Origin of the sequence: Allofournierella sp. (genome assembly GCF_048388525.1) — a bacterium.
Classification (GTDB): Bacteria; Bacillota; Clostridia; order Oscillospirales; family Ruminococcaceae; genus BQOK01.
Genome location: NZ_DBGCTQ010000058.1, coordinates 1 through 54,536 on the forward strand (window position 1 = coordinate 1; position 54,536 = coordinate 54,536).

A 54,536-nucleotide genomic window follows, 5' to 3' on the forward strand; every position below is an offset into this window, starting at 1 on the left:
AGGTTCGGCATGTCGATGACCTCATCGATGCGGGAAAAGCTCTCGCGCCTGGTGGTGCCAAGGGTTACGGGCTTGACCTTCATCATAAAAAGCGTCCACTCCTATCCTGTTTCTTGCACTTTTTTGGGTACAACGCGCAAATGCGGCCTTTTGCATTTTTCGGTTTTGTGTAGTTTTAACAAACTTTCACAAAATTTTTGTGCAAAAAGTCGCGTTCAAGGCGTTCTAATCCATTATGCTATACTAGAACAGTATAAAGCCTGCAAACCTTGATGTCAAGCCATTTTTTGCTCCCCGCAAAAAATTCCGGGCCAGGTTTAAAACGCCCGGTCCGGTGTGTGCTTTTCAGTGGTTTTCGGCTTCCTCCCGAAGAATCGAATCCAGGGTCACGGCGGCCAGTTCCCGGTTCACCGTTGCGCTCACCCTCCCAAATACCCTTTGGAACGGGCAGCTGCCCGAGGCTTCCCGCGTGCATTCTCCCGCCTCGCCGTCCGGCCCGCACAGGCAGCGCGAAAAGCGGTAAGGCCCCTCCACCGCGGCGATCGCATCCAGCAGAGTGATCTCTTCCGCACCGCGGGCCAGCTCGTAGCCGCCGCCGTTTCCCTTGTAGCTGGCCACCAGGCCGGCCGCCGCCAGCTTGCCCAATATTTTCAGGCAGAAGCGCGGCGGCACGGCCATCTCCTCGCCAATGGCCCTGCCTTCCATGCGGCGGCCGTTTTTTGCAAGGCAATAAAGGATGCGCACCGCGCAGTCCGCCTCCTGTGTAAGATGCACCCGCTCCGCCCCCTTTCGAACTATACCTGTTTGATATAGTTCAATATACCGCATTGGGGGCGGTTTGTCAAATACGGCCGTGTTTCCGCCGCCCGTTCCCGCCGCTCATCGCACGGGGAACAGCACTCCGTTCACCTCCACGCTCTCCACCGCCGCCGGGTCGATCACACGGCCAAATTGGCACACCAGCTGAACCTGCTCCGGCCCGCCGGCGTAGCGCATGCCTCGCTGTGCCTGTGTTCCGTCTACGCTGTCCAGCAGGGCCAGGGCCGTGCCGTCGGCAAAATGCAGCGCGATCGGCATCTCCAGCAAGCTGCTGCTGTCAAACCCGTCACGGGGGCCATCTTGGAACTCCAGGCAGAGCGACAGGGGCGACAGCTCCATTTTTTCCAGTTTCGTGCCTGCCCCCACGTCCTCTTTTCCGGCCGGCACCGGTATGGCAGCCGCCTGCGGGTCATAGTCCAGCGTGAACTCGAACTCAACGCTGCCTTTCATCAGCGCGTTCTGGCGATGCTCCTCGGGTTTGCAGGGGTAGGCGAACAGATCCCCCAGCGTCAAATTCACGGTCTTTCCGCTCATATTCCCGCGGATGTTCGCCATCAGCAAAAACCGTATCGTTCCCTCGCCGGGCGTCTGCCCCGCCAGAGGCACCAGCGCCATTCCGGAGCCTTTCTCTCCCTTCATATCCAGCGTAAACCGATCAAAGCCATATCCGTCGTCAGCAGCCTTCGTTCCTTGTGGAAGCTCCACGCGCAAGGGGATGTACACACAGTGGTCGTCGCCCAGAACGCCCTCCAGGGTCACGGTGCCGCCGCCCAAAGCTTTGGTGAGCCCCAGCCCCACGCCGGGCACTCCCAGGGTCTCGGCCTCGCTCTGCTCCATCCCCAAAAATCTCACCAGCTCCCTGCCCCACTCAAACCGGCTGGCCGCGCCTGCGCCCAGCGCGCAGCAGGCAAGCGCCGCGGCCACCGCCAAAACCGCCCAGCGCCGGCGGCCACGCCGTGGGGCGTCCACAGCCGCCGCTTCCTTTTTCTTTCCGTGCAGCATCGCCGCAAGCGCGGCCCGCATCTCCCCGTCCAGGGGCTCCTCCTCGTAGCGGCCCAGATCCATGACCGCCCGGTTCAGGGCGTCGTATTCGTTTTTCATCTCTTCCCGCTCCTTTCCAGCGTTTGTGCCAGCCGCGTTTTCGCCCGGGAAACCCTGGTGTTCACCGCGCTCACGCTCACGCCCCGCTTTGCCGCGGCTTCGGCAGGGCTGGCGCCGTAAAAATACCGCTCCAGCAGCAGCTCCCGGTCCGCGGGCTCCAGTTCCCGGAACAGATCCTCCAGCTCCAGCGCAAAATACTCGTCCGCCGTTCGGCCGCCCAGCAGCTCCAGCTCCTCGTCGCCGCCCCCGGGCAGGACCCGCCCGGAGCGGCGCACCGCGTCAATGGCCCGATACCGCGCCACCGCCGCCGCCCAATTGCGAAAGCTGCCCGTGCCGTCAAACCGGCCTGCATTCTGCCAGATCGCCAGCAGCGCGTCGGCCAGCAGATCCTCCGCGTCCAGGCCAGGGGCATGCCGGCGCACCACCGCCGCCAGCAGGCCGCCGTACTGCTCCACCAGCTCATCCGCCGCGTCCGGCTCGCCCCTGGCCAGCGCCGCTGCAAACGCGGCCTCGTTCTCATATTTCTTCATGTCCTGTTCCTCCCTGTGCCGGAGTTTGTCAAAAGCGCTTTCTCCCTCTATTACGGATAGGATCCCCCGGTTCTTACAGGCACGGCAAAATTTTTACAGCCCGGTGCAAAATCCCCTTCCCGCCCCGCCGGGCGGCGGCGCCAAAAAGGGCCGCCCCGGCGGGGCGGCCCTTTTCAGAAAAGCGATCCAATTTTACAGCAGGCTCTCATACAGGGCCTTGATCTCCTCCACGCTGGTGTCGCGGGGGTTGCCGGGGCGGCAGGCGTCGGCGTAAGCGCTCTCGGCCAAAAACTGCAGATCCTCCGGCTTCACGATGGCCTTCAGGTCGGCGGGGATGCCCACGTCGGCGGCCAGCTGCTTCACCGCGGCCACCGCGGCCTTGCGGTACTCCTCCTGGCTCATGGAGTCCACACCCTGAACGCCCATGGCGCGGGCGATCTCCCGGTATTTCTCACCGGTGCAGGGGGCGTTGTACTCCATAACGGTGGGCAGCAGGATGGCGTTCGCCACGCCGTGGGGGGTGTCGTACACCGCGCCCAGGCTGTGGGCCATGCTGTGCACGATCCCCAGTCCCACGTTCGAGAAGCCCTGCCCCGCAATGTACTGGGCCAGCGCCATCCCCTCGCGGCCGGCCGGGGTGTTTTCCACCGCGCCGCGCAGGTTCTCACTGATCAGCCGAATGGCTTCCAGATGGAACATGTCGGTCATCTCCCAGGCGGCCTTGGTGATATAGCCCTCGATGGCGTGGGTCAGCGCGTCCATGCCGGTGCTGGCGGTCAGCCCCTTGGGCATGCTGCTCATCATATCCGGGTCCACCACGGCGATCTCGGGGATGTCGTTTGTGTCCACACACACGAACTTGCGCTTTTTCTCCACGTCGGTGATCACATAGTTGATGGTCACCTCGGCGGCGGTACCGGCGGTGGTGGGCACCGCAATGGTGAACACCGCGTGCTTTTTGGTGGGGGCCACCCCCTCCAGGCTCCGCACATCGGCAAATTCCGGGTTCTCGGCAATAATGCCCACCGCCTTTGCGGTGTCCATGGAGGAACCGCCGCCAATGGCCACGATGCAGTCCGCGCCGCTGGCCTTGAAGGCCTCCACGCCGTGCTGCACGTTCTCGATGGTGGGGTTCGGCTTGATCTCGCTGTATACGCTGTAGGCAAAGCCGGCGGCGTCCAGCAGGTCGGTCACTTTTTTGGTCACGCCGAATTTGATCAGGTCCGGGTCAGAGCAGACAAACGCTTTCTTATAGCCGCGGGCGGTCAGCTCGGGAACAATGTTCTCCACGGCCCCCTTGCCGTGGTAGGAAATGGTGTTCAGAACGATGCGGTTCGCCATGTCGATCTTCTCCTTTTCTTGTATGTTCGCTTCTCTCAGGGCACGTCAGCCCTCGTTGTTATTATTATAACAACGCCGTTTTGCGAAAAACAAGTTACACATGGCCCGGAGTGTAACATCCCGGCAAAAAACCGTCTTCGTTCCTCTTCCCTCCTGTCCCGGGGCAAGCTTTGCCTCCCAGCGCGGCCGCTTTTCCCCGCGGCGCCATGGTCACTCCTGGAACAGTCTGAGCCCCGCAAACAGGTTGTGCAGTTTGTATTCGTCGAAGGGAAGATACTCCGCAATGGTAAACCCAACAACATCGCTGTTGTCGGTGATGCATTTCAAAACGCCTCCAAGCTCCTCCATTGTCATTTTTCCGCTGCCGCTGCCGTCTCCCACCAGTTCCTTATTCGCAAAATAAGTCGAGTGGAACAGGCCCGCATCCAACACATCAACGTCCAGGTGGATCAGCACGTGATCGAACCGGCGAAGGAAATGCTTGATCTTATCATCGGATAAGATCCTTTCCGTCTGCACGCTGTACTCCACATGCAGCTCTTTCAGGAATTCCTTCTGATGGTCGTGCAGCCCCTGCAATCCAACATACAAGATCTCGTCCGCCTCAAACCTGCGGTTTTTCATCAGCCCCGAAAGCGCGGGCTCGCCCCGCCCCATCAGCGCCCCCAGCACCATGGCGTGGGCGTTGGGGTATCCGTCCTTTGCCGCCGACACATCCGGGTGCGCGTCGATCCAAATAATCCCCAGGTCCTTGTAAACGCCATGCAGATAATCGAACGGCGCCTGCGACACAATGCAGCTGCCGCCCACCGTGATGATCCTGTCCGGTTTGGCGGCCTCGATGACCTCTGCCGCCCGTCTCACGCCGGCCAGCACTTCCTCTCTGGCATAGATCCCTTCCGTTACCTCGTACTTCCGTCCGTCGGGCGGGGCAATTTCCACCTTCAGCAAGGGCTGGCTTTCATTGGCAGGAAGAATGTGTGTGAGCAGATTTGCGCCGAAATAATAGGTCTCCAGCCCGCCGCTCAAATAGTCCGGATACAACAGTCGAATCGTTTTCATGCGTTCTCCTTTTCAGCAACTCAAAATTTGGCCGCCGCGCTCCGGCCACAGGCGCAGCTGGTCAGCTGCGCTTACACCGCTTTTAATAAAGCTCTCTCCGCCGCTATTTTCTCTCCTGCCCGTTCACCCACCGCCTCTGCCATTCCTTCAGCGCGGCGGGCAGCTCCGCCGCGCCGGTCTCGTCCAAAAGGTCTGCGGGCAGCTCCTCCACTCCCAGGCCGTCGTATCGCAGGGGCTGGCCATCCGGCCCCTCGGGCCAGCGCAGGAGCACCGAATAGGCCATGGGGCGCACCCCTTCGGCCTGCATTGCCGCGTCCAGGGCCAGCACTGCCTCTGCCAGCTCCTCCCACCGGTCTGCCTCCTCGCTCACCACCCACGCGGTGAGTGTAAACGGCGCGGGCAGCCGGTCCAGCCGCAGCAGCTGATCCAGCTCCACCTGGGGTTCCTTCGCCCAATCCACAAAAGCGAATTCCAGCTCCCGGCCGCTTCCCCGCTTCAACGCCGTCTCCGCCCAATCGCCCAGCTCCTGGCGCAGCCGCTCGGCGGTGTTCCACCCGTTCGCCACATACCGGTCGTAATCGTCGGTCAGCGCACCCTCTTCCCGGTACACCGAAAAACGGGTGTCCGGGCTGGAAGGGCTGGTCACCTGGCTGAAGTAGCCCCCGGTCTTAAAGCTGTAGGCGGCAAACGCCGCCCGGTAGTCCGTGCCGGGGTAGGTCTGCTGCACATAGCTGCGAGCCTTCGCCGTGAGCCAGATCCGCGTAAATATCTCTCCGTTCAGCTGTACATACACGCCCGCAAGCCCCGCCGCAAGCAGCAGCGCCGCCGCGCCGGCGCCCACCCGGCTCCAAAGCGGGCGGCCGGTCCCTTTTTTCAGCGCGCAGTGCACCAAAAACGCCGCAAGCCAGCCCAGCAGCACCAGCAGCGCATAGATCACGCCATACATCACAAAGCCCATCAGCGCCCCGGCCCCAGGCTCCTCGGCCCAGTGCAGCCCGCCCCACCCCAAGGTGAGCACCACCACCAGCGGCACTGCCAGCAGCCCTTTTTGCTTTAAAAAGCCATACATCGCTCCGCCCAGCAACGGCATGATGGCGGCGTTGTAAAACACCCCCGCCCCGCCGGTCAGGCCCACCCCTGCCAGCGCGCCCAGCGCCACCAGGCAAAGCACGGCCCTGCCCAGCTTCCGGCGCACCCTTTTCAGCACCGCCGCGTCGTCGGGGCCGGGCGCCCCGGCAGGGGCAGGCCCGGCCTCCCCCTGCAGCAGCGCGGCGCAGTCCGGGCATTCCTCCGCGTGGGCGCGCACCGCGGCTTCGCTCTCCGCGCCGGCCACCCTATCCCTCACCAGAGGCAGAAGATCCCGGCAAATGCCGCAGCCGATCTTGCTCTCACTCATAAAAGCCCCTCCCTTTCCAGTGCCTCCCGCAGCGCTCTGCGGGTGCGGAAATCAATCACCCGGGCACTGGCCTCACTCACGCCGCAGGCCTCGGCGATCTGTGCAAAAGGCCAGCCCGCCAGCCGCATCCGCACAATCTCTTGGCTGCGCGCGGCCTGCTGTCCCAGCAGCTCCAGGGCGCGGGCCGCCGCCTGGCGCGCGGCTGCCCGGTCCTCCACATTCTCCGCAAGCTCCTCTGCCAGGCGTTCTTCCCATGCTCTCTCCCGCCCCGCCCGGCGCAGCGCGTGCCGCCACACGTTGTGCGCAATGCCGAACAGCCAGGTCTTTACCGGCGCGCCGCCCCGGTAGCCGGGCAGCGCGCGCAGCGCCTGGTAAAAGGTTTCGGCCAGCAGCTCCTCGGCCTGGTGCTCATCGCGGCACAGGCCCAAAAGGTAGCGGTACACTGCACCCCGGTAAAGCAGATACAGCTGTTCCAGATTCTCCACCGCGCCGCCTCCTTTTTGCCCTTTTCCTGTATATAAGTGCCCTGAGCGCTGCTTTTGTTACAAGCGCAAAAAGCAACGCGGAGCCGGCCCCCCGCCGCGCCCCGCGCCGTTTTTATTGTGTCCCCAGGTCCCGCAGCAGCACTTCCAGCCGCTCGGGCATGCTCTCGATCAGCAATTCCACCATCTGGGCGGGGCTGCGTTCCATGCCGCTCACCGCCCACTGCGCCGTCATCTGGATGGACCCGCGGCAATACATCTCCAGCAAAAATTGGGTGTCGCCGTCCAGCGGGCCGGTCTTTCTGCAAATGATGTCGCTGTAAAAGCGGTAGATGTACTCATAGTCGTAGGCCATCAGGCTGTTTGCGTCGTGGCTGCCGAAGGCACAGGCAAAAAAGCTCTGCTCCGCCTTGATAAAGTTGAACTTGTTCAGCAGCCCTTCCCGCAGGGTCAGGCTCACGCCCATCTCCTTGAAGGATTGTTCCACGAGCCGCTCAAAGTACCAGTTCACCAGATCGTATTTGTCCAAAAAGCAGCGGTAGAAGGTCTGGCGGCTCACCCTGCACCCCTCCGCGATCTGTTTCACCGTGATCTTGTCCAGCGGTTCCCTGCGCACCAGCTCCTTGAGCGAAGCCGCCAGCTTGTACCGTGTTTTCAGGCCTGCGTCCACGGGCGTCCCCCTCCTTTGGCGTTGGTTTTCCCGCCTTTCGGCCCGGCAGCCGGTTCCCCGCGCCGGTCAAAAGCAAAGTTCATTCTTATGATACCATAAACCCCGCCCTCCTGCAAAGGCCAGCCCTGGTCAAGCTCCCCTCAGATCGGCCCCGCCGAATTTCGGGGCTTTTCTTTTTTCTTTTTTTCTGCAATAATAAAGGGCGCTTGTTTGTGTTGTAAGTAACCGGGCCGGCGGCCGGGCATACTAGCACCAGCGCCCTGCAATACGGACCGACCAATGAAAAAGGAGATAAAACACAATGAAAAAATCCGCATTCTTTCTCGCCCTCGTAATGGGCCTTTCCCTTCTGGCAGGCTGCGCCGGCAAACCGGCATCTTCCGGTTCTTCCGGCTCTGCGGGCGCCTCCTCCGGCGCTTCCAGCGCGCCCGCCGGCCCCCAGGGCACCCTGGAAGAGATCATGGACAAGGTGTTCGAGGGCATTCCCGAAGACGAAATGCCCATGCTCATGCCTGCCGACATGAACGAGGGCAGCAAATATATGCCTCTCACCGCCGATAATTCCGAGTACAACGTGGGCGTCCCCCGCGACGCCTACAAAGAAGGCATCGCCGCCGAATCGGCCATCAGCGCCATCGCCCACTCGGTCTGCCTCCTCCGTGCCGACAGCGCCGAAGCCGCCGCGCAGCTTGCCAAGGATGTGGAGGCAAATGCCGACCCCCGTAAGTGGGTCTGTGTGGAGGCCGAAAAGAAAATCGTGCGCCAGTCCGGCGACGTGGTCATCCTCATCATGACCAATGCCGATCTGGCCGACCGGCTGGATGCCAACTTCCAGGCCCTTGCCGAATAAGATGCGCAGAAAACATGCGCTCGCCCTCGCCGCGGCCCTGCTGGCCCTTTTGCTTCTTGCCCTTGGCGCTCTGGGCTGGGCCCGCGCGCAAAAGCTCCGCCGGCAGGCCGCCCAGGCCGGCATCTGGCAGGCCGGCGGCCACTGGGGCGAGGCCCTGAAAGGCGGCGGCGCGGAAAGCGGGGCAAAATTTGCCCGCAAGCTGCTGGAGCTTCGGGCTGCGCAGTTCCCGGGGGCGGAGCACGTATCTTGTGCGCTGATCCCGGACAAGGGGTATTACCTGCAGGGCCAGGGCGCGCCGGAATACGATTATCAGGCGCTTTTCTCCGCCGTGCAGCAGGGCCTTGCGGGCAGCGGCGTCGCCTGGGTGGATCTCTCGGGGGCCCTCTCGGCCGCCGATTACTATACCACCGACAGTCACTGGCGGCAGGAGCGCCTTCAGCCCGTGCTGGACGCGCTGGGCGCTTCCCTGGGCTTTTCCGTTTCGCTCGGCGATTTTCAGCCCAACAGCGTGCAGGGCTTTGTGGGCGCTTATGGCAAATACGGCGCAAAACCCGCCGAGGAACTGGTGTATCTCACCAGTCCCGCCACCGGCGCGGCCGTGGCCGGCAATTTTCAGCACCCTGAATCCACCGCCGTCTATGACCTTTCCCGGCTGAAAAGCGAGGTCCCTTACGACGTGTTCCTCGCGGGCGCCACTCCCCTGGTGACCATCACAAACCAGGCCGCCGCCTCTGCCCGGGAACTGGTGATCTTCCGCGATTCCTACGCCAGCAGCCTTGCGCCGCTGCTCGTGGGCGAATACCGCACCATCACGCTGGTCGATATCCGCTATATGGCCAGCGGGCTGGTGCCTCAATACGTGGACTTTACCGGCAAGGACGTGCTGTTTTTGTACAGTGTGTTTGTGGCGGACCAAAGCGCAATGCTGCGCTGAATCAAACCCATTTGCGGGGCGCCCTTTCACGGGCGCCCCGCCTTTTTGGCGCAGGTTTCGCATTGCAACCTTGTGCCGTTCATGCTATACTGTCAAAGAGTAATTCAAAATCAACGGGGTCGCCCGGCTCTGTAGTTTTTACACCGCCCCGGGGCGCATGGGAAAGAAGTGGAGCTTGTATGGGTTTTACCGCCAATACGGCGTTTGTGGCGCTGGCCGGCTGTGCGGGGGCGCTGCTGTCCGCCCTGCTGCTGGGGGCGTCTTTCCTTTTGTTCCGCCGCCGGCAGAAGCGCACCCGCAGGGCCCTGTGGGAACAGGCGTATGTGGACCCCGTCACCGGCGGCCCCACCCGCCTGCGTTTTGAGCGCGACGCCGAGGCCCTGGCTTCGGCCGCCGCCCCGGGCAGCTACGCGGTGGTGGACATAAACCTCTACCACTTCCGCTTTATGAACAATCTGTTCGGCCGGGCGGAAGGCGACCGCATCCTCCGCCATATCCACACCACCTGTTCCGCCCGGCTGCAGCCGGGCGAACTGATCTGCCACATTGGCGCCGACGATTTCCGGTTTCTTCTGCATTTTTCCGGGCAGGACTCCATGGTCAGCCGGGTGCAGGAGATGGCCGAAGCGGCAAACGAGTTCAACAACGAACTCACCGATCATTATTATCTTTGGTTCAAGGCCGGCGTGAGCGTGGTGGACGGCACGGCCGACACCTTTGCCGCTTATCTTGATTATGCAAAGATCGCCTGCAAGGAAAACGGCCCGGGCCGCCCCGCCTGCCGGTGCACCTGCACGTTTTACGAGCCGCGCCAGCGCGAACAGGCCCTGCGGGAACAGGCCATCTACAACAGCATGGCCGCCGCGCTGGAACAGGGTGAATTCCAGATGTATCTGCAGCCCAAGGTAAACTGCTTTACCGACCGCATTGTGGGGGCCGAAGCGCTCACCCGCTGGGTGGACCCCGAAAAAGGGCTTGTGATGCCCGCCGAATTCATCCCCGTGCTGGAGCACAGCGGTTTTATTACCAAGCTTGACCTGCATGTGTTCGGGCAGGTGTGCGCCACCCTGCGCGGCTGGCTGGACGCAGGTCTGGAGCCGGTTCCCATCTCCATCAACTTTTCCCGCGCCAGCCTGTGGCAGCCCCATGTGATGGAGCAATACGACCGGCTCCGCCGCAAATATGCGGTGCCGGGCAAATACCTGGAGATCGAGCTCACCGAGACCTTTCTGGCCAACGGCGAGGGCTCCTTCGTGGCGTTGGTGGACGAGATCCACGCCCTGGGCATGCGCTGCGCCATCGACGATTTCGGCAGCGGGTATTCCGCCCTGAACCTGCTTCGCAGGGTCAAGGTCGATACCCTCAAGCTGGACCGCTCGTTCTTCCCCCGCACCGCGCCCGAGCGTGAGCGCAAGCGGGCCCTCACCCTGGTGCGCCATATTGTGGCGCTGGGGCGGGATCTCGGCACCCACATTGTGGCCGAGGGGGTCGAAGAGCGCAGCCAAGTCGAGTTTTTGCAGGGGCTGGGCCTGCACACCATCCAGGGCTTTTATTATTACCGTCCCCTGCCCCTGGACCGCTTCGAAGCCGTGGCTTTCCAAAAGGGCCAGGCCATATTCTCCTGAACGCGCCGGCGGGCCGGAACCTTGTGTTCCGGCCCGTTTTCTATTTTGCCCCGCCCCTTTGGGGTATACTACCCCGGAAAGGAGGCATTCCCTATGCAGCAAATTTATGGATATGTGCGGGTTTCCAGCAAAGATCAGAACGAGGGCCGCCAGCAGCTGGCGCTGGATGAATTCGGTGTGCCGCCGGGCAACCGCTTTTTGGATAAGCTCTCCGGCAAGGACTTTGAGCGTCCGGCCTATAAACGGCTGCTGCGCAGGCTGCGCCCCGGCGATGTGCTGGTCATCAAAAGCATCGACCGCCTGGGCCGCGATTATGAGGAAATTCAGAACCAGTGGCGGGTGATCACCAAGGAAAAACATGCGGACATCGTGGTGCTGGACATGGCCCTGCTCGACACCCGCAAAAAGGACCGCGACCTGACCGGCACATTTATTGCCGATCTGGTGCTGCAGATCCTCTCCTATGTGGCGCAGACCGAGCGCGAAGCCATCCGCCAGCGCCAGCGCGAGGGCATCCGCGCCGCGCAGATGGCCGGGGTGCGGTTCGGCCGCCCGCCCAAGCCTGTTCCCCCTGAATTCGAGGCCTGGCTGGCGCGCTGGCGCACCGGGTCGGCCAGTTCGCGGCAGGCAGCCGCGGCACTGGGCATCGCGCAGGACACCTTTCTCCGCTGGGCGCGCCGCACGCCCATCTGCGACAAATAGTAGACTTTTCCTTTCAAAATAGTAGACTTTACCAAGCAGCCGTTCTACATACATCACAGCGGGGCAAAAAGCGTTTTTTTCATTATAAATCAGCTGAACGGAAAAGTCTGCTTTATCGCGCAGGCCGGAAAGGAGCATTCTATGCGCACCCAGGACCCCGATCTGCTCGAAACCCTTGCCGCGGCGGCAGGCTGCGACTACCTCTCGGATCTTCGGCTGCCCGCCCACCGCGCCGCGCTGCGCCTGGCCGTCCAGGGCTGCGCCGCCGAAGACTATCCCGCCCGCCAATGGCAGGAGGCGCTCGGTTACCTGTGCGACGCCTCCCCCTCTTCCCTGCCGGCAGACCAGGCACGGGAAAAGCTGCTCGGTTTTCTCGGCGGAAAACCTGCCCGGCGCTGAGCGCGCCGTCCTTTGGGAAGTGCATTTGCGGATGCACTTCCCATTTTTTTGACATTTGGGCACAATTGGCCCTGTTATTTTTTGTTCAATGGCCTTATAATAAGGGCATAAGAGGAAAGTGGGGGGTCGTGCAATGAATGTTCTGATTCTTTCGTGCAACACCGGCGGGGGCCACAACGCCGCGGCGCGCGCCGTGATGGAGGCGCTGCGCCGCAGGGGTCACACCTGCAAAATGGTGGACTATCTGGCCCTTGCCAGCGACTTTGTGTCCAAAGAGGTCTGCGGCGCCTATGTATCCATCGTGAACCACGCGCCCAGCATGTTCAACCTGATCTACAAGGCGGGCGCATTGGTCAGCAGCCCGCACCGCCGCTCGCCCATCTATTATATCAACCGCACCTACGTGCGCTTTTTGCGGCGCGAGTTTGCGGCCGCGCACTACGACGCGGTGGTGGTGAGCCATATCTTTGCAGCCCAGGCCCTCACCGAGCTGCGCCGCCGGGGCGAGCTCAACATCCCGTTTCTGTGCATCGCCACCGACTATACCTGCAGCCCCTTCTGGGAAGAGGTGGACTGCGACCGCCTCACCATTCCCCATCCGGACCTTGCCCAGGAGTTCATGGATCACGGCGTAGAGCCCCGCCGCCTCCTGCCCTGCGGCATCCCGGTAAGCGGCGCCTGCAACACCCTCATCAGCCACACCGAGGCCCGCCAGCAGCTCGGCCTGCCCGCCGACCGGCCTCTGGTGCTGCTTTTGGGCGGCAGCATGGGCCACGGCAGCCAAAAGGATCTCATCGATGCGCTTCTCGCCCGCAAGCGTTTTTCCCCCCACATCGCGGTGGTGTGCGGCTCCAACGAAAAGGCGAAAGCCTCCCTGGAAAAGCACTATTCCAAACGCCCCGATGACGTGACCATCCTGGGCTTTGAAAAGCGGGTTCCCCTGCTCATGCGGGCGGCAAGCGTCACCTTCACAAAGCCCGGCGGGCTTTCCAGCACCGAGGCGGCAGTGGTAAACACCCCCCTCATTTTCACCAACGCCATCCCCGGCTGCGAAACCCACAACCAGGAGTTCTTCCTTGCCCGCGGCATGGCCTACGCACCCGACAGCGTGTGGGCGCAAAGCAAGGCGGCCCGGCTTCTGTGCACCAGCGCCGAAAACCTCGAAGCTATGCTCACGGCGCAGCGCGCCCATGTGCCCCAAAACGCCGCCGATGTCATCTGCGACGAACTGGAAGCCCTGCGCGCGCGGTAACCCCGTTCCTGTTTTTACACGCCGCATTTCTGTTTTTATGCACCACCCGGAAAGGAGGCTGGCCCTATGCTTGCTCTCGGTTTATTCGTGCTTGGTTTTTCCAGCGGCAGCGTACTCTACAGCGCGCTTTTGCCCCGCCTGACCAAGGGTGTCGATGTGCGCGCCCTCGCGCCGGACCATAACCCCGGCGCTGCAAATGTTTTTAAATATGCCGGCGTGCCGGTGGGCATTCTGGCGCTGGTATGCGATCTGGCAAAGGCCTATGTGCCGGTGCGGCTGGCGCTGCGCTGGCTTCCATTGGCGGACCCCGCCTTTGCCCTGGTGCTCTGCGCCCCCGTGCTGGGCCATGCTTTTTCCCCCCTTGCCCATTTCCGGGGCGGCAAAGCCATTGCCGCCAGCTTCGGCGCGCTGCTGGCGCTGCTGCCCGGCTGCACGGTGGTGCTGCCGCTGATCTTCTGGTACATATTGTTTTCCACCGCCATCATCATCCGCCCCCATGCGGCGCGCACCATCCTCACCTTTGTGCTGGTGGCCGCCGCAGCGGCCCGGCAGCCCTTCTTTTCGGTGCGCATGGGCGTGGTGCTTATCGCGGCGGCCGTGATCTGGCGGCATCTCCCGGCGCTGCGCGGCCAGCAGCCCGCCCTGATCTTGCTGGGCCGTACCGTGTGGACCTCGCGGCATGGCAGCCCCGGTGAACGGCCCATGCGGCCTTAGCATTCAAAAAATTTAAAAGCGGCTGCAAAAGCAGCCGCTTTTTTTGCGCATCTGTGTTACAATAAAGCCAGAAGATCAATTTCTGCACTGCGAGGTGTTTTGTATGGATTTTCAGGAAATCACACGTCAGGCCCGCCAGGCAGCCGCAGAACTGCTTGCCGCCGCCAGGCTCGCGCCGTGCTCCATTCTGGTGATCGGCTGCTCTTCCAGCGAGATCCTGGGCCGGCGCATCGGCCACGGCTCCAGCATGGAAGCCGCTGCCGCCGTGTTTGCCGGGCTGCAGCCCGTGGCCGCAGAGGCCGGGGTCTATCTGGCGGCCCAGTGCTGCGAGCATCTGAACCGCGCCATCGTGCTGGAGGCGGCGGCTTTGCCGCCGGGTGCCGAGCCGGTCAACGTGATCCCCCAGCCCAAAGCGGGCGGCAGCTTTGCCGCCACCTGCTGGCAGCACTTTGAGCGCCCGGTGGCGCTGGAGGGCATCCGCGCGGACGCCGGAATGGACATCGGCGATACCCTCATCGGCATGCACCTGAAGCCGGTTGCCGTGCCGGTGCGCCTCAGCCTTAACCGCATCGGCGACGCAAACCTTGTGTGCGCGCGCACCCGCCCCAAATTCATCGGCGGCGCGCGGGCCGTATACGCGCCGGAGGTGTAAGCAATGGATGAATTAGCCCTTCTCACCCAGCGGGTGGCCGCGGTGCGCGAGCGCATGGCCGCCGCCTGCGCCGCCGCTCACCGGCCCGAAAGCAGCGTGCTTCTGTGTGCCGCCAGCAAGACCCAGACCCCCGCCACCGTAGCCCTGGCCGCGGGCCTTCCCATCGACCTTTTCGGCGAGAACCGCGTGCAGGAGCTGGTGGAAAAGCGCGCCGCGGGCGCCTATGGTCAGGTTCCCCTGCATTTTATCGGCCATCTGCAAACCAACAAGGTAAAACAGGTGGTGGGCGCCGCCGGGCTCATCCAGTCGGTGGGGTCCGGGCATCTGCTGCTGGCCGTGGCAAAGGAAGCGCAAAAGCAGGGCCTCGTGCAGCCGGTCTTTCTCGAGGTAAACATCGGCGGCGAAGAGAGCAAAAGCGGCGTCGCCCCTGCCGAGCTGCCCCGCCTGGCCGAGCTGGCCGAATCCCTGCCCGGCGTAACGGTCCAGGGGCTCATGTGCATCCCTCCAAAGGCCGGCACACCGTCTGCCCAGCGGCGGTACTTTGCCGCCATGCGGGGTTTGTTCGACCGGCTGGCCGCCCAGCGGTTCAGCACCGTTCACATGCGCCAGCTCAGCATGGGCATGAGCGGCGATTTCGAGGCCGCCATCGCCGAGGGCGCCACCATCGTGCGGGTCGGCACCGCTCTGTTCGGCCCGCGGCAGTAATCCCCGCGCGGTTCTTTCCCGCGCCCTGTTTGCCGCGGGAACACCGGCCTTTGAACCAAAAACCGATTTTCAGAGGGAGGGCCCGCTTCCGGAATGCGGCCCCTCCCCTTGTGTTTTCCACAGTTTCACCGCCGGGGGTGTAAAACCCGCCGTGCAAAACGCCAAACCTCTTCGCCTTTGCTTGCAAACCCCCGCCGGGCGTGTATACTTATTCCATACATCATTTTTTTGACAGGCAGGTGCGTTTTGCGGTGAAAATGCGGCAAACTTCGGCTTTCTATGGTATTTTTCGGCGGCAGGCTTAAGGCCTGCCGCCTTTTACTTTATCGTAGCACCGCTGTAACAGATTGAAAGGCAGGTCCGGATGAAACGATTTCATTTTCCCCACAGGCTCAAAAATTTATTGCTGGTGCTGGCGGGCAACGCGGTATACGCCCTGGCGGTCAACATGTTTGTGCTGCCCTGCGGCCTCATTACCGGCGGTACCACCGGTCTCGCCCTGGCCGCCCAGCACTATCTGGGGCTGCCCGTGGCGGATTTTGTCCTGATCTCCAACGTGGTCATGTTCGTGCTGGGCGCGGCCATCATGGGTAAGTGGTTTGCCTTTAATACCGCGCTCTCCACCTTTTGCTACCCGCTTCTGCTCAAAGCTTTCGCCTATATCCCCGGCATCGGCAGCCTGACCCGCGACCCGCTGCTGGCCACCATTTTCGCCGGCGTGATGATCGGCGGGGCCATTGGCCTGGTGATCGGCGCGGGCGCGTCCAGCGGCGGCATGGATATCCCCCCCATTCTTCTGAACAAGTTCTTCGGGCTGCCCATTTCCGGCGTCATGTACGTGCTGGATTTCGTCATCCTGATCGGCCAGATGTCCTTTGCCGAAAAGGATCAAATCCTCTACGGCGTGCTCTTGGTGCTGCTGTACACCCTGGTGCTGGAAAAGGTGGTGCTGATGGGCCATTCCAAAATCCAGGTGAACATCCTCAGCGAAAAAAACGAGGAGATCCGCAAGATCATCCTGAACGTGCTGGACCGCGGCTGCACGGTGCTGCACGCCCAGACCGGCTATACCCACGCCGAGCGGGACATGCTCATGACCATCGTGACCAACCGCGAGCTGGCAAAGCTCAACCATCTGGTGCTGGAGGCCGACCCCCAGGCATTCATGTTCATCAACTCCGTGAACGAGGTGCACGGCCGCGGCTTCACCCTGCGCAAAATCTACAAATAACAAGGCGGTGCGCTGCAACATGAAAATCGAAAACGATCTGGGGCGGGACCCCATTCCCCGGCTGGTGCTGCGGGTGGCCCTGCCCAGCATGCTGGCCCAGTTTGTGAGCGTGCTTTACAGCGTGGTGGACCGCATGTACATCGGCAACATTCCCGATGTGGGCAGGCTTGCGCTGGCCGGGGCCGGGGTGTGCGGCCCCATCGTGACCATGATTGGTTCGGTGGCCTTTCTTGTGGGCGTGGGCGGTTCGCCCCTCATGAGCATCCGCATGGGCGCGGGCGATCAAAAAGCCGCCCGCAAAATTTTAGCCAACTGCTTTTTGATGCTGTGCGGCCTCTCCGCCGCGCTCATGGCGCTGGCCTTCGCCACCCGCCGCCCCGCGCTGCTGCTGTTCGGCGCCAGCCCCTCCACCCTGCCCTATGCCGAGACCTACTACACCATCTATCTGTGCGGCACCCTGTTCGCCCTGCTCACCACCGGGCTGAACCAGTTCATCATCTGCCAGGGCTTTGCCAAAAAGGGCATGTTCTCGGTGCTGCTGGGCGCGGTGCTCAACATCGCGCTGGACCCGGTGTTCATCTTCGGTTTTAAATTGGGGGTGGCGGGCGCGGCGCTGGCCACGGTGCTCAGCCAGCTTGCCAGCTGCATCTATGTGCTCCGCTTTTTGCTGGGCCCGGTGCCGCCGGTGCGCATCACCTTCGGCCAATACGATCTTCGGGTCATGGGGCGGGTCACGGCGCTGGGCTTTACCCCCTTCGCCATTGTCGCGGTCGACAACATCATGATCATTGCCCTCAACGCCCTTCTTCAAAAATACGGCGGCGCGGCCCAGGGCGACATGCTGGTGGCCGCCGCCACCATCTCCCAAAGCTTCATGCTGGTGGTCACCATGCCGCTGGGCGGCATCACCGGCGGCACCGGGGCGATCCTGGGCTTCAATTACGGCGCGGGCCGGCCGGACCGTATCCTGCAGGCGCAAAAGCACATCCTGCTTTTGTGCCTGGGCTACACGGCCCTTTTGTGCCTGGCCGGCCAGCTTGTGCCCGGGCCCTTTGTGGGCATCTTCACAAGCGACGCGCAGGTCGCGCCGCTGGCGGCCCGGGCCATCCGCATCTGCACCCTGGGCATCGTTCCCCTGGCACTGCAATACACGGTGGTCGACGGCTTCACCGGCATGGGCATGATGCGCTATGCGCTGCCCCTCTCGTTTTTTCGCAAGCTGGTGTACTTTGTGCCCCTATTCCTGCTGCCCGTTCTCTTCGGCGGCATGGCGGCCTTTTACGCCGAGCCCATCTCCGACTTCATCGCCCCCGCCGTCTCGGCCCTCGTCTATTGGCGGCGCATCCGCTACGTGGTGGGCGCAAAGGCGCCCGCCGTGTGATCAGCGGAGGGGGGCCTCGGCGCGGGCTTTCGCATAGCAAGACCATCAAAAAAACCGGTGCCCCTCCTGGCGTTGAACCGCCGGAAAGGGCACCGATTTTTCTATACCAACACATTTATTTGAGCTGTTTTTCGTACATCTCCTGCAAAAACGCTGCCAACGGCTCGCCGGTGGTTTCAATGCGGTATCGCTTTTTTCCAATATAAACGGGCCCTTTATCCGAAACGCTCATTTCCAGCACAGCATCTTTTCCGCCGCCCGTTCCCCACAGGCTCAAATGGTAAAGCGTTCCCGGCAGCACCCGGCCCGAATGTCCCTCGCTAAAAAATTCTGCATTTTCCAGGCGGGCCATCAATTCGGCGCACTGATCCCCGCTCAGATGGAGGGTGCCATTGTTCAGGTGGCTCACACTGCAGGCCGTGAGCGGGCCTTTAAAAAAGGCCGAAAACTTTTTAGGGGTCAGCGTTTCCGCACAATAAAACACAGCGGCAATTCCCATTACAGCCGCCACGAACCCGATCAAAAATTTTTTCCTTTTTGGCATTTTTATCATTCCTAAATAATTCCTGATTTATTTGGCGGATCGCCAATTCCATAGAACAACCGTTCGCATCCATCTGGATGTTATATCAGTTTCTGCCCAGTTCCAGCAGTTCCAACACCACTTTTGCATCCTTCTCCGGAACTGGAAAAGCCCATCTCTTTTCCCATTCCAAAACATAATAATCGCCCTCTGCCGTTTCGTATTCTTCCCGCTTTTCAGGTTCCATAAAGCTTCCGTCCGTCACTCTGTAAAGCCGCGCCGTACCCGTCAGTGCTCCCTGCGCCTAAAACTGTATCTCACACAGCGCTGCAAAATGCCCCTTTTTCACTTTCCTTGCGGCATACAATGATCGAAGCTCGCATACCTTTTTGATTTCCTGTACCTGGCCGGGCTCTTCCACGTTAAACGAACTTTCCTGCCCTCGCACAAGGCGGATCGAATCGATCGTATCATAGCGATCCATGATCCTCACAATTTTGTGGTTTTCCCAGTTCCTTGCGCCAATGCGCCCAAATAAATAATAGAAGCAAATAGAAGCAATGTCGCCGCAATTCGTTTGCCTTCTCTCATTTGCATCCTTTTGTTTTCCCTTCCGGCACAAGCGCCCCCCCAAACAGCTGCATATGCCGCGCTCACACCAACCGCGGCCAGCCCGTAAATATTCCCCTCGATTTGCTGAAACACGTTAAAGCTGAGCAGCGGGGTATTCGCGATGACCCTGGGCAACGGCAGCGGGCCGATAAAATTGTCCACCAGCAGTACATATCAAATCGCTATAAGGGTCTGCACCACCATCAGCAGGCATTTTATTCCTGCATGCAGCCGAAACCGAAAATCGGGTTTTATCAAAAGCAAGATTCCCTGATAAAACGCAAAACATCCGCACAGCACCCGCCAAGGGATAAATCACAAGCTTTGTCCACGCAAAGATCCTCATATAGTCACGCTGATTGATCCCCTGCGCCCATACCACAAATAGCAGCATGGAGATCATGTTACAAATCACAGTGCTTCGCAAAAGTTTCTTGTTGTTTTCCATAAAGGCCCCTCGCTCTCATTTTAAAATAAGCGTAGAAAAGCCATGATCTTATTTCCCTGCTGCGCTATTGTTTTTTAATTATAATTTGCTTTTTCATGGGTTTAACGTTAAATGCCTCACCAACCGTCAGCGTATCAAGTGTTATTGGGATATAGAGACATCTGGCAAAAGATATAATTCAAAAGTATAACCCCTTTGTGTGACGCAGCAGACCCAAACATGCCCTCGTCCTTGTTGTAACGTAAGGACGGGGGCATGAAAAGCGCCCGTGGTACCTCTTGGTTCGCCGCCCTCCGGCGGGAGGCAGCTTTAAAGACCGCAACGGAAAAGATTCACTTACAGCTCGGCATAGATTCAGGGTTCCTGGCCGTGTTGCTGATTTGAAGTTTTTGTCCGGCGGCTTTTTTTAAAAATCACTACAGCGATTACCACCAGCGCCACGAGAGATATCAGGGGTAAAAGTCCCATCAGGACCCAGGAATATTGGAGCAGAGACGACATAGAGCACCCCTTTTATTTTTTAGTATGTTGAAGTTATTGAAAACAGTATTTTAACCAGAAACAGAAGTATACAAAGTGGTACCTTTCATTTCTGCATATAAATTATATCTTGCGCTAGCTATTCCTTGAAATTCATAATCCCACCAACCTCTGGCTAATGTGCTACTGTACTCCAAACCAGAATTAGTGACAGTTACGCCAAGGCCAAGATGTGATGGGTTATAAGCATTGGTAATTTTTCCTTCCGAAGAGATGTTAATAAAACACCAAACATTCATGTAAACAGTATACCCATAAATTTCCCACTCCCCAGTAGCATTTTCATAGGTTCCGCGCGTAGTAGGGCCTACCGGAACAACTCCAATTGTGGCAATTTCTCCATTCTCAAGTACAATTTCTTGTTCTTGACGGACACGATTAGTAAGATCAAAACTGACAGTATCGCTGATTTCAAGGTCATCAAGAGAAGTGTTCGAATCTGCAAAAGCATAAGGAACAACCGTAAACATCATAGCAAACGCCAAAACAGCAGAAAATATTTTTTAACGAGACATCCTCCCATAAGCCAAATGTTGATGGTAACTTAAAAAGCAGCTTCGTCTTAAAATTCATAGATTCTTAACAGATATATTTTAAGGCTTGCTCTTATACCCCATCGGTTCCACCTTTTTTCTCCCTATTTCACAATTTTATAATATCATGTTGAAATTAACCCGTCAACATATATATTATCATAAATAGTATTTATATGAGCTTATATTTGCGATTTAATTAAATCACAGAAGAAAAGGATATATTTATGAGCATTTCAGACAACTTGAAACGCGGCACGGTCGAGCTTTTATTGCTCACCTTGCTGAGGGAACAGGATCTGTGTAATGCCCCACAAACAAAGCTGTGGCCGCCGCAAATGCAGTGGCCACAGCTTTGTTATTGTTTCTTTCCGTTCTTCCGGGCTCCTTTCCACCGGGTGCCGTCTGTTTCCTCGGGCCGCGGGGGTCATCTGCTTAACTGGTTTCGTCAAGACTGCTCTCTTCTGCCTTCCAAACTGCCCTGTCAGCCCACGCCTAACTGCCCTATTACGCCCTTACCACCTCTGCTGCTTTGCTAAAGCCCCTCAAAGCACGCCCTGCCTTAATTCAAAGTTAAAACAGACGAAATATTTTGGTTTTCAAACGTTTGATACATTGCTCGCTTCTCTTCCTCTGTTTTATCGTTGCTTATTATATAATATACTTGTCGGCCATTTTCCCAGCGCAAGGCTAACGCATCACCAATTGGAATATTTATAATTTGATATTCGTGATCGGTCGATAGCCCTGCGGGAAATAGAGGGTCAAAATCCGAACGATACATTTTAACGTCCAACGTAGAAGACGCATCCTTGTAGCGGAGGTTAACAGCTAGTATTTTGTTTGGAGAAAGCTCAATTGTTTCGATCGTGCCTATTTCAACCATATCCGGGGCGTCTGTGTGAACCGTAAATCTCGGATTATCTTCAAGCGTAAAGTGAGCGTTATCAAACTTTAATCCCTCCAACTCCTCTGGAATGAAAGCAGCATTGTAACAGTTGCAAATTTCTTCGCGATCCGTAACGGGATAGATAGAGCCGCCAGCTATTATGTAGTTGTTATCAAGTAAGAAGCAATATCGCTCATTTAATTTTAAAGGTATGTTTTCCAGTTGTTCATCAAGAGCATTGATATAAAGCTGCTCTTCTGCTTTTATTTTTTCCAGTTCAGCTTTAGCTTCTTCTAACTGCAGCGCTAGCCTCTCTTCTCTTGTTGTGGAAGATGAAACCGTTTCCTGTTCGTCCTTTAACTTAGAAGAAGGAATCTGTGTATCTTTACCGCAACCAGTAAAAGACACAAAAACGATAAAAAGAAAAATGAAGAAGAGCCTTTTTTTCATGCTTTTTCCTTTCTTGTTTGGAAAACAAATGGCGTGGACAAAACTCTTGAAATTTTGTAAGAGCTAAAGTAGAAAACCAGTTGAATCGTTTGGGGAAGATAACGCTTTTTATAATACATATTATCTATTAAGACAAATTACTTCCTGTCTAATCAACTGTTCACTCAACAACACATCCTTTAATTTCAGGGGTTGAGCTTATTCCTCAGTTATAAGGTACATTTTACGATAATCCATCAAGTTGTTGATAAGCACTTCGTCATCACCGGGAATAAACATAAAAACATCTCTCGCCGGATATATTTCACACTCATCAATCTTGATTTCTTTTTCTTTTATGGCTACTTGATAAATTCTCCAGTCCGCACCCCCCGCTAACAAAAACGTTTCTGTTGTTACCAGCTTTGTAAGGGGTACACGCGTCTGCACTTGTTTTTCCTCTCCTGTTGTAATATCATGAACTACCAAATAGTATAGTTCATCAGTTTCTTCGCCACAACTATATATCACCTTTTTATTTTGAATCGCCCAAGCATATATATTTCCATTTTTATTTTCTATAAAACAGAATTTTCCGTCCACACAAACAGCAATTCCTTCCGTATCATTACAAACAGCCAAAAATGCCATCTGCCCATTCTGTTCTGCTGTAACAAGGTTCCTTGGTTCAACATCTCCAAAGTTTATTTCTACCTCTGACACAGAAGTTTTTCCTATTCTTCTTATTCCCCACCTAGCGTTTGGTACTGCCAAATCATAATACATATACTTGATGTCATCTTTTTCTCTCACGATTTTCGGGATACCTGGGGTAGCATAGAACGGAGCTTTTCCTGAATCCACTAAAGCGACTTGTAAAAAATCGGTGGTAAAAATCTCCCAGCGCTGCCCTTTATCTTTTGCAAAATCGCCCTCCACGGGCATCGCCGAAAAACAAGCGTTCCTTTCACTGATCACCGCCGACGAAACCAAATATTTTTTGGGTTCCAGTTCCAATGAACATTTTATTTTATTTTCTTCTTTGTCCCAAATAAATATCGTTCGGGTATAAGAAACAGCCCCACTGCGCATCGCATATTCTTCAACCGGGGTAATAATACCACAAAGTATTTCGTCTCCATAAATATCGTAGGCCAGCAGCGTTTCTTTCTCTCGCAGCGAGATATGCCCATCCAATTCCAGATTTTCCTTTTTAAGTAGTTGGGGCTCATCCAATATAGCTTCTGAAGCTACTTCTTTTTCGCTGCACCCTAAAGTGAACACCGCAATTGCTACAGCGAAAGCCACTGCCAGCCTACGACACTTTTTCATCTCATACCTCTACACAATACTTTTTGCGCCTCTGCTATTTTGATCGAATATAGTACCCATAGCGATTTTGGATCGCAGTTTTCATAGTATTAACATCGACTGTATGACTTCCAAGCGCACCCGTATCATATTGATTGGGGTCATAATATTTAACAGTCCCTTCAATCCACTGCGTATCTCCGCTATATCCATTAGGTTCTTCTTATTTATTCGAAAACTCCTTCAAAAAAGGGCGACTAATTCTGAAATTAGTCGCCCTCCCTAAATAGTAAAACAGGTGCATAAACTTTGCCCTTTTGTCGTCACCATTTTTTTGTGCTCACTTTTTCGAGTTCTTTCTAATATATATAATCAATGCTATCGCTATCAAAACGGAATTAGAAACTCTGAGAAATGTTTCAAAATAAGAAAATGCCGCTAATATTTCATACATCTATAAGTTAAACTCCTAAATCACATCGTTAAATCCCATGATCCCCCGCTACAAAAGTATCTCCTCTACTGAATTCTTTCGTTATCGCAAAAGTACTTTGCAATAGTGGATCAGTCCATGAAAATCTTACAGTTCCACCTATCAGCCAAGTAATTTTCCCGACAGTCGGTGCATTTCGTTGTGCTTGTTCACAATCAAAACTATAGGTATCCAAATTTACAGACTTTTTTCTATTGTTTTAAACTGTAAAATAGAAATAACAGAGTTATTTTGTGCGTCATACTGACCATAGCAGAAAGTTTCTAACTGAAGTTGTCCAACTGGAATATTATTATTAAAAATTCCCCAAACACATGTATACAAATAATACATAGGCATCATACGCGGGCTCATCATCTGTGTTTGAATCGATGGAATCATTGTTACCTGCTGCGTTTCATATGTGATAACAAATCCTTCTCCGATTGTCCGCTTTATCTTTCATGTGAAAAGTCAAAACTGCACTGGCTCCACCCTCTCTTTCCATTTTTTACAGTTTTATAATATCATGTTGAAATTAACTCGTCAATATATATATTATCATAAATAGTATTTACACGGGCTTATATTTGTGATTTAATTAAATCACAGAAGAAAAGGATATGTTTATGAGCATTTCAGATAATTTGAAACGCGGCACGGTCGAGCTTTTATTGCTCACCTTGCTGGGGGAACAGGATATGTACGGCTATCAGCTTTCCCAAATGTTGGCCCAGCGCAGCGGAGGCCTGTATACCTTGCAGGAAGGTTCCATGTACCCCACCCTGTACCGCCTGATGGAAAAGGGCCTTATCAGCGACCGCAAAGAGCTGGTGGGCAAGCGCCGCACGCGCGTCTACTACCACCTGGAGCCCAAGGGCGAAACCTATCTGGCCGAAATACGCCGTGAATATTTTTCGCTCAACCAGGGCGTGGTGAACGTGCTGAACAACACCAAAAAGGCAGGTGAGCCCGGTGACTGACCTCTTGCTGGAAAAAGACGTGGAACAGTATCTCCGGCAGGTTGGGCGCGCCTTGGTAGGGCCGCGTGCTACCCGCACGCAGGTGGTGGAATCTCTGCGCGGCGATGTGTGGGACTACCTGGAAGCCCACCCCGGCGCCGATCTGGAAGAACTTGAGGCACATTTCGGCGCTCCGCAAAAAATCGCGGACGAAATGCTGGCGGCCCTGCCGCCCTCCACCCTGCGCGGCTATGTGCGCCGCCATACCTGGGCGCGCATCCTGCTCATCCTGCTCGCGGCGGTGGTCTTGGGCACGGGTCTCACCCTGGCCATCGAGCGTATCTGTTATGCCGCCAACGGCAACCCCTTTGTGATCATTGAAAAACCGGAGGAGATCGACTCCATTCCGGAAAATGCTATTATGAATCACTAAGGAGGTCAAAGTATGAAAAAGGTTGTTTCGCTCTTGTTGGCGCTCGTTCTCAGCGCGGCGCTGTGCGTTCCCGCGCTTGCCGCCGGGCCGCGGGAGATCGTTGTGAGCCGCGAAGTGCGGCAGTTGGGCGAAGATGCATATGTTATCATCACTCTTATCGAGACCCCCGTCCTCACGCGCTCCGGCTCGCATGAAAAAATTGGCCAGCGAAAGTACGATTATGTTTTGCATGGCGTGCTGCAGTGGACCTTTGCTGTGCAGGGCGTGTTTACAGTAAATCCCGGCGTGAGCTGTGTATGCACCAACAGCGGCTATAGTTTTACCCCCTATGTCACCAGCTGGTCGCTTTCCTCCCCCAGCAGCAGCTATAGCGGCAACACTGCCACGGCCAGGGGAACCGTGCGGGGGGAAACCACGGTATATCCATCGGTTTCCATTTCCTGCGATTCAAACGGCAACCTTTATTAATTTCTTTCGCTTGCCGGAACCTGTGCCGCGCCTTTCCCTACCGTGCGGCATCGTGGTTTCTGCAATACCTTCAAGGCTGGGTGCTGCCACCCAGCCTTGATTTTTTATTAGGTGGAAAAAGTTCATCTTAAAGCCCCTGTGCCTCGCCTTTGGCAGGATAACCAAAGTATAAGGGTACCAAAAGTCTCAATTTCCGTTGGTCTTTCTGATCTTCCAAAGCAACGATAAATTATAGTTCAGTGCGAAGTGCAAGCAAACACAAAAAGCCAGGGACCTTCGCACCGGTTCCAGCTGCATATTTGCACGTTTTTGCCTTTTACCGGCTTTACAAAATGCAACTTTTGTAGTAGATTGAGAATAAAGTTGTTCTTTTATCCAAAGTTTTCTCATGTCTCTTTCGGCTTATTGTTTAACTTTGCTGTCGCTCCCCTCACGGGGAGCGTGGATAGAAATATTGATGAGATTCAGATCGAGTTTAACAGCCTTGAAGTCGCTCCCCTCACGGGGAGCGTGGATAGAAATTCTTTTTTTGGAGGGTAACATGAATACGCAATCGGTCGCTCCCCTCACGGGGAGCGTGGATAGAAATCCCGGCAAGGGCAAGCCCCGCGCGCCAAAGAGCGAGTCGCTCCCCTCACGGGGAGCGTGGATAGAAATTGACGTGCTGGAACTCCCGCTGGATGTCTCCGAGTCGCTCCCCTCACGGGGAGCGTGGATAGAAATTTTCATCTTTTCCGATTTCCTTTCCGGCCTGCTGTCGCTCCCCTCACGGGGAGCGTGGATAGAAATGCCGCCGAGAAAATCGCCGAGACGTTGGGCACCGTCGCTCCCCTCACGGGGAGCGTGGATAGAAATCGCATACTCCGCCTTTTGCGTGCGGGCCATATCCGTCGCTCCCCTCACGGGGAGCGTGGATAGAAATCTGTGGCAAAGTCGATCTTGTTAAGTTTTTTGCGCGTCGCTCCCCTCACGGGGAGCGTGGATAGAAATCGAGTTTGCCGCGAGCACCCGGACGAGCTGGCCGGTCGCTCCCCTCACGGGGAGCGTGGATAGAAATGCTAAAAGGTTATTTAGCGGGGGCGGCCAGCTGGGTCGCTCCCCTCACGGGGAGCGTGGATAGAAATTGCAGGTACCGCGCTCCGGGGGGCGTCCACTCCACGTCGCTCCCCTCACGGGGAGCGTGGATAGAAATATCCGCACCAAGAAACCCCAACAAACAAGCCGTTGTCGCTCCCCTCACGGGGAGCGTGGATAGAAATCAGCGTTTCGGTGCCGTCGAATAGCCTATCCACGTCGCTCCCCTCACGGGGAGCGTGGATAGAAATATCTCCATGAACGATGCTTCCACGCCGCCCACATGTCGCTCCCCTCACGGGGAGCGTGGATAGAAATAACATCGGTTCGTAGGACGCTGTGGGTCCGGTCGTCGCTCCCCTCACGGGGAGCGTGGATAGAAATACCTCTGCGGGGGTGTTGGGGTTGGCCACTTGATGTCGCTCTCCTCACGAAGAAGCCTCCGGCTCGTCAAAATTTGTATTTGTTTCAAAGCTTCATTGCCTCGCACAGCAGCTGCGCATATGCCAAAAATCTTCGTCGCATTACGGCTATTTTTCATTCTGTGTACTCTGGGTCGGTTTCGTATCCACAAGTGGTTTTGCCCACATCGAAAGGCGTGAGGTCAATCGTGATCACTAAAAGCAGTCTGGCACATATATCTCAAACCAGAACGATCCTGATTCGTGAAGAAAATTTTGCCTACCTGCTCCCCTGTGAAGAACTAAGAAACACAATATCCAATTTCACGATCACTTTTCCAAACAAAGCAATTATTTCAGACGCCTACACAGTCATGCCCCATGGCAGCGCCACGCTTGTATTTTTCGTTTATAATACCCAGCTTCATGGCTTTTTGTTTGGCCCCACCACAAAGCCGGTAAAAGTGGGCGATATTGCAAATAAGTGCGGCATGATATTCATCATTGAATTTCAGCCGGCGGGCTTTTCCCCTTTTAAAAAAACAAATCAAAAAGAATTAACCAACAAGATCGTCCCTTTTTCCGCGGTCGACTATTCCCTGGACACAGCACTCAAGAACATCCTCAGGGGCTCTTCCTCGGTAGATGAGCTATTGCTCAGGGCCGAGGAAAAATTTCTTCAAAGCATGTTGTTCCAGTATCCCACCGAGCTTTCTCGGGCTGTTACAGCGATCATTCAAAGCGGGGGGCTCATCACTTCCGCCGAGCTCTCACAAAAAAGCTTTTACTGCCCAAGGCATTTAAATCGTCTGTTTGATCTGTACATCGGCATGGGCATGAAATCCTTTTCCCGCTTGGTCAGGGTCAACCGATCCCTTCACTTTCTAAATCAACGGGTGAACACCTTGGGGGGCATATCCGAAAAACTCGGCTACTACGATGTTTCCCACTTTGTAAAAGATTTTAAAATCGTCTGCAACATCACCCCCCAGGAGTATCGGGCCAACATGTCCGATTTTTACAGTGAAATCGCAAAATTTTGAGCTTATAATGTTTCTGTAATATAAAACACGAAAAGAGGTATTGCAGAAATGAACTTTGATCAAGCAACCATCCGCATTTTGGTGCGAAAGGATTATGGCGAATGCTTCGACTTTTACACGCAAAAAATGGGTCTCCTCCCCGTGTGGGGCGACAGAAAAGGCCCCTACACTTCTTTTGCCGTAAGCGGCGGCGCGCAGCCTTGTTTTGCCATTTTTGCGGCGCAGGCAATGTCCATGTTCCCGGGGTATACCCAGCCCACTGCCGGCGCACAGCCGGATACCGTTGTGGCGATCATTCCCTCGCTTGATCTGGATGGGGATTATTTACGGCTGAAAGAAGCAGGTGTGATATTTTTGGGTGAGCCCCAATACATTGAATCATGGGGAATGCGCTGCACCTATTTCAGGGACCCGGAGGGAAATCTGTTTGAATTGAGCGATGCCGGCGGCGTGTGACCGCGCCGGCACACCCTCGTCTTTTATTTCAAGCTTCCAAACAGGCGGGCGGCTTTTCAGCCGCCCGCCTGTCCTTTTGCCCGATCGTGCAAACCGGGCCGGAATATGCGCCAAGGTTTTTGTGTTCTCTTCCCTCAAATTTCGTGAGCCTCTCCAAATTTGGTTTTTCGTCCTCTTTTTTTGCATTTTCAGGTTGCAAAGCGTCGGTCCACCGCTTATAATAGGCACAGATTTGTTTTGAGAGGAGCGTGCCTTACATGCAAGCATGCCGCACCGAGGAATTGTTCGATCTCTCCCATACCCTGGCGGCCCCCCTGCTGGCCCGGTTTCCCTGGCCCTGGCAGGCACTGGACGGCCTGGCCGATTTTCTTCTTACCCTTGGCGAAAGCCTTCCCGCCGGCGAATACAATTCTCCAGCGCCGGGGGTCTGGGTGGCCAAAACCGCCCGGGTGGCGCCCACAGCCTTTTTGGGCGCCCCCTGCCTCGTTGGTCCCGGGGCCGAGGTTCGGCACTGCGCCTTTATCCGGGGCGCGGCGCTGGTGGGCGCCGGCGCGGTGGTGGGCAACAGCGTCGAACTGAAAAACTGCATTCTGTTTAATGGCGCGCAGGCGCCCCATTTCAACTACATCGGCGATTCGATCCTGGGCCACAAGGCGCACCTGGGCGCGGGCGCGGTGACCAGTAACCTGAAAAGCGATAAAAGCCCGGTGGTCATCCGGGGGGCGGAATGCCAGCTCGCCACCGGCCGCAAAAAGCTGGGGGCGCTGGTGGGCGACGGGGCCGAGGTGGGCTGCAACAGCGTGCTCTGCCCCGGCGCGGTTCTGGGCAAAAACAGCCAGGTATACCCCGCCAGCTGCGTGCGGGGCGTGGTGCCCGCCGGGCATATCTTCAAGGGGCCCGGTCAGGTGGTAAAACGCATTCTGAATTTTGAGGAGGGGCGATAATATGGGAAGACTTTTTGGCACCGACGGGGTGCGCGGCGTCGCCGGGCAGGATATGACCTGTGAGCTGGCCATGGACCTGGGCCGCGCGGCTGCCACCGTGCTCACCTATGGCCGCAGGCGGCGGCCCCTGGTGGTGCTCGGCAAGGACACCCGCATTTCCAGCGATATGCTGGGCGCGGCTCTGGCGGCCGGCCTGTGCAGCGTGGGGGCGGATGTGATCGACCTGGGGGTCGTTCCCACCCCCGCCGTGGCGTATCTTGTAATGAAATACAAGGCCGACGCGGGCGTCATGATCTCAGCCAGCCACAACCCCTATCCCTTCAACGGCATCAAGATCTTCGGCGGCGAGGGCTTCAAGCTGCCGGACGAACTGGAAGACCAGATCGAACGCCTCATCGGCCAGGGCCGGTGGCGGCTGGCCACCGGCGATGCCCTGGGGCAGATCACCCACTGCGCCGCCGCCGCGCGCGATTACGTCGAACATCTGAAAAGCACCATCCCCACCTCGCTGGACGGCCTGAACATTGTGGTCGACTGTGCCAACGGCTCGGCCAGCGCCACCGCCCCCACCCTGTTTGCCGAGCTGGGGGCGAACGCGGTCATCCTCAGCGCCGCGCCGGACGGGGTGAACATCAACCAAGGCTGCGGCTCCACCCACCTGGAAGCATTGCAGCAATATGTGCGCACCCACCCGGGGGTACAGGCGGGCGTCGCGTTCGACGGCGACGCCGATCGCTGCCTGTTTGTGGATGCGGACGGCAATGTGGTGGACGGCGACTTCATCATGGCCGTCTGTGGGCTCGACATGCTGCAGCGCGGCAAGCTGCGCCGGTCCACCATCGTGGGCACGGTGCTCACCAACCTCGGCTTCGCAAAGTTCTGCGAGGCGCAGGGCATCAAATTCGCGGCCACCAAGGTGGGCGACCGGTATGTGCTGGAAGAGATGGAGCTCGAGGGCTACACCCTGGGCGGCGAGCAGAGCGGCCACGTGATCTTCCGCGATTTTGCCACCACTGGCGACGGCCAGCTCACCGCCCTGCAATTGCTCTGCCTTTTAAAGCGCTGCCAAAAGCCTTTGGCTGAACTGGCCGCCGTCATGGCAAGGCTTCCCCAGGTCATGGAAAACGTGCAGGTCAGCCCGGAGGGAAAGCTGGAATTTTACAACAACGACGCCATCAAGGCCGCCATCCGGGAAAAAAAGGAGCTCCTGGGCGACGGGGGGCGGGTATTGGTGCGGGTCAGTGGCACCGAGCCCCTGATCCGGGTCATGGTGGAAGGGCGGGACGAATCCGTCATCCGCCGCATCGCCGCCGAGCTGGCGCTTTTGGTAAAGGAAGAGCTGGGCTGACCCAAAGCTCCCAGCCCAGCTCCGGGCCTTCGGGGGCACGGCAAATTTCGATCTTTTTTCAAAAAGCTTGCTCCGCCGCCCCGCGTGTGGTATACTGAGCCGGTAAAAACCATCGCAGGGTGCCCGGCGGCCGCAGGCCGTGCCGGGAGAATAGGGAAACGGGTGCAATGCCCGTGCGGGACCGCCGCCGTAAAGGTACCAGCCCCGGCCCATATGTGCCACTGCCCCCCTGGGGCGGGAAGGCCGGGCCGTGGCGCCGACGCCTGAGCCGGAAGACCTGCCCTGCCATCGCATACCGCCGGAGGGGCTTCTTTCGGTGGGAACGCATATGCCGCGGACGGACCAAACGCGGCTGCGGGGGCATCGCGGGGCACGCCAGGCTCTGCGCGCCATTTTCGCACGCTTTCCTATAAGCCCCTCTCCCGCCGGGAGAGGGGCTTTTTTTCATAAAAAGGGAAAGAAAATAAGGAGGAACAAATCATGAAAAAGCAAACCAAAAAGCTTTGGCTCATCGCGGGTGTCGCCGTTCTCGTCGTCGCCGCACTGGTGGGCTGCTGGCTGGCCTTCGGCCCCAAGGCGGGCCCCGCCGGCGGCAAAGCCATCGACGTCACCGTGATCTATGCCGACCAAAGCAGCGACGAATTTCATATCTCCACCAGCTCCGAATTTTTGCGGGGCGCTCTGGAAGAACAAAAGCTCATCCAGGGCACGGAAAGCGAGTTCGGTCTTTTTGTCACCACCGTGAACGGCGTCACGGTCGATGATTCTCAGCAGCAGTGGTGGCGCTTCAGTAAGGGCGGCGAGGTCCTGATGACCGGCGTCGACTCCACCCCCATCGCCGATGGCGACGCCTTCGAGATCACCCTCACCACGGGTTACTAAGCCATGCGCCGTACCCGCAGCCTTGTCATGGCCGCACTGTTGGCGGCCCTTTTGCTGGTGAGCAAATTCGCGCTGGACGGGCTGCCCAACATCGAGCTGGTCAGCCTGCTGATCCTGCTCTACACCCTGGAATTCCCGGCCCTCGCCCTGCCCGCTGTCTACACCTATGTGGTGGTGTACGGGCTGCTGAACGGCTTCGGTGTCTGGTGGTTTGCCCAGCTTTACATTTGGCTGCCCCTTATGGCGGCCACGTGGCTGCTGCGCAAAACCCACAGCGCCCTTTTGTGGGCACTGGTCAGCGGCCTGTTCGGCCTTTTGTACGGGGCACTGTACGCGGTGGGGTACGGCGCCCTGAACGGCGGCCCGGCGGCGGGGTTTGCCTGGTGGGTCACGGGCATTCCCTTTGACCTTTTGCACGGCGGCGGCAATTTTGTTGCCGCGCTGCTGCTCTACCGCCCGCTGCGCCGCAGCTTCTCCGCGGCGCGGCGGCGGGCCGGGCTTTGACCCGGCCCCCGAAACATTTTGCAAAAAAGGCGAAGGGCCGGCAAGCTTGCCGGCCCTTCGCCCTTTTGCATGGAAAAATTCCGCCCCGCGCTAACCCGCCGTTTTTACCGCCGCAAGCGCCTTTGTGCAGCGCCTCATCAGGGCGGCCGCCGCCACCGCCACCACCGCCTCGGCAAGGGGCATCGCAAACCAAACGGCATTCGGCCCAGCCAGCGCCGGCAGCACAAGGATCAGCGCGCCGCTCAGCACCGCTCCCCGGGCCGCCGCCACCAAAAACGCCGCGCCGGGCTTTGCCACCGCCTGAAAGTAGTAGGTGGAAAACACATTGAACACCAGCGGCAGAAACGACGCTCCATAGCTTCGCAAAATAAAGGGCGCAATGCGCAGGATCTGCCCGGTAGGCTCCATGAACACCCGCACAAACCCCGTGGGGAACACAGCGATCGCGGCGGTCCACGCCGCGCCGAACAGGGCCGAGGTGAAAAGGGCATACCGCAGCACCCGGCGGATGCGGTCTTGCCGCCCTGCCCCAAAATTCACCGAGATCAACGGCTGCGCCGCCTGCCCCACGCTGTAGGCGCAGCATTGCACCACCGTGCTGATGTTCACAATCACACCGTACACCGCCAGTGCGTCTGTGCCCAAATATTTCATGATCTGCCGGTTGAACAGCATGGTCAAAAGGCCCATGGCCGCGTCGATAAAAAAGGTCGAAAACCCCGTCGTCACTATCCGGCGCAGTTTTGCCCCCGGCCGCGCGGGCCGCGCCAGGCGCAGCGTATTCTGCGGCCGGAAAAAGTGCGCCAGCATCACTGCAAAGGTGATCAGCGCCCCAATCGCCGTGGCCAGCCCCGCGCCAAAGATCCCCAGCTTCAGTGCAAACACAAACACATAATCGCCCGCCACATTGAACGCCCCGCCGGCCAGCACCGCCGCCGTGGCCAGGGCCGGGTCGCCGTCGTTCCTCAAAAACGCCGCCAGCATTTGGTTGAACAAAAACAGCGGCACCGCAAACTTGACCGGCAGCAGGTATTGTTTTGCCAGCAAAAGCAGGTGCTGTTCTGCGCCGAACAGGCGCAGCAAAGGGGTGTCGAACAGCCCGATGGCCAGCCAGCTGGCGGCGGCAAGCAGCACTGTGCCGGCCAGCGCAGCCGTAAAATACTCGTTCTTGCGCCTTTCTTCCCCGCCGCCCTTTGCCGTGCTCATCAGCACCGAGCCCCCAATGCCGGTGAGCAGGCCCAGGCTGTAAAGGATATTCCACACCGGCGCCACCACCGCCAGCGCGGCGGTGCCCTCCGGCCCCTGGTACTGGCCCACCATGGCCATATCCACGATCCCGTAGATCGAGCTGATCAGCGCGCTGCCAAAAGCGGCGCCCAGGTATTTGAAATAGATCTTTTTAACGTCTCCGTGCAGCAGGTCCATGCCGTTTTTCCTCCCGGGCAAAAATAAAAGAGCCGGCTAAAGAAACGGGCGTTTCAGCCCGCCACCTTATCCGGCTCACCATTTCCAGCGAATGGCTCACCCTCCGAGTGAACAGCAATATTATAGCCGGCCCGCCGGCCCAAGTCAAGCCGGCCGCCTACTTTTCGTCGCCGCTCCTGCTCAAAAACTCAAAAAAGGCGAAGATGATCGAGATCACGGTCAAAACCGCCACGATCAACTCGGACATATTGTTGGCGTATTCCGCCTGTTCCGGTGCGGCGATCCCCAAAATCAAAAAATACACGCACCACACAAACCCCAGCACCAGCAGCAGCAAGGTGAGATATTTCAGGCCAAAGGCCGCCCTCCGCCTCAGCTTTTGGGCGGCTTTGAGCTGTTTTTCCGTATAATTCTTTTTGGCGGCCCATTTCACGCCGCCCCCCAAAAAGCCCAGCACGATCCCCACCGAAACCCAAATGCACAGCCTGTACAGCATCCCCATAGCCCCATCCTCTTTTCCCCGCGTTTTATACGCTCTATCATACCACAAACGCCGCGGCCGCGCCATGCCGCTTCGCATTTTACAACTTCACCGAACTGTAAGAATTTTGTAAGAGAAAGCCGAAACAGGATGTAAGATTTTAGCGTTATGATAATAGCACTTGGAAAAGCCGCGCTCAAAGGGTAGAATAAAGTCATATCTTTTACAAAAAGGGGGGACCGGCCTATGGAGCGCAGTTGCATCCTGGTGGCAGACGACGACGCAGACATCCGCAAAGCGGTGCGGCTGTATCTGGAAAAAGAGGGGTTCGCGGTGGTCTGCGCCGCCGACGGGTTCGAGGCCCTGGACGCGCTGGAACAAAAGCCGGTGCAGCTCATCCTGATGGACGTGATGATGCCCGCATGGACGGCTTTTCCGCCATCATGCGCATCCGCCAAAAGCGCAACCTGCCCATCCTGGTCATGAGCGCCAAAACCGAGGATTCCGACAAGGTTCTGGGCCTGTCCATCGGCGCCGACGACTATATCACAAAGCCCTTCAGCGCGGCAGAACTGGCGGCCCGGGTAAAAAGCCATCTGCGCCGCTATCTGGAATTGGGCGGTGCAGGCGCCGGGGGGCCCTGCGCCCGCATCGGCCGGCTGGAATACGATTTCGAGGGCCACGCCCTCACGGCCGACGGCGACCCGGTGCGGCTCACCCCCACCGAAACGCGCATCATCGAGCTGTTCATGCGCAACCCCGGGCGCATCTTCTCCGCCGAAGAGATCTACGCCCGCGCCTGGGACGAACCTGCGGCCTACGCGCCCGAAAACACCGTGATGGTGCACATCCGGCGCATCCGCGAAAAGATCGAGCTGAACCCAAAGGAACCGGAATATTTAAAGGTGGTGTGGGGTCTTGGATACAAACTGGAAAAAAAGTAAGCTTGCGCTGCGCATCCTGTGCGGCTGGCTGGCGGCCCTCTTTCTCATTGGGGCCGCGTTGCTGGTCTGCATCGCGCGGCCCCGCCGCCTGCTGGGGGGCGGGGCAAACGGCATGGCCGACCTCCTGGCCGGGCAGGTCAGCGGCTCGGTGGATTACCAGCAGCGCATGGCCCAGTTGTTTTACAGCGCGGCCATCATGGCCTCCGGCGCGCAGGACACGGCGGGCCAAAGCCTTACCAAAGCTCAAAACATCCAGCTGCGCACAAACGCGCGGCAGTTTTTAACGCAGGAGCTCAGCACCGCCATCACTCCCAGCTCCCACGAAGACGACCTGCTTTACTACGTGGTGCGGGATGAGCAAAAGCTGGCCTCGAACACTTCCACCCCCTTGTACGACGAAGGCAGGATCGCCCCGCCCCTGGGCTACAGCGTGGCCCTGGCCGTACATAACGGGCAGATGTGGGGCAACCGGGCGCTGCTGGATGCCTATGCTGCCTATGCCGCAAAGCAGGCCGTCCGCCCGGATTCCGGCCTCCTGCAAAGCTGCGTTGTCATCCTTGCGGTGCGCGATCAGCCCCTGGGCAGCAGTTTTGTGTATAACGACTGGTTCAGCGTACAGGTGCTGCGCATCGCTTTGATCCTGTTCTTCTGCTGCGCCGGCGGGGCGCTGGCGTTCGGCCTCGTGTGCCTTTTCCAGCGCCGCCGGGGCCGCGCCGCCCGGCGGTGGGCCGCCTCGCTCACCTCCCGGGCGGTGCTTGAGCTGAAGCTGGCCGCCTGGCTGGCGGCTCTCTTCGTTGTCTGGGCAGTGCGGGTTCTTTATTACAGCCGAACCCTCGTGCTCGCCTGTGCGCTGCTTTTGCTCTGGCCCCTTGGCTGGCTCACCGCCGTGGATCTTGCCCACAACAGGGGCGGCGTGTTCCGCCATAGCCTGCTGGCAAAGGGCTGGCGCACCCTGCGCCAGGCGGCGTGGCTGGTGCGGCAGGGGCTGCCCTGGCAGCGCAGGGTTTTTCTGGGGGTTGCCGCCTGCTGGCTGGGCAGCGGCCTGGCCGGGGCCTTCACTTTCATAATGCTCTTTATGGGCGCCGCCACGCCGCTTTTGCTGGGCGCCCTCGCCACCCTGTGCCTTCTGCTAGCGGGGCTGTGGCTGCTGGTGCGCTGGCTGGGCGATATGGGCCGCCTGACCCAAAAGATCGCCGCCCTGCGCGCCGGCGCGTCCGCCCCGCCCCTGGCGCTTGCCCCCTCCTCGCCCCTGGCGGGCCCCGCCGCCGACCTGAACGCCCTGGAAGAGGGCGTCGCCCGGGCGGTGGAAGAGCGGGGCCGGGCGGACCGGATGAAGGTGGAGCTCATCACCAATGTGAGCCATGACCTCAAAACGCCCCTCACCAGCATCATCAACTATTCCGACCTGCTGTGCGCCGAACCGCTGGAGGGCGCGGCGGCCGATTACGCTCAGGTCATCCGGCAGAAGGCCGAGCGGCTCAAAGCCATGGTGCAGGATGTGTTCGATCTCTCCAAGGCCACCAGCGGCAACCTTTCCCTGGCCCCCAAGGCGATCGACCTGGCAAAGCTCGTGCGCCAAACCCTTGCGGATATGGACGAAGCCATTTCGGCAAGCGCGCTCACCTTCAAGACCGCCCTTCCGCCGGAGGCCTGGGTGCAGGCGGACGGCGACCGGCTGTACCGGGTGTTCCAGAACCTGTTCACCAACGCGCTGCAATACTCCCTGCCCGGCAGCCGGGTGTATGTGGAGCTTGTGTGCGAAAACGGCCGGGCCGCGGCCAGCGTAAAAAATGTGGCCCGCTACGAGATGGCGTTCGACCCCGCCGAGATCACCGAGCGCTTTGTTCGGGGCGACGCCTCCCGCACCGGCGAGGGCAGCGGCCTGGGCCTCTCCATTGCCAAAAGCTTTACCGAGGCCTGCGGGGGCAGCTTCTCCGTGCGGGCCGAGGCCGATCTCTTCTGCGCCTCGGTGGCGCTGGACCTGACCGAAAAACCGGCGGAGAGCCGGCAGGAGGCGCCGCCCCCACCCGAAGCTCCGGCAGCCGAGGCCGCCGGGGCCGGGGCGCTGTGACCCTTCTCCCCTCTCTGCCAAACACAGAGAGGGGATTTTTTTATGTTGGATCTCAAAAACGCCATGGCGGCCCGGCGGGCCGTGCCGCCGCCCCAGGGCCGCGAGCTCATGCTGCTGGAAGGGCAGCGGGGCTTCTTTGGGCAAAAGAACCTGCTTGTCCTGGTGGCCGCCGTCACCCTGCTTTTGCAGTGCATCAGCTTTATGACCACCCTGCAGGGGGCCACGCTGTTCCTGGCCGGTATTTTCACCCTGGCGCCCCTGTTTTTCGCGCTGGCCGTGCAGTCCACCGCCTGGTTTCTGGCCGGCAGCCTGCGGGTGCGCATCACGCCGCTGCGCTGTGTGGCCCTGGGGCTGGCCCTGCTCTGCTCCACCTACTATTCCTACGTGGGCATTTATAACAATGTAAACCCGCCCGCCTCCTATCTGGCAGGCGAGTACGCCCAGATCCAAACCACGCTGGAGCGCGCCTATTCGGGCCATACCGCGGCTGCCTGGCGCACCGCCCGGGATCAGGTGAACACCATGGTCTCGGCCCTGGCCCAGCGCCATACCCTGCTCACCCAGGAAGAGGCGCGCCTTGCCTCCTGCCAGGCCGAGCTTGCCGCGGCGGGGGCAAGCTACGCCGGCGGCCTGCGCGCCCCCAGCCGGGGCGGCTACGCCGATTACCAGGACTATGTAAAAGCCTACAACGCCTACCTTGCCAGCATCACCGCCAACACCGGCGCCGAAGAGGCCGCCGCCCGCGAGGCGGTCCTGGCCCGCTATGCCCTTGCAAGCGAGGCCGAGTTGGCGGCCGCCCAGGCACAGAACACCGCCGCCCTGGCTTCTCTCAACGCGGCGGCCGCCGGTCTTGCCCCCGGCGACACCACGCCTCTTCGGCTGGAACAGGCCCGCGCCGACCTGCTGGCCGCCCTCACCGCCGCCGAGGCCAGCGGCGAACTTCCCGCCGAAAGCCGCTCCGCCCTGGCGCGCCTGGTGCAGCTTTACAGCTCGGTCACCGGCAGCGCCTCCTCCACAGACGATCTTCTCGCGCCGCTGGACGCGCTTTTGGGCGCGCCGCCCGCCGGCCTGATGCCCGGCTTTGATCAGCTGGCGGCCAGCCTGCCGGGCGGCCGGGTGACCAAAGCCAATGCGCAGGAAATGAAGCTTCTCATGAACGCCCAGATCCTGGCCGCGGTGCTGCGGGTCAACGCCCTCGTGCCCGAAAGCGAAGCGCTGGACGCGGGCAGTCCCGCGCTGCAGATCGCCGACCTGCACCTCAAGCCCCTTTTGGATCTCGCCTCGCCTCAGCGGCAAGGCATGGCCCTGTTCTGCCTGGGTCTCGCCGCCCTGATCGACGGCCTCACCCTTGCCTTCAGCCTGGCCTGCCGCCGCAAGCCCTCGCTGCTCCTGGCCCGCGGCCCCCGCCGCGCCCTGGCCGAAAACGGCCAGGTGCTGGCCGCGCAGTTGGCGGCCAGCCTGCCCTCCGGCCGCGACCCGCTGGACGAGCTGCAGCTGTTCCTCTCCCTGTTTTCCGCCAGCCCCTCCACCCTGCCCCGGGGCTACAGCCTGGCGGCCGGCCGCGCCGCCCTCGCCCCCTACGAGCGGGTGGTAGCCCTGCTCTGCCAGCTGGACCTCGGCCGCATCGAGCAGGGTGAAGAGGGCGAAGTCGTGCTGCTGCGCTCCCGCTTTTTGCTGTTTGCAAACGAGCTGTCGGCCAAATACCAGCGGGGCGAACTGGCCGCCCTGCTGGAACAGCAAGCCTCCGCCGCCCGGCAGGCGGCCCTTTTGGGGCAGCGCGCATAAGCCCTTTTCATCGCAAAAAGCAGCACCGGCGAACCCTTCGGTCCGCCGGTACTGCTTTTTTTACTGGAAATAATGCTCCGGGTCCACGTAGTTGCCACCCTTCAGCACTTCCAGGTGCAGGTGGGTCTCCGCGCCGGTCTCGGCCATGGTTTCGCCGATCTTGCCGATCATCTGGCCCGGCTCCAGCTCGTCGCCGGTGTTCACCTTCAGGGTAGTCTTGTCCAGGCCGGTGTAGCGCCACACGGTCTCGCCGGTGTCTACCTCCACCACCTGGCCCCACAGGCCGTCCTCGTACATGTTGACCACCTTGCCCGCCACCGCGCTCTTCACGGTCGCGTCCGCGGCGCAGGAGATGTCCACGCCGTTGTGGGTGCGCCAGTCGCCCAGGGTGGCGTTATAGACCAGCTCTTCACCACTGAACCCCTGCACGATCTGCCCAGCGACCGGCTTCACAAAGGAGGGCACGGCCGCATCGGCAGGTGCGCCAGAGCCGCCAGCCTGCCCTTGCTGCCCGCCAGCCCCAGATGCCGATTGCGAGCCCTGTGAGGGCTTTGCCGAGGGCTTGGGCACATCGTTCACTTTTTCCTCTACCTGTGCGCCTGGAATGTCCCATTGCTGCGTCCCCCCTTGTTCCACCTGGCTGGTGCCGCCTTCGCCCAGCTTCTGCATCACGTTACGGATGGCCCAAAAGCTGGACCCTGCCGCCGCCAGGATGCACAGCGAAAGGGCCAGGTAAAACCCTTTGCCTTTGAAGAATGAAATGATCCTGTTCATGCTTACCGCTCCTTACATTATTCTGCCGTTTTCCTGCCGCCGCGGCCTTTGCATTCTGTAAGGCGGCGGGCGCTGGCCAAGCCCTCCGGCATGCCGCCGGCGCTCGGTTTTGGCTTTGCCCTTAGTTTGCGGCGGCGGCCCGGGGTTTATACATTCCGCTTGTAATTCGGCGGCGGGCATAGTAAAATAAAAGTCTCGGAAGGTTCTATTCCAAAGTAAGGAGCACACACTTTGAGCAAGCGATACATCGCGGGCATCGGCGGCGCCAATGTGGACATTCACGGCCAAAGCCTCTCGCCCATCATCATGCGCGATTCCAACCCCGGCAGGCTGCACCTTTCCATGGGGGGCGTAATGCGCAATATTCTCGACAATCTCGCCCGTCTGGGCGAGCGGTGCGAGCTCGTCAGCGCTGTGGGCAGCGACGCCTATGGCCAAATGCTGCGCGCCGGCTGCGAGGCGCTGGGCATGGGCACCTCGGGGCTGCTCGTCCGCCAGGGGCACACCTCCTCCACCTATATCTCCATTATGGACTCCCAGGGCGATATGCTGGTCGCCATGAGCGACATGCGCATCCTCACCGAGATGGACGAGGGCTTTGTAAAAGAACGCATGGACCTTTTGAACGGCGCCGGGCTTGTGGTGTGCGACGGCAACCTCTCCGCCCCCGCGCTGGCCTACCTCACCTCCCACTGCGCCGCCCCTCTGTGCGTGGACCCCGTCAGCACCACCTGGGCCCGCAAGCTGGTGCCGGTCCTCGGCCGGTTCGACACCGTAAAGCCCAACCGCCTGGAAATGGAGGTGCTTGCCGGCATGCCCATCTCCACCGACGAGGATCTCGAGGAAGCCTGCCGCCGGGTGCTGGCCACAGGCGTGCGGCGCGTGTTCGTGAGCCTCGGGGCCGACGGCATCTATTACAAGGGCCCGGGCGGCAGCATCCACCGGCGCAGCCGCGCGTTCGACAAAATGGTCAACGCCACCGGCGCGGGCGACGCCACCATGGCGGGCATCCTGCACGCCACCCTCAAGGGCCTTTCCGAGAGCGCCATCCTGGATTTTGCGCTGGGCGCGGGCCTCGTGGCCATCAGCGGCGCCGATACCATCAACCCCGCCATGAGCGAAGAGGCTGTAGAACAAATGATAAAGGAGTATGTACAATGAATTTAAAGCAGTATCTGGATATCGCCCCCGAGGTAAAGGCCGCGGTCGACGCCGGCAAGCCGGTGGTCGCGCTGGAAAGCACCATTCTGTCCCACGGCATGCCCTACCCCGAAAACCTCACCTTTGCCGCCGAGATCGAGCGCATCATCCGCGCCGCCGGCGCTGTGCCCGCCACCATGGCCATCATCGACGGCCGCATGAAGGTGGGCCTGTCCGCGGGCGAGCTGGAGCTCATGTGCAGGGGCGAGGGCGTCACTAAGGTCAGCCGCCGCGACCTTCCCATCCTGCTGGCCCAGGGCGGCACCGGCGCCACCACCGTGGCCTCCACCATGATCCTGGCCAGCCTTGCGGGCATCCGGGTGTTCGCCACTGGAGGCATCGGCGGCGTGCACCGCGGCGCCGAGACCAGCATGGACATCAGCGCTGATCTGCAGGAGCTGGCCCACACCCCCGTGGCCGTGGTCTGCGCCGGCGCCAAAATGATTCTCGACATCGGCCTCACGCTGGAATACCTCGAGACCATGGGCGTGCCCGTGCTGGGCTTCAACACCAACGACTTCCCCGCCTTTTACTGCCGCAAAAGCGGGTTCGGCGTAGATTACAACGCCCCCACCGCCCTGGACGTGGCAAAGGTCGCCAAAACCAAGTGGGACCTGGGGCTTGCGGGCGGCATGCTGATCGGCAACCCCGTGCCCGAAGAATATGCCATGGATTTCAACGAGATGAGCGCCATCATCGACAAGGCCCTGGCCAGCGCCGCCGGGGCGGGCGTGCGCGGCAAAAACATCACCCCCTATCTGCTGGCCCACATTGTGGAATACACCGGCGGCCGCAGCCTCGCCACCAACATCCAGCTGGCCTACAGCAACGCCCGCGTGGCCGCCGCCATCGCGGTGGAGCTGGCAAAGCTGTAATTCCTTATATCACACAAAACCGCCCCCGGAAACTGCTTGTTTCCGGGGGCGGTTTTGTGTTTTTCTGCTCAGCAGATCTTATCCGGGTTCAGGATGCCGTTCGGGTCAAACGCGCGCTTGATGCCCCGCATCAGCTCCATCTGCACCGGCCCGTACTGGCGGGCCAGGTACTCCTTTTTGGCCCAGCCGATGCCGTGCTCGCCGGATACAAGGCCTCCCAGCCGGGCCGCCTCGGCGTACATCAGCTCAAACGCCCGGGCAAGGCGGCGGTCGAACTCCGCCTTGTCCAGCTCGTCCCGGCAAAGGTAGACGTGCAGGTTGCCGTCGCCCGCGTGGCCAAAGCTGGGAATGCGCAGCCCCACCTGGCGGGCCACCTCATAAGTATAGCGGATAAAGCGGGCCACGCAGCTTCGGGGCACCACCACGTCGCACTCGTCCATCTGCGTGGTAGAGGCCTTGATCGCCTCCAAAAAAGCGCCGCGCGCATCCCACACGCTCTTTTTCCGTTCGTCGGTATCCACAATAAAAGCGTCCTGCGCGCCCTCCTGCAGGCACTGTTCGGCCACCATGTCCAGCTCGGCCTCCACCTGGGCCGCGGTGCTGCCGTCAAAGGTGAACAGGATGTAGGCGGCGCTGGCCTTGTCGGGGAACTGCTTGCCCAGGTAGCTCTCGGCCAGCAGAATTGTCTCCCGCGCCATGTACTCAATGGCCGTGGGGATCGCCTTTGCCCGAATGATCCGCGGCACCACCTCCAGGGCCTTTTCCATGCTCTCAAACGGCACCAGCAGGCTCACGCTGCGCTGGGGCAGGGGCAGCAGCCGGAGCACCGCCTCGGTCACCACCCCCAGCGTGCCCTCGCTGCCCACGATCAGATCTTTCAGGCTGTAGCCCGAGCTGTTTTTCACCACCTTGCCGCCCAGCTCCATCACCCGGCCGCCGGGCAGCACCACGGTCAGCCCCCGCACGTAATCGCGGGTCACGCCGTATTTCACCGCCCGCATGCCGCCCGCGTTGGTGGAGATATTTCCCCCAATGGTGGCGGATTTCTCGCCCGGGTCCGGGGGGTAGAAAAAGCCCCTGCTCTCCACAAATTCCGCCAGATCCATCAGCAGCACGCCCGGCTGCACCGTCACGGTAAGGTTTTCCTCGTCCAGCTCCAAAATGCGGTTCATGCCGGTGGTTTCCAGCATAATGCCCCCGCGCACCGCCACCGAAGCGCCCACCAGCCCGGTGCCCGAGCCGCGCACCACCACCGGAATGAGCCGCCGGTCGGCGTATTCCAGAATGCGGGCCACCTCTCCGGTGCTGCGCACCTTTACCAGGGCCTCGGGCATATGGGCAACGTCGCCCAGCTCGTCGTGGCCGTAGTCCTCGCTGATCTGCCCGCCCGTGAACACACGGCCCGGCGCGATCGCCTCCAGGGCCGCCAGGTCGGCCGTTTCCAGTTTATGCTCCATGTGCGGCGTCCTCCTTTATCCTTTGCAGCAGCGCGGGCAGCACCTCGTACAGATCGCCCACCAGCCCATAGTGCGCCACGTCAAAAATCGGGGCTTCCGAGTCGCTGTTCACGGCCACAATGCACCCGGCGCCGCGCATACCGGCGGCAAACTGCACCGCGCCCGAAACCCCCAGCGTCACGATCAGCCTGGGCTTCACAGTCCGGCCCGAAAGTCCGATCTGGTGTTTCGGGTCCAGCCAGCCGTTTTCCACCAGCGGGCGGGTGCAGGCAAGCTGCGCGCCCAGCGCCCGGGCCAGCTGGCGCGCCAGCTCCAGATCCGCCTGGCTTTTTACGCCGCGGCCCACCGCCACAATCGCCTCCGCCTCCGAAATGTCCATCTCGCCCGGGGTTTCGTCCACCCGGTCCACCCGGATGCGGTAGGGCTTTGCCGGCGCCGGCAGCGAAAGCTCCACCACCTGCCCGGCCGCAGGCCCCGGCTCGGGCTTTGCAAAAATTTTATAGCGCACCGTGCAGAACTGGGGCCGGTGGTTTGGGGTCACAATGCGCGCCATGATGTTGCCGCCGAACGCCGGGCGGATCTGCACCAGGTCGGTGTTGGGCTCCATTTCCAGCATGGTGCAGTCGGCTGTGAGCCCGGTGCCAAAACGTGCCGCAACCCGGGGCGCCAGCGAGCGGCCCAGGTTGGTGGCCCCCACCAGAATGGCCGAGGGCCTTGCCGTTTCAATAAAATGCGCAAACGCATCCGCGTAGGGCTCCACCGTGAACTCGGCCAGGGCCGGGTCGTCGCACACATACACCTTGTCCGCTCCGTAGCGCAGCAGCTCACGGGCGCCGGCGCCGGTGCCGCTGCCCAGCAGCAGCGCATACACCGGCTGGCCGGTCACCGCGGCCAGCTCCCGGGCCTTGCCCAGCAGCTCCAGGCTCACCGGGTGCAGCCGGCCATGGGCATAGTCCGCAAACACGGCCACGCCGGCCCACCGGCGTTTGTCCACCTGGGGCGCCGGGGCCTCCTCCACCGTCACGGCTCCGCCGCTCTTTTTCACGCACAGCCTGCACATCCTGCAGCCAGCCCCCACCGCGAGCGTGCCGCCGCTGTATTCCAGCGCGCCAAAGGGGCACAGCGTTACCAGCTGTTCGGCCAGCTCCGGGGTCAGTTTTTCCGCATGAATGGTCAATCCTGCCATATCCCCACCCCCTTAAAGTGCTTTTTGACCCTTGAACAGGTCAAAAAGCTTTTGCGCCAGCTCCGGCCCCGTGCCGGTCCACAGCTCTTTTTCGGTGCTTTTTTCCGGCGGAAAAATGCGCACCACCTGGGTGGGCGAGCCGGAAAGGCCGTAGTGCCGCTCGTCCCGGTCCTCCATGTCGTCCAGCGACAAAAAGCGCACCTGCCCTTCCCCCAGCTGTTTTTTGCGCCGGTACGAGGGCAGGCGCGGGGTATTCACCGCGCCGTCCACGCACACAAGGCAGGGCAGGCGCAGGGTTTGGGTCACGATCAGGCCGTCCTGCGCGCCGCGCACCGTAATCTGCCCTTCTCCTGCCGCAAGCACCTGTGCCGCCCCGGTGACGTGGGGCAGGTCCAAGTGCTCGGCGATCTCGGGGCCCACCTGGGCGGTGTCGCCGTCGGTGGTCTGCTTTCCGCACAGGATCAGGTCAAAGGGCGCCAGGCTGCGCAGTCCCTGCGCCAGGGTATAGCTGGTGGCCAGCACATCCGCCCCGGCAAACCGGCGGTCGCTGATCACCGCGCCGCCGTCCGCGCCCATATACAGCGCTTCCAGCACCGCGGCCTTTGCCTGGGGCGGCCCCATTGTGATCGTGCGCACCCGGCCGCCGTACTTCTGCCGCAGCTGAAACGCCAGTTCCAGCGCGTAAAGGTCATAGGGGTTGAGCTTGCTTTCCACCCCGTCGCGCCGCAGCACCCCTGTCACCGGGTCCACCTCCACGGCGCTGGTGCCCGGCACCTGCTTGATACAAACAAGAATCTCCATTTCAGGTTTCTCCTTAAAAAATCGCCCCCAAATGCGGCGGCTTGCACGGCCGTCAGGATTTTGGGGGCACAGAATGGATCGGCTTCAATAATTTTTATCCAGGATCGAGGTGGTCACCCGCTTGTTGATCTCTTTGGAATAGTCGAACTGGGTGCGGTATACCTCGGTGAACAAAAGGTCTAGCACAAACAGCTGCGCGGTCTTCGAAGGAAACGACCCCTCCTGCAAAGGCGGCTCATAGCCGCCGCACAGCAGCACCACGTCCATATACTCCGCCAGCGGCGACTTTGCGTAGCGGGTGATCGCCACCGTGCGGGCGCCGCCGGCGCGCGCCTTCTGCGCCATCTGCACGATCTCCTTGCTGGCGCCCGAGTGGGAGATAAAAATCGCCACATCATGCTCGTTCAGGGTGGAGGCGCCCATGGTCTGCATGTGCACGTCCGAAAGGCAGTAAACATTCGGCATGATGTGCAGGAATTTGTACATTCCCTCCATCGCGGTAAGCATCGATCCCCCCAGCCCGAAAAAGCGCACCTGATCCGAGTGGTTGATGTAATCCGCCGCTTTGCGCAGCGCCTCGGCGTCCACCAGCGCGTGGGTCTCGGTGAGGGCGTTCACATGGCTTTGCAGCAGCTTTTTGGCCGCGGTGTCCACCGTGTCGGCCCGGGTCACCGCGGCGGGCAGCAGCTCGGTTTCCTCGCTCTCCTCCTCGTCGTTCATGCTGAGCGCCAGCTGCACCTTGAACTCCTGGTATCCCCGCAGGCGCAGGGTCTTGCAAAACCGAAACACGCTGGTCAGGCTCACGCTGCACGCGTCGGCCAGGTCGGTGATGGACATGAACCGCACCCCTTTGGGGTTTTGCAGAATATAGTCCGCCACCTTTTTTTCCGCTTTGGTCAGCGAAGGATAGACCGATTGGATCGTGAGCAAAAAGTCATTGTGGGCCGCGTTGATCCCCATAAAAAAATCCCCCTGTTTTTTGGAAGCTTTTTATTATTTTATCCCTCTCTTCAATGGTCTGTCAATCAATGCGTCCCGCAATGGGCCAATTTAACTCAAAAACAGTCTGTTTTGCCCTTACAGCTGCCGAAAAAAGGTGAATATCTCGTCGTTCGCATGGCAAATCAGTTCGTGGGTGTGCTCGGGGTACAGCTTGATCGCTTTGGGCGAAACAAGCTTGTTGTAGGCCGCGAACTGGGCCGAGGGCGGGCAGAGATCGTCCATCAGGCCGGTCTGCCACAGCACCTTCGCCCGCACCTGGGGCGCATGGTTCTGCACATCAATGTAGCCCAGCCGTTCAAAAAATTCCTTCTCGTACTGGTGGGCCGGGTCGCACTTTTTAAAATAGTAATAAAAGCCCTCGTAAGCGTTCCTGTTCAGATCCATCTCCAAAATACGCTTAAAATCGCACAGAAAAGGGTACATCGGCGCGCACAGCTTTACCCGCGGTTCCAGCGCCGCCGCGGCCAGCGCCAAAGCGCCTCCCTGCGATTTGCCGGTGGCCGCAACACGGCCCTCATCCACAAAGTCCATGTTCATTAAAATGCGCACGGTCTTCACTGCGTCCAGGTACACGTCCCGGTAATACAGCTTCTGGGGGTCCGCATCCCGCACGCCGCGCACCACATGGCCGAACAGGGTCGGCCCCGCGCCGTCGTACACATCCTCCGACAGGCCTCCCTGCCCCCGGGCCTCCATCACCAGCACCGCCATGCCCGCATAGGCATAGGGCAGCCGCTCGAACCACTCGCCCGCGTGGTGCATGTAGCCGTGGAACATGGCCACGCCCGGAATGCGTCCCGCCGGCTTTTCGGGCCGCAGGAATTTACAGTGGATGCGCGCGCCGCGCACGCCGGTAAACCACAAATCAAAGCATTTCACCCCCGGCGCCTGGAACCCGGCGGGCTCCAGGGTGCAGTCAAGGCCGGTGGCTTCAAGCTCACCCAGCGCGGCGCGCCAATAGGCGTCAAAATCGCCGGGCAGCGGGCTGCAGCCCCTGTACTCGCGCAGGCGCTCCAGCGGCATTTCAAACACAGGCACGCAAATCAATCCTTTCCTTCTTGTACAAAATTTGCAAGGCAGGCGCGCATGCCCTGGGCCAGCAGCGCGGTGTCAATGCCGCACACGCCCCACTGTGCGCCCTGCGCGCGGGCGGCGGCCACCCCCGCCGCATCCTGCGGCAGGGGCGCCCCCATCCATTTGCCCGCCGCGCGCACCTTGCGGTACACGTCGGCGCAGGCGTCCTTCAATAAAGGCAGACCCGGGGCGGGCTGCGCCGCCAAACTCCGCCCCAGGTCCGCCGGGCCCAGGTATACTCCGTCCACTCCGGGCACGGCCAGAATCTCGTCCAGATTCCGCCAGCCCTGGCAGGATTCAATCTGCATGATCTTTAAAAGATACTTATCCGGGTCGGCCAGATACCCGGCCTCGTCGCCAAAGCCCCACCGCACCGCGCGCTGGGGGCCCTGCCCCCGCATGCCCCGCGCCGGCCCGTCCGGGTAGGTGCAGGCCGCCACGGCACGGCGGGCGGTGGCGGCGTCGTGCACAAAGGGAAAAATCACCCCGTCCGGCCCCAGGTCCAAAATCGCCTTCAGCATGGCAGGCTCTGCGGCCCGCACCCGCACCAGCGCCGCCGCGCCAGCACCCTGGGCGGCCGCCACATGGCGGCAGATCTCCTGCCGGTCAAGGGGGGCGTGCTCGGCGTCCACAAACACAAAGTCGTAGCCCGCAGCGCCCGCCATCTCGCTGAGCGCGGGCTCCGCCAGGGTAACCGCAAACCCCTTTACAAATTCGCCCGCCCGCATTTTTCCGCGCAGGCGCTCGGCGCCGTTCCACATCTCCACTCGCTCCTTCCGCTCACTTCACCGCGCCGCTGGCCATGCCCTTGATCAGGGATTTCTGCACCAGCAGGTAGATCAATACCGCCGGAACAATCGAGATCAGGGTCCCGGTCATCACCATTTCCCAGGGGGTCTGGTTGTCGATCAGCCGGGCGATGCCCACGGTCACCGGGGTCTTTGCCGGGTCGCGGGTGAGCACCAGCGGGTAGAGGTATTGCCCCCAGCCCGAGAAAAACGACAGGGCAAACGAGGTGGCAATGCCCGGCAGCGTAAGCGGGATCACCACCCGGATCAGGGTCATAAAGCGGGAGCAGCCGTCAATGGCGGCGGCCTCCTCCAGCGCGTAGGGCACGCTGTCAAAAAAGCTGCGCATCAACAAAATCGGGAACGCCATCGAAGTGGCCAGAATCGTGATGATGACCCCCGCGTAGGTGTTGTAAAGCCCCAGCTTTTGCAGCATCATGAACACCGGCACCACAATCACCACCTGGGGCAGCACCTGGGTGATAAAGATCACGCAGGTGTAAAAGGCCTTGCCCTTAAAGCGAAAGCGCGAAAGCGCGTAGGCCGCAAAGGTGGCCAGCACCACGTTGATCAGCGAGGCGGTGACCGCGTAGATAAAGGTGGCTTTTAAAAAGCTGGCCATGTCCACCCGGGTAAACACGTCGGCATAGTTGTGCCAGGCCCAGTCGGTGGGATACAAAAAGGTCTTGCCCAGGTTCTGGTATTCGGTCAGCGAAGCCACAAAGGCGGTGTAAAGGGGCAGCAGGGTAAACAGCATCCAGAACAGGATGATCCCATAGCGCCCCGCCGTGGCAAAGGCCCTTTTCCGCTTGATGCTGTTCATTCCATGTCCCCCCGTTCCTTTTTCAGGTTGTTCAGGCTCAGCAGCGCAATGATGCCCAGCACGCACAGCGCAATGGCGCAGGCTGTGCCCAGATCATCCTGCTGGAAGGCTTTGGCATAGATCTCCAGCGCCACCAGCTGGGTCGAGCGGGCGGGGCCGCCGGCAGTCATAATGTATACCGTGTCAAAGATCTGCATGGTCCAGGCCGTAATGATCAGGGTGGTGGTCACCAGCACCGGCTTGATGTAGGGCAGGGTGATAAAGCGAAAGCGCTGGAAGGCGGTCACCCCGTCCAGGTCCGCCGCCTCCTGAATGTCCTCCGGGATGGTCTGCAGCGCGGCCAGCAGCGAAATAATCATAAAGGGCGTGCCCTGCCAGATGCGCACCACGATCACGGTGGCCAGCGCGGTGTGTTCGCTCAAAAAGCTGAGGTTGTTTTCAATCAGGTGCATCGAGCGCAGCAATTGGTTGATAAAGCCGAACTGCGCGTTCACCACCCAGCTCCACATGGAGGCGGCAAAAGCCTGGGGCACCACCCAGGGAATGATGGCGATGGCGCGGAACACGCCCCGGCCGGGAATGGGTTTGTCCAGCGCCAGCGAAACGATGGTGCCGCACACCACCACCCCGATCACGCCAAAAAAAACATAAACGATCGTGACCCACATACTGCCCAAAAATTTGGGGCTTACCAGGTAGGCAAAGTTTTGAAAGCCGTTCCAGCCCTTGAATCCCTGAATGATGTTGGAGTCGCCCAGCGAGTATTTGAACAGGTTGAACAGGGGCACGGCCAGAATAAAAACAAACAGCACAATGGTCGGCAGCAGGTACAAATACGGCTCTGCTTTTTCCTGTAGCACAGGCTTTTTCCGGATTCTGCGGCGCATTTGGTTCACCTCTTGTTTCTTGGTTTGGTGCCGCCCGCTGAAAAGCGGCGCCGGCGCGCAGCGCCTGGGGCGGCGGTTCCGGGCCCGGTTACGCAAAAGGCCAAGGGCCCCCTTTCCTGGGGGCGGGGAGCCCTTGGCGGCTCAAAGCCGGTTTACTTGTAAATATCCGCGTGTTCCTTTGCCATGTTGGCCTGGGTCTCTTCGGCGGTCTGCTTGCCCATCATCAGCAGCTGCAGCTGCTCGCCGTTCACCGCCCACAGGGCGTTGGTCTGGGGGCAGATGCCCTCGGCGTAGCTGTGCTCCATCGACTGCACCACGTTCAGCATATAGCCCTCGGTGTAACTGGCGGCCTCGGATTTCAGCATGGGCACCGAGCCGTACTTGGCGTGCTCGATCTGGTTCTCGGTGCGCATCAGGTACCGCAGGAAGGTCCAGGCCTCGTCCGGGTGCGCGCTGTTGGTGGGGATGAACCACCCGCCCACGTTCACGGCGGTGGAATTCACGCCGCTGTCGCCGCAGGGCATAACCGCGCAGCGGATGCTTCCGTCGGCCAGCTGTTCGGGGACCTGGTTCGCCATATTAATGGCGTCCAGCACCATGGCCACCTTGCCGTCCCGCAGCAGGGTGCGCACGTCAAACCGGCCGTACTCCACATAGCTGTCCTGCGAATACTGGGTGATGTCCTGCAAAAACTGCAGGGTCTTCACCGCGTCGTCCTTGCCGGCATCCTGGTCATACACGTACTGGTTCGCCGCGCTGTCCCAGGCGCTGCCGCCGTGCTGGCTGGTAAACAGCGACTCGTACAAAAAGCTGGTCTCACCGCCGCTCGGCTTGGAATACAGGCCGAACGGATCGATGCCGTCAAGCTTTGCCAGCGCCTCGCAGGCAGTCATGAACTCGTCCCAGGTCCTGGGCGGGTTGTCCGGGTCCAGGCCCGCCTGGGTGAACAGGTCGGCATTGTACCACAGCATGATGCTGGAGCCGCCGCAGGTGATCATGTACTGCTTGCCGTCGTACTGGCCGGCCTCCATCATGGCCGGGTACATGTCGTTTTTCAGCTCGTCGTCCACATAGGAAGAAAGATCCAGCACCAGGCCCTTGTCGGCCAGGTCAAAAATGGTGCCCGGCAGGTGGTACATCACATCGGGCAGCGTTTTGGAGGCTGCCATGGTCTGCAGGGTCTTTTCCGCGTCGCTCCAGCCCAGGTCCTGCATGTCGATCCTGATGTTCGGGTATTCCTTTTCGAACGCCTCGATCATGGGGTCAAAGATCTCGTGCAGCACCTCAGGGGTGCCGGTGCGCATAAAGGTAAGGGTCACGACCTCGCCGGAATCCCCACCGGCGCTGGTGCTGCCCGGGGTGGCCGCCGGGGTGCTGGAAGCGCCCCCGCCGCAGCCCACAAGCAGGGTGAGCAGCATGCAAACTGCCACAACAACTGCAAATGCCTTTTTCATGTCGATTCTCCTTTTTCTTTCTTTTTGTTTTTTACCGGCCCCCGGCGCAGGGGGGGCCGGGCGGTCCCATTCAAACGCCGGCGCTTACAGCCCAATGGCCTTCAAAACGCCGCGCACCTCGGCTTTTTCCTCCCCGGTCAGCGGCACGCAGGGGATGCGGGGCCAGCCGCCGCAGCTGCCCACCTCGTCGGTGATGTATTTCAGCAGCGAGATCACCTTGTATTCCCCGCCCTGGCCGGAGTATTTTCCCGCCAGGTCCATATAGGGCACCATGGTGTCGCGGATCTTCTTGGCCTTTGCGTAATCGCCGGCGCTGCGGGCCGCCCAGATGGCCGCGGCCTTTTCGGGCACGAAGTTCGCCATGCTGGAAATAAAGCCCGCGGTGCCCGCCAGTGCCGCAAAGGGCTCCAGGAACTCGCCGTGGCCGTTCACCACGCTCACCCTGTCGCCGATCTCCTGCACCACCCGCGTCATCTTGAAAAAGGCGGGGGTGCACTCCTTCATGCCCACCACATTGGGGAATTCCTTCAGGCGTTTCAGCACCGAAATGGGGCAGTCGATGTTCATCACCTCAAAGTTGTTGTACAAAAGGATGCCCAGGCCCGTGTTCTCGGCCAGCGCCTTGTAAAAGGCGTAAATACACTCCTCGTCCTTGGCGGGGTAATAATAGGGCGAAAGCGCCATCACGCCCGCAGCGCCGTGGGCCTCGGCATGCTGGGCCAGCTCAATGGCCTCCCGCACATTGGTGCTGTTGCAGCCTGCGATCACCGGCAGCCGGTTACCGCATACGGCCAGCGCGCATTCCAGCACCTCCTTGCGCTCCGCCGGGTTCATGGCGCCGCACTCCCCGGTGCTGCCCCCCACCACAATGGTGGCGTTCGTTTTGTCCAGTCCACCCTTTAAAATAAATTCCAGGTTTTTTTCGTACCCCTTTGCATCAAAGCTGCCGTCCTCTTTAAACGGGGTGATGCTGATCACACACACCCCGTGCAGCTGTTTGCGAAGTTCTTCCGGTTTCATGTCTTTTCCTCCTTAAAAATAAAAAATGTTTTTCGGATTTTTCCTTTGTGAAAAATTTCTGTTTTTTCTTCCCGGTGAAACCAAAATACCATGTAAAAAGTCACAAGTCAAGCGATTTTAAAAAATATTTTTTATTTTTATTTTTTCTATTGAAAAAAACAGTTTTTCAAAATATAATAAAGCCATCCAAAGCCCGCTTTGCCTTTTTCAAACGTCCCCGGCCCGTTTCCCGGGCCGGGCGCGGGCCTGTCAAACAAAATGGAGGGAATCAGCATCATGGAATTGGAACATACCACCGTGAACCTGCGCGTGGGCGTAGGCAAGTTTTTTTATGGGCACGGCTGTATCCGCGAGCTTGCGGCCGAGACCGCGCGCCTGGGGGGCAAGCCCCTGGTGATCGGCGGCCCCACGGCCGTCAAGCTCATCCTGGGCCTGTGCGGGGAGGAGTTCCGTGCGGCGGGCGTCACGCCCCTGGTGCGGGTGCACACCGGGGCCTGCTCGCGCACCTGGGCCGGGCGCTATAAGGAAGATGCACTCCAAAACGGCTGCACCCTCATCCTGGGGGTGGGCGGCGGCAAGTGCCTGGATCTGGCCAAGTGCGCGGCCACCTTTGCCGGGCTGGACCTCATCTGTGTGCCCACCTCGGTGGCCACCTGCGTGGCCTCCTCCTCGGTGTGCATCATGTACCACGACGACGGCACCCCCGACGGCTCGGTGGCCATGAGCAAAGAGGTGGACGTGGTCATCGCCGATACCGATGTCATCGCCACCGCGCCCAAACGCCTGCTGGCGGCGGGCATCTTCGATTCCCTGGCAAAGCTGCCCGAGGTGGTGCACAACACCCAAATCGAAAGCTATCAGGACTGTACTCTGGAAAAATACATCTGCACCGTGAACAGCCGGGCGATCTACGAGTTTCTCATGGGCGAGGGCCCCCGGGTGTACGACCAGGGCCTCGCCTCGGGCCGCTTCACTGATGTGATCCTCACAAACCTTCTGCACACCTCGGTGGTGAGCGGTTTTTCCTGCGGGGTCAACCAGCTGGCGCTGGCCCACGGTCTTTACGATTTCATGCGCCGCTCCTTTACCGCGCAGGCCGCGCATCTGCTGCACGGCGAGATCGTGGCGGTGGGCATTTTAATGCAGCTGAAATTCAACGGGATGGACGCGCCTTCCATAAACCGGATCCGCGGCCTGATGGCCCACATGCAGCTGCCCACCCGGATCTCCCAGCTGGGCATGGAGCCCACGCCCGAAAATTTGCAGCTGCTGGTGGCCTATCTCCTCCCCGCCACCGGCCTTTCCCCGGCCGACGAACCCCGCCTGCGCGCGGCCCTTGCCGGGATCTGCTGAAAATACGCCTTTTTCAGCCTCCTGACAAAAGACCCGCCCGGCGCACAAAATGTGCGCCGGGCGGGTCTTTTCACTCTGTCCTTTTCACTTTTTTTTCCAAAGGCCGGGCTCAGCCGCCCGGGGCGTTTTCCAGCACTGCCTCCAGCAGCGCCCGGTCCACCTGGTATTCAAACACATGGGTGTCGCATTCATAGGCCCCGCTCACGGCCCTGCTCCCCCGGCGGCCAAAGCCGCTGATGGCCCCACTCCACATAAAACTGTTTCTTCCCGCCAGATCGAAGTGGTTCCAGGGGATCCCCTCCTGGGCGAACATCTGCGCCATCTCCCGGTAAAAGGCGATCACCGCCGCCTCGTCGGGGTGGCACTCCTCATAGTAGGCATCGTTGCACACGCCCCATTCCCCCACCATAAAGCCCACGCCATACTTCAGCGCCAGCTCCCGGAAGGGCTTTATATACTCGTCGTAAACGCGCTGCGCCGTCCAGCGCTCCCCTGCCACCTCCGGCCAGTCCGGGACCCCGCCGTACTCCCTCACCGTTTCCGGGCTCACGTAGCAGAACGCCCGGGGCTCATAGCAGTGATACGAGATCGCCACCCCTTTTTTCGCCATGCACTCGGCGGCGGCCAGATCCCCGTCAAAGCCCGCCATCAGCAGCCGGTCCGGCGTAACGGCCCGGATCGCCCCAATCACCTCATCCATCCGTGCCGAAAAATCCTCCAGCCGGCCCTCATCGCCGGGGTGCCACTCTGAGCACAGCTCAAAGCTCAAATAAGGGGCCGGGATATCCCGGTAGCGCTTGGCCAGCATTTCCCAATAAGCGGTAAACGCCTCCCATTCCTCCGTTGTGGGGTAGAAAGGCCCGTCGTTGTAGTTTTCTCCGTTTCCAAATCCGGAGAGCGCCGCCCTGCCCGGCATGGCAAACGCGCTGATCTGAACATGAACGCCGTTTTCCAGGGCAAAAGCGATCACCTTGTCCAGTTCTTCCAGTTCCCTCTCGTTCACAAGACCCATATTCTG

At 59.7% G+C, this 54,536-nt stretch carries 54 protein-coding genes, 1 pseudogene, 1 CRISPR repeat array and 1 riboswitch; of the genes and pseudogenes, 26 read left to right on the plus strand and 29 right to left on the minus strand.

The genetic code is table 11. The annotated features are described in order from the left end of the window. Positions 1 to 345 precede the first annotated feature (345 nt). The 8 genes from ACMLHZ_RS07425 to ACMLHZ_RS07460 all read right to left on the minus strand — a co-directional run bounded on the left by ACMLHZ_RS07425 (position 346) and on the right by ACMLHZ_RS07460 (position 7,401). Positions 346 to 774 (minus strand): RrF2 family transcriptional regulator, encoded by a 429-nt coding sequence (locus tag ACMLHZ_RS07425; protein WP_418667126.1) that lies wholly within the window; start codon positions 772 to 774, stop codon positions 346 to 348. A 105-nt stretch (positions 775 to 879) separates the two neighbouring features. Then, complete coding sequence (locus ACMLHZ_RS07430) at positions 880 to 1,920, minus strand: hypothetical protein (RefSeq protein ID WP_418667127.1); 1,041 nt, start codon at positions 1,918 to 1,920, stop codon at positions 880 to 882. After that, complete coding sequence (locus ACMLHZ_RS07435; RefSeq protein ID WP_418667128.1) at positions 1,917 to 2,450, minus strand: RNA polymerase sigma factor; 534 nt, start codon at positions 2,448 to 2,450, stop codon at positions 1,917 to 1,919. The genes ACMLHZ_RS07430 and ACMLHZ_RS07435 overlap by 4 nt, the downstream gene beginning before the upstream one ends. 192 nt (positions 2,451 to 2,642) lie before the next feature. Continuing rightward, positions 2,643 to 3,791, minus strand: a complete 1,149-nt coding sequence (gene fucO, locus ACMLHZ_RS07440) for a lactaldehyde reductase (protein WP_418667129.1) — start codon at positions 3,789 to 3,791, stop codon at positions 2,643 to 2,645. Between the two features lie 210 nt (positions 3,792 to 4,001). Further along, complete coding sequence (locus ACMLHZ_RS07445) at positions 4,002 to 4,853, minus strand: arginase family protein (RefSeq protein WP_418667130.1); 852 nt, start codon at positions 4,851 to 4,853, stop codon at positions 4,002 to 4,004. A 103-nt stretch (positions 4,854 to 4,956) separates the two neighbouring features. Continuing rightward, positions 4,957 to 6,249: a zf-HC2 domain-containing protein gene (locus tag ACMLHZ_RS07450; protein ID WP_418667131.1), complete on the minus strand. Its 1,293-nt coding sequence runs from the start codon at positions 6,247 to 6,249 to the stop codon at positions 4,957 to 4,959. Beyond that, the gene (locus ACMLHZ_RS07455) at positions 6,246 to 6,734 is read right to left on the minus strand and encodes an RNA polymerase sigma factor (RefSeq protein ID WP_418667132.1); all 489 of its coding nucleotides are present in this window, start codon (positions 6,732 to 6,734) and stop codon (positions 6,246 to 6,248) included. The genes ACMLHZ_RS07450 and ACMLHZ_RS07455 overlap by 4 nt, the downstream gene beginning before the upstream one ends. A 112-nt stretch (positions 6,735 to 6,846) precedes the next feature. Then, positions 6,847 to 7,401 (minus strand): TetR/AcrR family transcriptional regulator C-terminal domain-containing protein, encoded by a 555-nt coding sequence (locus ACMLHZ_RS07460; RefSeq protein WP_418667133.1) that lies wholly within the window; start codon positions 7,399 to 7,401, stop codon positions 6,847 to 6,849. A gap of 301 nt (positions 7,402 to 7,702) precedes the next feature. Between ACMLHZ_RS07460 and ACMLHZ_RS07465 the strand changes: the two genes are divergently transcribed. The 11 genes from ACMLHZ_RS07465 (at position 7,703) to ACMLHZ_RS07515 (ending at position 17,846) form a co-directional block, all read left to right on the plus strand. Beyond that, positions 7,703 to 8,251: a hypothetical protein gene (locus ACMLHZ_RS07465; RefSeq protein ID WP_418667134.1), complete on the plus strand. Its 549-nt coding sequence runs from the start codon at positions 7,703 to 7,705 to the stop codon at positions 8,249 to 8,251. Between the two features lies 1 nt (position 8,252). Next, entirely contained in the window at positions 8,253 to 9,185 is a 933-nt protein-coding gene (locus ACMLHZ_RS07470) for a hypothetical protein (protein ID WP_418667135.1), read from the plus strand. Between the two features lie 179 nt (positions 9,186 to 9,364). Beyond that, complete coding sequence (locus ACMLHZ_RS07475; RefSeq protein WP_418667136.1) at positions 9,365 to 10,810, plus strand: putative bifunctional diguanylate cyclase/phosphodiesterase; 1,446 nt, start codon at positions 9,365 to 9,367, stop codon at positions 10,808 to 10,810. A 93-nt stretch (positions 10,811 to 10,903) separates the two neighbouring features. Further along, a complete protein-coding gene (locus tag ACMLHZ_RS07480; protein WP_418667137.1) occupies positions 10,904 to 11,512 on the plus strand; it encodes a recombinase family protein in 609 nt (202 codons plus the stop codon). Between the two features lie 141 nt (positions 11,513 to 11,653). Further along, positions 11,654 to 11,911 (plus strand): hypothetical protein, encoded by a 258-nt coding sequence (locus ACMLHZ_RS07485; RefSeq protein WP_418667138.1) that lies wholly within the window; start codon positions 11,654 to 11,656, stop codon positions 11,909 to 11,911. Positions 11,912 to 12,044: 133 nt separating this feature from the next. Further along, positions 12,045 to 13,163: an MGDG synthase family glycosyltransferase gene (locus ACMLHZ_RS07490; protein ID WP_177563238.1), complete on the plus strand. Its 1,119-nt coding sequence runs from the start codon at positions 12,045 to 12,047 to the stop codon at positions 13,161 to 13,163. Between the two features lie 66 nt (positions 13,164 to 13,229). Beyond that, a complete protein-coding gene (locus ACMLHZ_RS07495) occupies positions 13,230 to 13,877 on the plus strand; it encodes a glycerol-3-phosphate acyltransferase (RefSeq protein ID WP_418667139.1) in 648 nt (215 codons plus the stop codon). Positions 13,878 to 13,980: 103 nt separating this feature from the next. Then, the gene (locus tag ACMLHZ_RS07500) at positions 13,981 to 14,529 is read left to right on the plus strand and encodes a TIGR01440 family protein (protein ID WP_418667140.1); all 549 of its coding nucleotides are present in this window, start codon (positions 13,981 to 13,983) and stop codon (positions 14,527 to 14,529) included. Positions 14,530 to 14,532: 3 nt separating this feature from the next. Then, positions 14,533 to 15,234, plus strand: a complete 702-nt coding sequence (locus ACMLHZ_RS07505) for a YggS family pyridoxal phosphate-dependent enzyme (RefSeq protein WP_418667141.1) — start codon at positions 14,533 to 14,535, stop codon at positions 15,232 to 15,234. 364 nt (positions 15,235 to 15,598) lie between these two features. Next, positions 15,599 to 16,465, plus strand: coding sequence for a YitT family protein (locus ACMLHZ_RS07510; protein ID WP_418455734.1), 867 nt, complete (start codon positions 15,599 to 15,601; stop codon positions 16,463 to 16,465). A 19-nt stretch (positions 16,466 to 16,484) separates the two neighbouring features. Then, positions 16,485 to 17,846, plus strand: a complete 1,362-nt coding sequence (locus ACMLHZ_RS07515; protein WP_418667142.1) for an MATE family efflux transporter — start codon at positions 16,485 to 16,487, stop codon at positions 17,844 to 17,846. Positions 17,847 to 17,961: 115 nt separating this feature from the next. Here the strand turns inward: ACMLHZ_RS07515 and ACMLHZ_RS07520 are convergent, their stop codons facing one another. From ACMLHZ_RS07520 to ACMLHZ_RS07550, 7 genes are all read right to left on the minus strand, one after another. Continuing rightward, positions 17,962 to 18,390, minus strand: coding sequence for a hypothetical protein (locus ACMLHZ_RS07520; protein WP_418667143.1), 429 nt, complete (start codon positions 18,388 to 18,390; stop codon positions 17,962 to 17,964). 85 nt (positions 18,391 to 18,475) lie between these two features. Further along, positions 18,476 to 18,616, minus strand: coding sequence for a hypothetical protein (locus ACMLHZ_RS07525; protein ID WP_418667144.1), 141 nt, complete (start codon positions 18,614 to 18,616; stop codon positions 18,476 to 18,478). A 57-nt stretch (positions 18,617 to 18,673) separates the two neighbouring features. After that, a complete protein-coding gene (locus ACMLHZ_RS07530; RefSeq protein ID WP_418667145.1) occupies positions 18,674 to 18,862 on the minus strand; it encodes a hypothetical protein in 189 nt (62 codons plus the stop codon). A 213-nt stretch (positions 18,863 to 19,075) separates the two neighbouring features. Then, complete coding sequence (locus ACMLHZ_RS07535; protein WP_418667146.1) at positions 19,076 to 19,429, minus strand: hypothetical protein; 354 nt, start codon at positions 19,427 to 19,429, stop codon at positions 19,076 to 19,078. 551 nt (positions 19,430 to 19,980) lie between these two features. After that, positions 19,981 to 20,442, minus strand: coding sequence for a DUF5626 family protein (locus ACMLHZ_RS07540; protein WP_418667147.1), 462 nt, complete (start codon positions 20,440 to 20,442; stop codon positions 19,981 to 19,983). A gap of 622 nt (positions 20,443 to 21,064) precedes the next feature. After that, positions 21,065 to 21,841 carry a hypothetical protein gene (locus ACMLHZ_RS07545; RefSeq protein ID WP_418667148.1) on the minus strand — a complete coding sequence of 259 codons (777 nt, stop codon included), beginning with the start codon at positions 21,839 to 21,841 and terminating at the stop codon, positions 21,065 to 21,067. 198 nt (positions 21,842 to 22,039) lie between these two features. After that, complete coding sequence (locus ACMLHZ_RS07550) at positions 22,040 to 23,152, minus strand: hypothetical protein (RefSeq protein WP_418667149.1); 1,113 nt, start codon at positions 23,150 to 23,152, stop codon at positions 22,040 to 22,042. A gap of 1,080 nt (positions 23,153 to 24,232) precedes the next feature. Here ACMLHZ_RS07550 and ACMLHZ_RS07555 point away from each other — a divergent pair. The 9 genes from ACMLHZ_RS07555 to ACMLHZ_RS07595 all read left to right on the plus strand — a co-directional run bounded on the left by ACMLHZ_RS07555 (position 24,233) and on the right by ACMLHZ_RS07595 (position 32,118). Continuing rightward, positions 24,233 to 24,586: a PadR family transcriptional regulator gene (locus tag ACMLHZ_RS07555; RefSeq protein ID WP_418667150.1), complete on the plus strand. Its 354-nt coding sequence runs from the start codon at positions 24,233 to 24,235 to the stop codon at positions 24,584 to 24,586. Beyond that, positions 24,579 to 24,998 carry a hypothetical protein gene (locus tag ACMLHZ_RS07560; protein ID WP_418667151.1) on the plus strand — a complete coding sequence of 140 codons (420 nt, stop codon included), beginning with the start codon at positions 24,579 to 24,581 and terminating at the stop codon, positions 24,996 to 24,998. Before ACMLHZ_RS07555 ends, ACMLHZ_RS07560 begins: the two co-directional genes overlap by 8 nt. A gap of 12 nt (positions 24,999 to 25,010) precedes the next feature. Beyond that, positions 25,011 to 25,466 (plus strand): hypothetical protein, encoded by a 456-nt coding sequence (locus tag ACMLHZ_RS07565; protein WP_418667152.1) that lies wholly within the window; start codon positions 25,011 to 25,013, stop codon positions 25,464 to 25,466. Between the two features lie 420 nt (positions 25,467 to 25,886). Further along, positions 25,887 to 26,924: a CRISPR direct-repeat array (repeat unit 33 nt; unit sequence GTCGCTCCCCTCACGGGGAGCGTGGATAGAAAT). A 226-nt stretch (positions 26,925 to 27,150) separates the two neighbouring features. Continuing rightward, a complete protein-coding gene (locus tag ACMLHZ_RS07570) occupies positions 27,151 to 27,984 on the plus strand; it encodes a helix-turn-helix domain-containing protein (RefSeq protein WP_418667153.1) in 834 nt (277 codons plus the stop codon). 48 nt (positions 27,985 to 28,032) lie between these two features. Next, complete coding sequence (locus tag ACMLHZ_RS07575) at positions 28,033 to 28,440, plus strand: VOC family protein (protein ID WP_418667154.1); 408 nt, start codon at positions 28,033 to 28,035, stop codon at positions 28,438 to 28,440. A 257-nt stretch (positions 28,441 to 28,697) separates the two neighbouring features. Next, entirely contained in the window at positions 28,698 to 29,384 is a 687-nt protein-coding gene (locus ACMLHZ_RS07580; RefSeq protein WP_418667155.1) for a UDP-N-acetylglucosamine pyrophosphorylase, read from the plus strand. A gap of 1 nt (position 29,385) precedes the next feature. Beyond that, entirely contained in the window at positions 29,386 to 30,732 is a 1,347-nt protein-coding gene (glmM, locus tag ACMLHZ_RS07585; RefSeq protein ID WP_418667156.1) for a phosphoglucosamine mutase, read from the plus strand. A 100-nt stretch (positions 30,733 to 30,832) separates the two neighbouring features. Further along, positions 30,833 to 31,032, plus strand: a riboswitch (cobalamin riboswitch). A 180-nt stretch (positions 31,033 to 31,212) separates the two neighbouring features. Further along, the gene (locus ACMLHZ_RS07590; protein ID WP_418667157.1) at positions 31,213 to 31,614 is read left to right on the plus strand and encodes a DUF4430 domain-containing protein; all 402 of its coding nucleotides are present in this window, start codon (positions 31,213 to 31,215) and stop codon (positions 31,612 to 31,614) included. 3 nt (positions 31,615 to 31,617) lie between these two features. Next, on the plus strand, positions 31,618 to 32,118 hold the full coding sequence (locus tag ACMLHZ_RS07595) for a hypothetical protein (RefSeq protein ID WP_418667158.1): 501 nt from the start codon (positions 31,618 to 31,620) through the stop codon (positions 32,116 to 32,118). A 90-nt stretch (positions 32,119 to 32,208) separates the two neighbouring features. Here the strand turns inward: ACMLHZ_RS07595 and ACMLHZ_RS07600 are convergent, their stop codons facing one another. Further along, complete coding sequence (locus ACMLHZ_RS07600) at positions 32,209 to 33,543, minus strand: MATE family efflux transporter (protein WP_418667159.1); 1,335 nt, start codon at positions 33,541 to 33,543, stop codon at positions 32,209 to 32,211. 157 nt (positions 33,544 to 33,700) lie between these two features. Further along, entirely contained in the window at positions 33,701 to 34,045 is a 345-nt protein-coding gene (locus tag ACMLHZ_RS07605; protein ID WP_418667160.1) for a transporter, read from the minus strand. Positions 34,046 to 34,270: 225 nt separating this feature from the next. Here ACMLHZ_RS07605 and ACMLHZ_RS07610 point away from each other — a divergent pair. The 3 genes and pseudogenes from ACMLHZ_RS07610 (at position 34,271) to ACMLHZ_RS07620 (ending at position 38,824) form a co-directional block, all read left to right on the plus strand. Next, a pseudogene (locus ACMLHZ_RS07610) lies at positions 34,271 to 34,968 on the plus strand (response regulator transcription factor). Beyond that, positions 34,943 to 37,039 (plus strand): sensor histidine kinase, encoded by a 2,097-nt coding sequence (locus tag ACMLHZ_RS07615; protein ID WP_418667161.1) that lies wholly within the window; start codon positions 34,943 to 34,945, stop codon positions 37,037 to 37,039. Before ACMLHZ_RS07610 ends, ACMLHZ_RS07615 begins: the two are co-directional and overlap by 26 nt. Positions 37,040 to 37,081: 42 nt before the next feature. Further along, entirely contained in the window at positions 37,082 to 38,824 is a 1,743-nt protein-coding gene (locus ACMLHZ_RS07620; protein ID WP_418667162.1) for a hypothetical protein, read from the plus strand. A gap of 60 nt (positions 38,825 to 38,884) precedes the next feature. Here the strand turns inward: ACMLHZ_RS07620 and ACMLHZ_RS07625 are convergent, their stop codons facing one another. After that, positions 38,885 to 39,598 carry a peptidoglycan DD-metalloendopeptidase family protein gene (locus tag ACMLHZ_RS07625; RefSeq protein WP_418667163.1) on the minus strand — a complete coding sequence of 238 codons (714 nt, stop codon included), beginning with the start codon at positions 39,596 to 39,598 and terminating at the stop codon, positions 38,885 to 38,887. 231 nt (positions 39,599 to 39,829) lie between these two features. On the opposite strand from ACMLHZ_RS07625, the gene ACMLHZ_RS07630 reads away from it, so the two are divergent. Both ACMLHZ_RS07630 and ACMLHZ_RS07635 read left to right on the plus strand, forming a co-directional pair. After that, entirely contained in the window at positions 39,830 to 40,759 is a 930-nt protein-coding gene (locus tag ACMLHZ_RS07630; protein WP_418667164.1) for a carbohydrate kinase family protein, read from the plus strand. Then, positions 40,756 to 41,673, plus strand: a complete 918-nt coding sequence (locus ACMLHZ_RS07635; protein WP_418667165.1) for a pseudouridine-5'-phosphate glycosidase — start codon at positions 40,756 to 40,758, stop codon at positions 41,671 to 41,673. Before ACMLHZ_RS07630 ends, ACMLHZ_RS07635 begins: the two co-directional genes overlap by 4 nt. Before the next feature lie 68 nt (positions 41,674 to 41,741). Here ACMLHZ_RS07635 and ACMLHZ_RS07640 read toward each other — a convergent pair whose 3' ends face one another. From ACMLHZ_RS07640 to ACMLHZ_RS07685, 10 genes are all read right to left on the minus strand, one after another. Further along, positions 41,742 to 43,130 carry an FAD-binding oxidoreductase gene (locus tag ACMLHZ_RS07640; protein ID WP_418667166.1) on the minus strand — a complete coding sequence of 463 codons (1,389 nt, stop codon included), beginning with the start codon at positions 43,128 to 43,130 and terminating at the stop codon, positions 41,742 to 41,744. Next, complete coding sequence (locus tag ACMLHZ_RS07645) at positions 43,120 to 44,316, minus strand: electron transfer flavoprotein subunit alpha/FixB family protein (RefSeq protein WP_418667167.1); 1,197 nt, start codon at positions 44,314 to 44,316, stop codon at positions 43,120 to 43,122. The genes ACMLHZ_RS07640 and ACMLHZ_RS07645 overlap by 11 nt, the downstream gene beginning before the upstream one ends. 12 nt (positions 44,317 to 44,328) lie before the next feature. Continuing rightward, positions 44,329 to 45,117 (minus strand): electron transfer flavoprotein subunit beta/FixA family protein, encoded by a 789-nt coding sequence (locus ACMLHZ_RS07650; RefSeq protein WP_418667168.1) that lies wholly within the window; start codon positions 45,115 to 45,117, stop codon positions 44,329 to 44,331. Between the two features lie 84 nt (positions 45,118 to 45,201). Then, positions 45,202 to 46,077 (minus strand): MurR/RpiR family transcriptional regulator, encoded by an 876-nt coding sequence (locus tag ACMLHZ_RS07655; RefSeq protein ID WP_177563265.1) that lies wholly within the window; start codon positions 46,075 to 46,077, stop codon positions 45,202 to 45,204. A gap of 117 nt (positions 46,078 to 46,194) precedes the next feature. Further along, a complete protein-coding gene (locus ACMLHZ_RS07660) occupies positions 46,195 to 47,157 on the minus strand; it encodes an alpha/beta fold hydrolase (RefSeq protein WP_418667175.1) in 963 nt (320 codons plus the stop codon). Positions 47,158 to 47,162: 5 nt separating this feature from the next. Next, a complete protein-coding gene (locus ACMLHZ_RS07665; RefSeq protein ID WP_418667169.1) occupies positions 47,163 to 47,954 on the minus strand; it encodes an HpcH/HpaI aldolase family protein in 792 nt (263 codons plus the stop codon). Positions 47,955 to 47,973: 19 nt separating this feature from the next. Further along, positions 47,974 to 48,804 carry a carbohydrate ABC transporter permease gene (locus ACMLHZ_RS07670; protein ID WP_177563267.1) on the minus strand — a complete coding sequence of 277 codons (831 nt, stop codon included), beginning with the start codon at positions 48,802 to 48,804 and terminating at the stop codon, positions 47,974 to 47,976. Further along, positions 48,801 to 49,691: a carbohydrate ABC transporter permease gene (locus ACMLHZ_RS07675; RefSeq protein WP_418667170.1), complete on the minus strand. Its 891-nt coding sequence runs from the start codon at positions 49,689 to 49,691 to the stop codon at positions 48,801 to 48,803. The genes ACMLHZ_RS07670 and ACMLHZ_RS07675 overlap by 4 nt, the downstream gene beginning before the upstream one ends. 152 nt (positions 49,692 to 49,843) lie before the next feature. Beyond that, complete coding sequence (locus ACMLHZ_RS07680; protein ID WP_418667171.1) at positions 49,844 to 51,145, minus strand: ABC transporter substrate-binding protein; 1,302 nt, start codon at positions 51,143 to 51,145, stop codon at positions 49,844 to 49,846. A gap of 84 nt (positions 51,146 to 51,229) precedes the next feature. Next, a complete protein-coding gene (locus ACMLHZ_RS07685; protein ID WP_418667172.1) occupies positions 51,230 to 52,165 on the minus strand; it encodes a dihydrodipicolinate synthase family protein in 936 nt (311 codons plus the stop codon). Positions 52,166 to 52,441: 276 nt separating this feature from the next. Here ACMLHZ_RS07685 and ACMLHZ_RS07690 point away from each other — a divergent pair, with 276 nt between their 5' ends. Continuing rightward, on the plus strand, positions 52,442 to 53,518 hold the full coding sequence (locus tag ACMLHZ_RS07690; protein WP_418667173.1) for an iron-containing alcohol dehydrogenase: 1,077 nt from the start codon (positions 52,442 to 52,444) through the stop codon (positions 53,516 to 53,518). 109 nt (positions 53,519 to 53,627) lie between these two features. On the opposite strand, the gene ACMLHZ_RS07695 is transcribed toward ACMLHZ_RS07690, so the two are convergent. After that, a partial coding sequence (locus ACMLHZ_RS07695) for a glycoside hydrolase family 5 protein (protein ID WP_418667174.1) occupies positions 53,628 to 54,536 on the minus strand: 909 nt, incomplete at its 5' end.

Bases quoted from the DNA above. Each gene is read 5' to 3' on its own strand.
- ACMLHZ_RS07430 (WP_418667127.1), bottom strand. From the start codon at position 1,920: ATGAAAAACGAATACGACGCCCTGAACCGGGCGGTCATGGATCTGGGC.
- ACMLHZ_RS07435 (WP_418667128.1), bottom strand. From the start codon at position 2,450: ATGAAGAAATATGAGAACGAGGCCGCGTTTGCAGCGGCGCTGGCCAGG.
- fucO (WP_418667129.1), bottom strand. From the start codon at position 3,791: ATGGCGAACCGCATCGTTCTGAACACCATTTCCTACCACGGCAAGGGG.
- ACMLHZ_RS07445 (WP_418667130.1), bottom strand. From the start codon at position 4,853: ATGAAAACGATTCGACTGTTGTATCCGGACTATTTGAGCGGCGGGCTG.
- ACMLHZ_RS07450 (WP_418667131.1), bottom strand. From the start codon at position 6,249: ATGAGTGAGAGCAAGATCGGCTGCGGCATTTGCCGGGATCTTCTGCCT.
- ACMLHZ_RS07465 (WP_418667134.1), top strand. From the start codon at position 7,703: ATGAAAAAATCCGCATTCTTTCTCGCCCTCGTAATGGGCCTTTCCCTT.
- ACMLHZ_RS07470 (WP_418667135.1), top strand. From the start codon at position 8,253: ATGCGCAGAAAACATGCGCTCGCCCTCGCCGCGGCCCTGCTGGCCCTT.
- ACMLHZ_RS07475 (WP_418667136.1), top strand. From the start codon at position 9,365: ATGGGTTTTACCGCCAATACGGCGTTTGTGGCGCTGGCCGGCTGTGCG.
- ACMLHZ_RS07480 (WP_418667137.1), top strand. From the start codon at position 10,904: ATGCAGCAAATTTATGGATATGTGCGGGTTTCCAGCAAAGATCAGAAC.
- ACMLHZ_RS07485 (WP_418667138.1), top strand. From the start codon at position 11,654: ATGCGCACCCAGGACCCCGATCTGCTCGAAACCCTTGCCGCGGCGGCA.
- ACMLHZ_RS07490 (WP_177563238.1), top strand. From the start codon at position 12,045: ATGAATGTTCTGATTCTTTCGTGCAACACCGGCGGGGGCCACAACGCC.
- ACMLHZ_RS07495 (WP_418667139.1), top strand. From the start codon at position 13,230: ATGCTTGCTCTCGGTTTATTCGTGCTTGGTTTTTCCAGCGGCAGCGTA.
- ACMLHZ_RS07500 (WP_418667140.1), top strand. From the start codon at position 13,981: ATGGATTTTCAGGAAATCACACGTCAGGCCCGCCAGGCAGCCGCAGAA.
- ACMLHZ_RS07505 (WP_418667141.1), top strand. From the start codon at position 14,533: ATGGATGAATTAGCCCTTCTCACCCAGCGGGTGGCCGCGGTGCGCGAG.
- ACMLHZ_RS07510 (WP_418455734.1), top strand. From the start codon at position 15,599: ATGAAACGATTTCATTTTCCCCACAGGCTCAAAAATTTATTGCTGGTG.
- ACMLHZ_RS07515 (WP_418667142.1), top strand. From the start codon at position 16,485: ATGAAAATCGAAAACGATCTGGGGCGGGACCCCATTCCCCGGCTGGTG.
- ACMLHZ_RS07520 (WP_418667143.1), bottom strand. From the start codon at position 18,390: ATGCCAAAAAGGAAAAAATTTTTGATCGGGTTCGTGGCGGCTGTAATG.
- ACMLHZ_RS07525 (WP_418667144.1), bottom strand. From the start codon at position 18,616: ATGGAACCTGAAAAGCGGGAAGAATACGAAACGGCAGAGGGCGATTAT.
- ACMLHZ_RS07535 (WP_418667146.1), bottom strand. From the start codon at position 19,429: ATGGAAAACAACAAGAAACTTTTGCGAAGCACTGTGATTTGTAACATG.
- ACMLHZ_RS07540 (WP_418667147.1), bottom strand. From the start codon at position 20,442: ATGATGTTTACGGTTGTTCCTTATGCTTTTGCAGATTCGAACACTTCT.
- ACMLHZ_RS07545 (WP_418667148.1), bottom strand. From the start codon at position 21,841: ATGAAAAAAAGGCTCTTCTTCATTTTTCTTTTTATCGTTTTTGTGTCT.
- ACMLHZ_RS07550 (WP_418667149.1), bottom strand. From the start codon at position 23,152: ATGAAAAAGTGTCGTAGGCTGGCAGTGGCTTTCGCTGTAGCAATTGCG.
- ACMLHZ_RS07555 (WP_418667150.1), top strand. From the start codon at position 24,233: ATGAGCATTTCAGATAATTTGAAACGCGGCACGGTCGAGCTTTTATTG.
- ACMLHZ_RS07565 (WP_418667152.1), top strand. From the start codon at position 25,011: ATGAAAAAGGTTGTTTCGCTCTTGTTGGCGCTCGTTCTCAGCGCGGCG.
- ACMLHZ_RS07575 (WP_418667154.1), top strand. From the start codon at position 28,033: ATGAACTTTGATCAAGCAACCATCCGCATTTTGGTGCGAAAGGATTAT.
- ACMLHZ_RS07580 (WP_418667155.1), top strand. From the start codon at position 28,698: ATGCAAGCATGCCGCACCGAGGAATTGTTCGATCTCTCCCATACCCTG.
- glmM (WP_418667156.1), top strand. From the start codon at position 29,386: ATGGGAAGACTTTTTGGCACCGACGGGGTGCGCGGCGTCGCCGGGCAG.
- ACMLHZ_RS07590 (WP_418667157.1), top strand. From the start codon at position 31,213: ATGAAAAAGCAAACCAAAAAGCTTTGGCTCATCGCGGGTGTCGCCGTT.
- ACMLHZ_RS07595 (WP_418667158.1), top strand. From the start codon at position 31,618: ATGCGCCGTACCCGCAGCCTTGTCATGGCCGCACTGTTGGCGGCCCTT.
- ACMLHZ_RS07600 (WP_418667159.1), bottom strand. From the start codon at position 33,543: ATGGACCTGCTGCACGGAGACGTTAAAAAGATCTATTTCAAATACCTG.
- ACMLHZ_RS07605 (WP_418667160.1), bottom strand. From the start codon at position 34,045: ATGGGGATGCTGTACAGGCTGTGCATTTGGGTTTCGGTGGGGATCGTG.
- ACMLHZ_RS07620 (WP_418667162.1), top strand. From the start codon at position 37,082: ATGTTGGATCTCAAAAACGCCATGGCGGCCCGGCGGGCCGTGCCGCCG.
- ACMLHZ_RS07625 (WP_418667163.1), bottom strand. From the start codon at position 39,598: ATGAACAGGATCATTTCATTCTTCAAAGGCAAAGGGTTTTACCTGGCC.
- ACMLHZ_RS07635 (WP_418667165.1), top strand. From the start codon at position 40,756: ATGAATTTAAAGCAGTATCTGGATATCGCCCCCGAGGTAAAGGCCGCG.
- ACMLHZ_RS07640 (WP_418667166.1), bottom strand. From the start codon at position 43,130: ATGGAGCATAAACTGGAAACGGCCGACCTGGCGGCCCTGGAGGCGATC.
- ACMLHZ_RS07645 (WP_418667167.1), bottom strand. From the start codon at position 44,316: ATGGCAGGATTGACCATTCATGCGGAAAAACTGACCCCGGAGCTGGCC.
- ACMLHZ_RS07650 (WP_418667168.1), bottom strand. From the start codon at position 45,117: ATGGAGATTCTTGTTTGTATCAAGCAGGTGCCGGGCACCAGCGCCGTG.
- ACMLHZ_RS07655 (WP_177563265.1), bottom strand. From the start codon at position 46,077: ATGGGGATCAACGCGGCCCACAATGACTTTTTGCTCACGATCCAATCG.
- ACMLHZ_RS07665 (WP_418667169.1), bottom strand. From the start codon at position 47,954: ATGTGGAACGGCGCCGAGCGCCTGCGCGGAAAAATGCGGGCGGGCGAA.
- ACMLHZ_RS07670 (WP_177563267.1), bottom strand. From the start codon at position 48,804: ATGAACAGCATCAAGCGGAAAAGGGCCTTTGCCACGGCGGGGCGCTAT.
- ACMLHZ_RS07675 (WP_418667170.1), bottom strand. From the start codon at position 49,691: ATGCGCCGCAGAATCCGGAAAAAGCCTGTGCTACAGGAAAAAGCAGAG.
- ACMLHZ_RS07680 (WP_418667171.1), bottom strand. From the start codon at position 51,145: ATGAAAAAGGCATTTGCAGTTGTTGTGGCAGTTTGCATGCTGCTCACC.
- ACMLHZ_RS07685 (WP_418667172.1), bottom strand. From the start codon at position 52,165: ATGAAACCGGAAGAACTTCGCAAACAGCTGCACGGGGTGTGTGTGATC.
- ACMLHZ_RS07690 (WP_418667173.1), top strand. From the start codon at position 52,442: ATGGAATTGGAACATACCACCGTGAACCTGCGCGTGGGCGTAGGCAAG.